The sequence below is a fragment of the Anaerolineales bacterium genome (genome assembly GCA_030583885.1).
Classification (GTDB): domain Bacteria; phylum Chloroflexota; class Anaerolineae; order Anaerolineales; family Villigracilaceae; genus Villigracilis.
The window spans coordinates 1435363-1492718 of sequence record CP129480.1 but is presented as its reverse complement, the minus strand read 5'-3'; the positions used below and the strand labels follow the sequence as shown (position 1 = coordinate 1492718).

General features: G+C 53.2%; 58 protein-coding genes and 1 riboswitch (2 of these 59 only partly in view). Of the genes, 30 read left to right on the top strand and 28 right to left on the bottom strand.

Annotated features, from left to right (window positions below; translation table 11 throughout):
- The 9 genes from QY332_07480 to QY332_07440 form a co-directional block, all read left to right on the top strand.
- Window positions 1–743 carry the 3' portion of a 4Fe-4S binding protein gene (locus tag QY332_07480; protein WKZ37773.1) on the top strand. 109 nt of this gene lie to the left of the window's left edge, so 743 of the gene's 852 nt are visible here — the last part of the coding sequence; its start codon lies off the left edge, out of view; the stop codon is at window positions 741–743.
- Window positions 740–1549, top strand: a complete 810-nt coding sequence (locus QY332_07475) for a hypothetical protein (GenBank protein ID WKZ37772.1) — start codon at window positions 740–742, stop codon at window positions 1547–1549. Before QY332_07480 ends, QY332_07475 begins: the two co-directional genes overlap by 4 nt.
- Before the next feature lie 32 nt (window positions 1550–1581).
- Window positions 1582–2373 carry a hypothetical protein gene (locus tag QY332_07470; protein ID WKZ37771.1) on the top strand — a complete coding sequence of 264 codons (792 nt, stop codon included), beginning with the start codon at window positions 1582–1584 and terminating at the stop codon, window positions 2371–2373.
- 187 nt (window positions 2374–2560) lie between these two features.
- Window positions 2561–3166, top strand: coding sequence for a hypothetical protein (locus tag QY332_07465; GenBank protein ID WKZ37770.1), 606 nt, complete (start codon window positions 2561–2563; stop codon window positions 3164–3166).
- Window positions 3167–3287: 121 nt separating this feature from the next.
- A complete protein-coding gene (locus tag QY332_07460; protein ID WKZ37769.1) occupies window positions 3288–4823 on the top strand; it encodes a hypothetical protein in 1536 nt (511 codons plus the stop codon).
- Window positions 4820–5845: an SUMF1/EgtB/PvdO family nonheme iron enzyme gene (locus tag QY332_07455; protein WKZ37768.1), complete on the top strand. Its 1026-nt coding sequence runs from the start codon at window positions 4820–4822 to the stop codon at window positions 5843–5845. The genes QY332_07460 and QY332_07455 overlap by 4 nt, the downstream gene beginning before the upstream one ends.
- 79 nt (window positions 5846–5924) lie before the next feature.
- On the top strand, window positions 5925–6830 hold the full coding sequence (cyoE, locus tag QY332_07450; GenBank protein WKZ37767.1) for a heme o synthase: 906 nt from the start codon (window positions 5925–5927) through the stop codon (window positions 6828–6830).
- Entirely contained in the window at window positions 6827–7435 is a 609-nt protein-coding gene (locus QY332_07445) for a hypothetical protein (protein ID WKZ37766.1), read from the top strand. Before cyoE ends, QY332_07445 begins: the two co-directional genes overlap by 4 nt.
- A gap of 54 nt (window positions 7436–7489) precedes the next feature.
- Window positions 7490–8176 (top strand): hypothetical protein, encoded by a 687-nt coding sequence (locus QY332_07440; GenBank protein WKZ37765.1) that lies wholly within the window; start codon window positions 7490–7492, stop codon window positions 8174–8176.
- Between the two features lie 16 nt (window positions 8177–8192).
- Here QY332_07440 and QY332_07435 read toward each other — a convergent pair whose 3' ends face one another.
- The 5 genes from QY332_07435 to QY332_07415 form a co-directional block, all read right to left on the bottom strand.
- A complete protein-coding gene (locus tag QY332_07435; GenBank protein WKZ37764.1) occupies window positions 8193–9335 on the bottom strand; it encodes an AI-2E family transporter in 1143 nt (380 codons plus the stop codon).
- Between the two features lie 130 nt (window positions 9336–9465).
- Window positions 9466–9957: a hypothetical protein gene (locus QY332_07430; GenBank protein WKZ37763.1), complete on the bottom strand. Its 492-nt coding sequence runs from the start codon at window positions 9955–9957 to the stop codon at window positions 9466–9468.
- 45 nt (window positions 9958–10002) lie between these two features.
- Window positions 10003–10521 (bottom strand): pantetheine-phosphate adenylyltransferase, encoded by a 519-nt coding sequence (coaD, locus tag QY332_07425; GenBank protein ID WKZ37762.1) that lies wholly within the window; start codon window positions 10519–10521, stop codon window positions 10003–10005.
- A gap of 54 nt (window positions 10522–10575) precedes the next feature.
- Window positions 10576–13095, bottom strand: a complete 2520-nt coding sequence (recG, locus tag QY332_07420) for an ATP-dependent DNA helicase RecG (protein ID WKZ37761.1) — start codon at window positions 13093–13095, stop codon at window positions 10576–10578.
- Between the two features lie 26 nt (window positions 13096–13121).
- Complete coding sequence (locus QY332_07415) at window positions 13122–13958, bottom strand: DegV family protein (GenBank protein WKZ37760.1); 837 nt, start codon at window positions 13956–13958, stop codon at window positions 13122–13124.
- Between the two features lie 112 nt (window positions 13959–14070).
- On the opposite strand from QY332_07415, the gene QY332_07410 reads away from it, so the two are divergent.
- Together QY332_07410 and QY332_07405 are read left to right on the top strand one after the other, a co-directional pair.
- Complete coding sequence (locus QY332_07410) at window positions 14071–14400, top strand: helix-turn-helix transcriptional regulator (GenBank protein ID WKZ37759.1); 330 nt, start codon at window positions 14071–14073, stop codon at window positions 14398–14400.
- Between the two features lie 37 nt (window positions 14401–14437).
- Entirely contained in the window at window positions 14438–15463 is a 1026-nt protein-coding gene (locus QY332_07405; GenBank protein ID WKZ37758.1) for a hypothetical protein, read from the top strand.
- A 208-nt stretch (window positions 15464–15671) separates the two neighbouring features.
- Here QY332_07405 and QY332_07400 read toward each other — a convergent pair whose 3' ends face one another.
- A complete protein-coding gene (locus QY332_07400; protein WKZ37757.1) occupies window positions 15672–17333 on the bottom strand; it encodes a DAK2 domain-containing protein in 1662 nt (553 codons plus the stop codon).
- A 14-nt stretch (window positions 17334–17347) separates the two neighbouring features.
- The gene (locus QY332_07395; protein ID WKZ37756.1) at window positions 17348–17704 is read right to left on the bottom strand and encodes an Asp23/Gls24 family envelope stress response protein; all 357 of its coding nucleotides are present in this window, start codon (window positions 17702–17704) and stop codon (window positions 17348–17350) included.
- Between the two features lie 187 nt (window positions 17705–17891).
- Between QY332_07395 and rpmB the strand changes: the two genes are divergently transcribed.
- Window positions 17892–18077, top strand: a complete 186-nt coding sequence (gene rpmB, locus QY332_07390) for a 50S ribosomal protein L28 (GenBank protein WKZ37755.1) — start codon at window positions 17892–17894, stop codon at window positions 18075–18077.
- 110 nt (window positions 18078–18187) lie between these two features.
- Here the strand turns inward: rpmB and rpe are convergent, their stop codons facing one another.
- The 3 genes from rpe to QY332_07375 all read right to left on the bottom strand — a co-directional run bounded on the left by rpe (window position 18188) and on the right by QY332_07375 (window position 21186).
- Window positions 18188–18853, bottom strand: a complete 666-nt coding sequence (gene rpe, locus QY332_07385) for a ribulose-phosphate 3-epimerase (GenBank protein ID WKZ37754.1) — start codon at window positions 18851–18853, stop codon at window positions 18188–18190.
- 65 nt (window positions 18854–18918) lie between these two features.
- Window positions 18919–20025, bottom strand: coding sequence for a protein kinase (locus QY332_07380; protein ID WKZ37753.1), 1107 nt, complete (start codon window positions 20023–20025; stop codon window positions 18919–18921).
- A 123-nt stretch (window positions 20026–20148) separates the two neighbouring features.
- Window positions 20149–21186 (bottom strand): EamA family transporter, encoded by a 1038-nt coding sequence (locus tag QY332_07375; protein ID WKZ37752.1) that lies wholly within the window; start codon window positions 21184–21186, stop codon window positions 20149–20151.
- A gap of 398 nt (window positions 21187–21584) precedes the next feature.
- Here QY332_07375 and QY332_07370 point away from each other — a divergent pair, with 398 nt between their 5' ends.
- From QY332_07370 to QY332_07350, 5 genes are all read left to right on the top strand, one after another.
- A complete protein-coding gene (locus tag QY332_07370; GenBank protein ID WKZ37751.1) occupies window positions 21585–23927 on the top strand; it encodes a DEAD/DEAH box helicase family protein in 2343 nt (780 codons plus the stop codon).
- A gap of 113 nt (window positions 23928–24040) precedes the next feature.
- Complete coding sequence (locus tag QY332_07365) at window positions 24041–24730, top strand: hypothetical protein (protein WKZ37750.1); 690 nt, start codon at window positions 24041–24043, stop codon at window positions 24728–24730.
- Window positions 24731–24824: 94 nt separating this feature from the next.
- Window positions 24825–26354: a class I SAM-dependent DNA methyltransferase gene (locus QY332_07360; GenBank protein WKZ37749.1), complete on the top strand. Its 1530-nt coding sequence runs from the start codon at window positions 24825–24827 to the stop codon at window positions 26352–26354.
- Window positions 26354–27565, top strand: coding sequence for a restriction endonuclease subunit S (locus tag QY332_07355; protein ID WKZ37748.1), 1212 nt, complete (start codon window positions 26354–26356; stop codon window positions 27563–27565). Before QY332_07360 ends, QY332_07355 begins: the two co-directional genes overlap by 1 nt.
- A gap of 1 nt (window position 27566) precedes the next feature.
- Window positions 27567–27836 (top strand): hypothetical protein, encoded by a 270-nt coding sequence (locus QY332_07350; protein WKZ37747.1) that lies wholly within the window; start codon window positions 27567–27569, stop codon window positions 27834–27836.
- 13 nt (window positions 27837–27849) lie between these two features.
- Here the strand turns inward: QY332_07350 and QY332_07345 are convergent, their stop codons facing one another.
- Both QY332_07345 and QY332_07340 read right to left on the bottom strand, forming a co-directional pair.
- A complete protein-coding gene (locus QY332_07345; GenBank protein WKZ37746.1) occupies window positions 27850–28707 on the bottom strand; it encodes an IS3 family transposase in 858 nt (285 codons plus the stop codon).
- Window positions 28708–28723: 16 nt separating this feature from the next.
- Window positions 28724–29023 carry a transposase gene (locus QY332_07340; GenBank protein WKZ37745.1) on the bottom strand — a complete coding sequence of 100 codons (300 nt, stop codon included), beginning with the start codon at window positions 29021–29023 and terminating at the stop codon, window positions 28724–28726.
- Here QY332_07340 and QY332_07335 point away from each other — a divergent pair.
- The 6 genes from QY332_07335 to QY332_07310 all read left to right on the top strand — a co-directional run bounded on the left by QY332_07335 (window position 29022) and on the right by QY332_07310 (window position 32613).
- Window positions 29022–29867, top strand: coding sequence for a hypothetical protein (locus tag QY332_07335; GenBank protein ID WKZ37744.1), 846 nt, complete (start codon window positions 29022–29024; stop codon window positions 29865–29867). The genes QY332_07340 and QY332_07335 overlap by 2 nt on opposite strands.
- A 170-nt stretch (window positions 29868–30037) precedes the next feature.
- Window positions 30038–30892 (top strand): hypothetical protein, encoded by an 855-nt coding sequence (locus tag QY332_07330; protein ID WKZ37743.1) that lies wholly within the window; start codon window positions 30038–30040, stop codon window positions 30890–30892.
- 183 nt (window positions 30893–31075) lie between these two features.
- Window positions 31076–31543, top strand: a complete 468-nt coding sequence (locus QY332_07325; protein ID WKZ37742.1) for a gamma-glutamylcyclotransferase family protein — start codon at window positions 31076–31078, stop codon at window positions 31541–31543.
- Window positions 31544–31547: 4 nt separating this feature from the next.
- Window positions 31548–31715, top strand: coding sequence for a hypothetical protein (locus tag QY332_07320; protein WKZ37741.1), 168 nt, complete (start codon window positions 31548–31550; stop codon window positions 31713–31715).
- On the top strand, window positions 31712–32248 hold the full coding sequence (locus QY332_07315; protein ID WKZ37740.1) for a DUF6398 domain-containing protein: 537 nt from the start codon (window positions 31712–31714) through the stop codon (window positions 32246–32248). The genes QY332_07320 and QY332_07315 overlap by 4 nt, the downstream gene beginning before the upstream one ends.
- Before the next feature lie 131 nt (window positions 32249–32379).
- Entirely contained in the window at window positions 32380–32613 is a 234-nt protein-coding gene (locus QY332_07310; protein WKZ37739.1) for a hypothetical protein, read from the top strand.
- A gap of 170 nt (window positions 32614–32783) precedes the next feature.
- Here QY332_07310 and QY332_07305 read toward each other — a convergent pair whose 3' ends face one another.
- The 5 genes from QY332_07305 to QY332_07285 form a co-directional block, all read right to left on the bottom strand.
- Window positions 32784–33437 (bottom strand): hypothetical protein, encoded by a 654-nt coding sequence (locus QY332_07305; GenBank protein ID WKZ37738.1) that lies wholly within the window; start codon window positions 33435–33437, stop codon window positions 32784–32786.
- 31 nt (window positions 33438–33468) lie between these two features.
- Window positions 33469–33792: a hypothetical protein gene (locus tag QY332_07300; protein ID WKZ37737.1), complete on the bottom strand. Its 324-nt coding sequence runs from the start codon at window positions 33790–33792 to the stop codon at window positions 33469–33471.
- 12 nt (window positions 33793–33804) lie between these two features.
- On the bottom strand, window positions 33805–34122 hold the full coding sequence (locus QY332_07295; protein WKZ37736.1) for a hypothetical protein: 318 nt from the start codon (window positions 34120–34122) through the stop codon (window positions 33805–33807).
- A gap of 206 nt (window positions 34123–34328) precedes the next feature.
- A complete protein-coding gene (locus QY332_07290) occupies window positions 34329–35132 on the bottom strand; it encodes a hypothetical protein (GenBank protein WKZ37735.1) in 804 nt (267 codons plus the stop codon).
- Between the two features lie 12 nt (window positions 35133–35144).
- On the bottom strand, window positions 35145–37586 hold the full coding sequence (locus QY332_07285) for a hypothetical protein (GenBank protein ID WKZ37734.1): 2442 nt from the start codon (window positions 37584–37586) through the stop codon (window positions 35145–35147).
- A 146-nt stretch (window positions 37587–37732) separates the two neighbouring features.
- Between QY332_07285 and QY332_07280 the strand changes: the two genes are divergently transcribed.
- From QY332_07280 to QY332_07270, 3 genes are read left to right on the top strand one after another with little or no spacing between them, the layout of a single operon-like run.
- The gene (locus QY332_07280; protein ID WKZ37733.1) at window positions 37733–38677 is read left to right on the top strand and encodes a diacylglycerol kinase family lipid kinase; all 945 of its coding nucleotides are present in this window, start codon (window positions 37733–37735) and stop codon (window positions 38675–38677) included.
- Window position 38678: 1 nt separating this feature from the next.
- Complete coding sequence (locus QY332_07275) at window positions 38679–39155, top strand: SH3 domain-containing protein (GenBank protein ID WKZ37732.1); 477 nt, start codon at window positions 38679–38681, stop codon at window positions 39153–39155.
- 48 nt (window positions 39156–39203) lie between these two features.
- Window positions 39204–39554 (top strand): DUF971 domain-containing protein, encoded by a 351-nt coding sequence (locus tag QY332_07270; GenBank protein ID WKZ37731.1) that lies wholly within the window; start codon window positions 39204–39206, stop codon window positions 39552–39554.
- A 63-nt stretch (window positions 39555–39617) separates the two neighbouring features.
- On the opposite strand, the gene QY332_07265 is transcribed toward QY332_07270, so the two are convergent.
- The 3 genes from QY332_07265 to QY332_07255 are packed head-to-tail and all read right to left on the bottom strand — an operon-like array spanning window position 39618 to window position 42554.
- Window positions 39618–41453 (bottom strand): tetratricopeptide repeat protein, encoded by a 1836-nt coding sequence (locus tag QY332_07265; GenBank protein ID WKZ37730.1) that lies wholly within the window; start codon window positions 41451–41453, stop codon window positions 39618–39620.
- 9 nt (window positions 41454–41462) lie between these two features.
- The gene (gene amrA, locus QY332_07260) at window positions 41463–42038 is read right to left on the bottom strand and encodes an AmmeMemoRadiSam system protein A (GenBank protein WKZ37729.1); all 576 of its coding nucleotides are present in this window, start codon (window positions 42036–42038) and stop codon (window positions 41463–41465) included.
- Between the two features lie 24 nt (window positions 42039–42062).
- Window positions 42063–42554, bottom strand: coding sequence for a flavin reductase family protein (locus tag QY332_07255; protein WKZ37728.1), 492 nt, complete (start codon window positions 42552–42554; stop codon window positions 42063–42065).
- Between the two features lie 149 nt (window positions 42555–42703).
- Here QY332_07255 and QY332_07250 point away from each other — a divergent pair, with 149 nt between their 5' ends.
- Together QY332_07250 and QY332_07245 are read left to right on the top strand one after the other, a co-directional pair.
- On the top strand, window positions 42704–43936 hold the full coding sequence (locus tag QY332_07250) for a C39 family peptidase (GenBank protein ID WKZ37727.1): 1233 nt from the start codon (window positions 42704–42706) through the stop codon (window positions 43934–43936).
- Window positions 43937–43950: 14 nt separating this feature from the next.
- Complete coding sequence (locus tag QY332_07245) at window positions 43951–44892, top strand: SUMF1/EgtB/PvdO family nonheme iron enzyme (GenBank protein ID WKZ37726.1); 942 nt, start codon at window positions 43951–43953, stop codon at window positions 44890–44892.
- A 34-nt stretch (window positions 44893–44926) separates the two neighbouring features.
- Here QY332_07245 and QY332_07240 read toward each other — a convergent pair whose 3' ends face one another.
- Window positions 44927–45631, bottom strand: a complete 705-nt coding sequence (locus tag QY332_07240) for a response regulator transcription factor (protein WKZ37725.1) — start codon at window positions 45629–45631, stop codon at window positions 44927–44929.
- Between the two features lie 179 nt (window positions 45632–45810).
- On the opposite strand from QY332_07240, the gene QY332_07235 reads away from it, so the two are divergent.
- Both QY332_07235 and metK read left to right on the top strand, forming a co-directional pair.
- On the top strand, window positions 45811–46746 hold the full coding sequence (locus QY332_07235) for an SUMF1/EgtB/PvdO family nonheme iron enzyme (GenBank protein ID WKZ37724.1): 936 nt from the start codon (window positions 45811–45813) through the stop codon (window positions 46744–46746).
- A gap of 112 nt (window positions 46747–46858) precedes the next feature.
- Window positions 46859–46962: riboswitch (SAM riboswitch) on the top strand.
- A 76-nt stretch (window positions 46963–47038) separates the two neighbouring features.
- Entirely contained in the window at window positions 47039–48250 is a 1212-nt protein-coding gene (metK, locus tag QY332_07230) for a methionine adenosyltransferase (GenBank protein WKZ37723.1), read from the top strand.
- Window positions 48251–48361: 111 nt separating this feature from the next.
- On the opposite strand, the gene QY332_07225 is transcribed toward metK, so the two are convergent.
- The 7 genes from QY332_07225 to gyrB all read right to left on the bottom strand — a co-directional run.
- On the bottom strand, window positions 48362–49117 hold the full coding sequence (locus QY332_07225; protein ID WKZ37722.1) for an ABC transporter ATP-binding protein: 756 nt from the start codon (window positions 49115–49117) through the stop codon (window positions 48362–48364).
- Window positions 49117–49908, bottom strand: a complete 792-nt coding sequence (gene cbiQ / locus QY332_07220) for a cobalt ECF transporter T component CbiQ (GenBank protein WKZ37721.1) — start codon at window positions 49906–49908, stop codon at window positions 49117–49119. The genes QY332_07225 and cbiQ overlap by 1 nt, the downstream gene beginning before the upstream one ends.
- Window positions 49909–49999: 91 nt before the next feature.
- The gene (locus tag QY332_07215; GenBank protein WKZ37720.1) at window positions 50000–50935 is read right to left on the bottom strand and encodes an energy-coupling factor ABC transporter permease; all 936 of its coding nucleotides are present in this window, start codon (window positions 50933–50935) and stop codon (window positions 50000–50002) included.
- A gap of 2 nt (window positions 50936–50937) precedes the next feature.
- The gene (locus QY332_07210) at window positions 50938–51363 is read right to left on the bottom strand and encodes a Fur family transcriptional regulator (GenBank protein ID WKZ37719.1); all 426 of its coding nucleotides are present in this window, start codon (window positions 51361–51363) and stop codon (window positions 50938–50940) included.
- A gap of 183 nt (window positions 51364–51546) precedes the next feature.
- A complete protein-coding gene (locus QY332_07205) occupies window positions 51547–52701 on the bottom strand; it encodes an FIST N-terminal domain-containing protein (GenBank protein ID WKZ37718.1) in 1155 nt (384 codons plus the stop codon).
- An 18-nt stretch (window positions 52702–52719) separates the two neighbouring features.
- On the bottom strand, window positions 52720–56742 hold the full coding sequence (locus QY332_07200; protein ID WKZ37717.1) for a GAF domain-containing protein: 4023 nt from the start codon (window positions 56740–56742) through the stop codon (window positions 52720–52722).
- A 125-nt stretch (window positions 56743–56867) separates the two neighbouring features.
- Window positions 56868–57356: the 3' end of a DNA topoisomerase (ATP-hydrolyzing) subunit B gene (gene gyrB, locus QY332_07195; protein ID WKZ37716.1), read on the bottom strand. It continues 1440 nt past the right edge of the window; the window shows 489 of its 1929 coding nt (coding positions 1441–1929); its start codon lies beyond the right edge, outside the window; the stop codon is at window positions 56868–56870.

The following is a 57356-nucleotide window of genomic DNA, read 5'->3' as shown; positions in this document are numbered from 1 at the left end:
CCGGCGAAGCCTCACGCGGCGGCTCGTTCGATTCGTTCTGCGCCTTTGGCGGGATCGAAACCATCCTGCCTTATCTCTTCAGCGGGCACACGCTCAAATCCACCAATCTGCTCAACTTCTCGGTCCTGCTCGGCACATTGGGAGTCTCCCTCGCAGCAGGACGTGCCTTCTGCGGCTGGCTGTGCGGACTGGGCGCAATCCAGGATTTCGTGGCAGGGTGGACACGGAAACTCTTCGGCGAAAAGCAGCACATCCGCGGCAGGCAGAACAAGGCCAATTTGTCCCTGCGCCTGCCCGCCATTGTAGATCGTCCGCTGCGCTATTCAAAATATCTGGCGTTGTTGGTGATTTTGATGGCCAGTCTCTACATGGCATTCCCGCCCCTGCGCGATTTCTGCCCCGTGCGTGCCGTGTTCGGCCTCCACATGACCGCGTTGCTGTGGATTACGCTTGCAGTCTTTTTGGCAGGCTCGGTTTTTGTGGAACGCTTCTGGTGCAAATATCTCTGTCCGCTCGGCGCGGCGTTGGCAATTTTCAACAAAATCTCGCCCATGCGCCTCGTCATGGACAATCATCACTGCAACAACTGCGGACGCTGTGACATCGAGTGTTCGATGGACATCGCCGACGTGCCGCATCAACTCGACCATCCCGAATGTGTGCGCTGCATGGAATGTCTCAACACCTGCGCGCGGGATGGCTCGCTCACTCTTCAGATAGGATACAAGGAGAACCAAATTTGAAAAACAATTACAAACTCGGAGCTGCGCTGGCGGCGCTTGGCGTCGTGGCAGGGATTCTATGCCTGTATTTCCTCGCTGCAACTTATAACACGGTCATTCACACCCATTTCGACGCTGGGGAATGGGAGGAGAGCAATACCGTGCGGGTGGTTTACGCGGTGCTGGGCTGGCTGGGAACGGCGGCTGGCGCGCTTTCAGCCTCGGTTCTATGGGGCTTTCTAAAGAAGCAGGATTGGGCATGGTTCTGGGGCGCCATAGCCGCGACCATTCTCCTGCTCGCCGGGTTCTTTCCGATGATTCCTGCCGCTGACAGCGGCTTGCCCGTCCCCACGCTCTGGGTATTTCTTCTGGCCGCGGTCATGTGGTTTGGGATGCTCATCATCGGCGGTGTGGACAAAAAGATCATAGGATTAACGTTTACAGCCGGGCTGGCGTATGTATTGACCTTCATTGACGGCGTAGCCCCGATTTCCAAATTTCAGAGCACCTTCCAGTCGGCAGAGACATTTGCCCAAAATCCAAATACTTTTTGGAATGGAATGTACATCCTATCGCAACAGGTTAATTGGTGGGGCGCGGCCGCCTGGGCGGTCTTCATCTTTGCGGCGTTCAAACAGAAATCATGGTCGATTCCGGTGGGCATCTTTGCCGCCGTCATGTCCATGATCGGCGGATATCCGATGGGCATCCATAATGTAGCGGAGGTCCAGCGCTTCTCGATGTTCCTCCCGGCGCCGATCTTAAGCACAATCTTGTTGATTGTGCTGTTGCTTCCCGGAACTCAAAAATTATTGGGAGGCAAATAATCCTATATTTAAATCAAGCAAGGAGGTTTGCGATGAAAGGCAACAATAAATTAGGCGCAATACTGGCTGTGGTCGGCATTCTGACCGGCTTGCTCGTGCTGTTTCTGATGGCGAGCATCTACCAGGTCAATATAGATGGAAAACTGGCTGGAGAACGTCCCGACGAAGCCATTACGGTGCAAATCGTATTTGCCATACTCGGCTGGCTGGGAGTCGCGGCTGGCGCATTGTGGGTGATGGTACTGTACGGTTTCCTGAACAAGGCGGGCTGGGCATGGTTCTGGGGTACAGTGGCGGCGACCATCCAAATCCTGGCGGGCTTCTTCCCCATCATCCCGCCGTCCAGCATCGGTTTGCCCGCACCGACCATGTGGGTGTTCATCATCGCGTTCGCGCTGTGGTTTGGGATGCTGTTGATCGGCGGCGTGAGCGGCAAAATCATCACGCTGGCATTTTTCAGCGGACTGGCGTACGTGCTGACCTTCATTGACGGCGTTGGCGCCATCTCCCGCCACCAGACCGAAGCCAAGGGTTTCATCAGTTCGATGTATGCCATGTCGCAGATGGTCAACTGGTGGGGTGCGGCGGCTTGGGCGGTATTCATCTTCGCACTGGTGAAGGGAAAATCCTGGGCGTTGCCGTTGGGCATCTTTGCAACTGCCATGTCCATGTTTGGCGGCTTCCCCGTCGGCGTGACGGATGTGATCGTCAAGGGACGTTTCTCCATGTTCCTGGTTGCGCCGGTCATGAGCACTGGATTACTCGTTTATCTTCTGCTTCCGTCCACGCGAAAAATGATCGAAGCGTTGAATGCCGGCGCGTAGAAAAAAACCTGTGCATGGCTGGCAGGCTAAACGCCGGGCGTGAAGCGGTTGTGTTTGTCGAATCAAGAAAAGGGACATTGTGAAACAAACATGTGATATATGTCACAGAAACTGTGTATTATTTGTGCCATAATTCACTAAAGGTAACCGCGTGGAGTTGCCACCTGTAAATAACAAGGAGAATATCATGTTCACGCTCGACAATCTGTTCCTTTTGCTGACCGGCTTGATCGCCGCGTACCTGTGCTGGTATTTTTGGCAAAGGTACAACCTGCACAAAGCGCTGCACAATCTGTATTATCTGATGGGTTTTGCAGTGCTTTTGGTTTCGGGGCTGTTGCTCATCTTCCTCGGCCTGGGGATCCTGGCTTCGCCTTACGTATTGACTGTCGCCAGCCTGATCCCGCTCGGCATTTCGATGGGACTGGCAGAGGAGTACTTCCCGAAGTGGAAGAAAGCCTTTAAATGGTTTGCGGCGGTCGGCTTCCTGGCAATTGCCGTGACCAGCATCGGCGGCATGGACGCGTTGAAGAAGATCGCTGTGCCACTCTTTCATGGCGTGGCGGGACTTGTGATCTTTTTGGGTCCGTTCTATGCCAAGGGGGCACCAAACGGTTTTTGGTGGGTCGGCATTGGCGGCTTGTTGATCGGCTTGGGCGGGATTGCACTGGCGTTCATTTCGATGGGCGCGCAATTGCTGTTCTTCAGCCCGGGTTTTGTGATGATGATCCTCACCCCCCTGCTCTTCCTGATGACAGGCGCGTTCGCAACTGGTTTCGCGAAAAAAGGGTAAATTTCCCTGCCCCTTCCGGGACAGGGGCAGGGAACAATGATTTGTCTTTTGTCAAAGACGTTTAGGCTGATTTGTGATATTTTTCTCACAGGTCTGTAACTTCCACCCAGGAGGAACTTTCATGCAATTTGTCAGAAACCGGTTGGATTATCTTTTCCGCTCCACACGCGGATTGACGCTGGTCGCCATAGCAGTGGTCTCCCTCATCACCGCCATCTTTGGCACGCTTTCGGGTCCGATGGTCGAATGGGGCATCCGCGACGTTGTTGTGAGGGTATTGAAAATGGAACTGGTGCAGGCGGCGCGCGAGGGGCGCATCATCATGCTGTATCACACCATCGCCATGACCATCGTCGCCATTGAGGTCTATTTCATGACCGAGATACTCCCGATGAAACGCTACGAGCAGGTCATCATCAACGGCACGATGACCGTCGGTTACCTGACAGCGGTGGTTTTCGGCTTGCTGTTCGCCTACTGGGGACACAACTTCATTTATCACGGCTTGTTCCTGTTGGGGCAGTCTCTGGTCTTCTTTGCAGGCATCCTGCTCTCGGCAGCGCTCTTTCCCTGGCGGAAGGAATACCGTCTGCCTGCAGACTCTCCCTACGCCCAGACCAAAAGCGGGCTTGATTTGGAGCGAACCGCCTTCTTTGTAATGGCAGTCTCCACCCTGCTGTCCGCCTCCTTCGGTGCGGTAACTGGTTCCTACTGGGGAAACGGACATGAGACCTTCCTGGCGGAAGACCTGATCCGCAACCCATTCAAGACGTTCCTGCAAAAAGCCATCATCGGTCACCTGCATATCATGCTGACCCTGGTTGCAGTTGCCATCACACTGATAGTTGGTCGCTGGTTGAAATTCAAAGGAATCCTACATCGCATCGCCATGCCACTGATGATTTTCGGCACCATCATCATCACCTTTGGCGCGCTCTCGGTCGTTTGGGTCGAGTGGGCACACACCACCATTTACGTCGGTTCGGTTGGTGTGATGCTGGCAGCGTTGATGTTTGTCATCTATTCGTGGGACATGCTCATCAAAGAAGGCACAGCGGACATCGTCAGGCCAACAGGCTGGCAAAAGTTCAAAGCCCTCTTGCGCGACCCGATCAAGTTTGGACCGGGCTGGCAGATGGTCTTCATGAACTTCACCGTCAGCGGGGTGGGGATCTTCATGGCGGTCAAACTGACCGAGATCTTCCGCGTTTGGCCCCATCGGGAGGAACGCATCATCCTGACGGGACACTGGCACATCCTCGCCAGCCTGATCGCCACCATCATCCTGTTCTACTTCGCCGATCTTTCGGGACTGAAAGGCAAAGCCCGCAAATGGTTCGGCTGGACGGTCATCATCATGTCCAACATCGCCTTCGCCTCTGTGACGGTCTTCTCGATGAAGCGTTTGTTCGTCACCGAAGCCGAACAGCAGAACGTCGTCAACTGGACGATGCTGTTGACCGACATCGGTCTGGGGTTGGTGCTGGTCGTGCTGGCGGTCTTCATGCTCTGGCGTTTATACGACCTGCTTCAGGCAAAAGGTTGGTGGAGGCAGGAATACAACGCGGAAAGAAAGTCATCCGCCCAGGCTGAAATCGAGGAGCAAAAACGAAAATTGAAGGAACTTGAAGAAACCCTCAAGGAGGTGGAGAAATGAAGCGCATCATCATGTCGCTGCGAGCAGTTCTCGCGAAGCAGCCCCCTTCTTCAAACGGGAGGTTGCTTCGGGCTATCGCCCTCGCAACGACATTAATTCTGATCGCCTCCTGCGCCCCCGCGCCAAGCATTGGTGCCATCACGCCTCCCTACGTGGGCACGGGAATTGATCCCGAATCCTGGGCATTGATCCCCGCTGGGGCTTTCCCCTACGGACAGCACGACCACATCACGGACGTGGATTACGATTACGAGATGATGGTCACGACCGTCACCAATGAGCAATACGCCCGATTCCTGAACGAAGCATTGGCGGCAGGTGTGATCCGCGTGGGCGAGGTGGAGGTTGAGACTGGCGAGCAGGTTTGGGTCGAGGTCGGAGCGCATGGTTTTTATCCGGGCGATCCCTACGACGGATACAAGCACGAAGAGCAGATCAAGCCCGGCGACAAACTCTTCTTCCCCAACGAAGCGGATGGGGTCCGCGTCACGTTCGATGGTCAGACCTTCCACGCCATCCATGAATACAGCAACCATCCCGCCACAATGGTGACATGGTTCGGCGCGAACGCCTATTGCGAAGTTTACGGGTGGCGCCTGCCGAGCGAGATCGAATGGGAGAAAGCCGCGCGCGGCACGGAACTGGTGGATGGGCGCGGACTGCCCTTCCCCTGGGGCACGCACATCGAACGCAACAACGCCAACTATTATTCATCGTTCGACCTGTTCGTGAAGATGTTCGGCAAACTGGGTAACACCACGCCTGTCGGTTTTTATAACGGCAACACGTACACCCTTGAAGACGGCAGTTACACCACGCTGGATTCCGCCAGCCCTTACGGACTGTACGACATGGCGGGCAACGTCTGGCAGTGGACGGGCGATGACTATCCCAAACAACACTACCGTCACATGCGCGGCGGCAGTTTCTACTCGTACGAAGTTGACCTGCGCGTGTGGAAGTTCAACAGCGCGGGACCCCAGCATTACAGTCCGCAGGTCGGGTTCCGCTGTGCGCGTTAATTGTGCCTGGATTCGATATTCGGTTAAAATGACTGCCTGTACCGGTATCGAATCGCGAGGATCAAATTAGGAGTATCCCATGTCCAACGCCGCTCAGTCGAAAATCGCGAGGTCCCCGAAAGGGGGAAACCTGAAATCCAAAATCAGAGCCTACTGGTCGCTGACCAAACCGTTGCAATCAGGTTTGCTGCTGTCCACAGGGTTGGCGGGTTACATGAGCGCGCGTTGTCCTGTCTTCAACATCGGCATGATCCTTGGGTTGGCTGGGAGCCTCTTTCTCGCAATTGCAGGCAGCACCGTCCTCAACATGTGGTGGGACCGCGACATCGACGCCAAAATGGGGCGCACGCAGAAACGTCCCACCTCATCGGGTCTGCTCACAGATAACGAAGTCCTGCGCGTGGGATTGATCCTTTCGGTTATCGGTGTCGGCTGGGCGGCTGCGATGGATGCGTTGTACGGTCTCATCGTCTTTGCTGGCTTGTTCTTCGACGTGGTCGTGTATAGCATGTGGCTCAAACGCCGCACCGCGTGGAGCATCGTCTGGGGCGGCATTTCGGGCGCGATGCCCATTCTCGCGGGGCGCGCGCTCGGTCTCGGCGCAGTGGACTGGGTCGGTCTCACGCTCGCGCTTGGCGTCCTGTTCTGGATACCCACCCACACGCTGACCTTCAGTATGAAATTCGCAAAAGACTACGCCGACGCCTGTGTGCCGACCTTCCCCTCCACGTATGGCCTGACCGCCACCCGCGCCACTATTGCCATTTCATCCCTGCTGGCGGCGGCGGCGATGGTCGTCGCAGGCTACGGCATTGGCATGGCATGGGGTTTCCTGCGCCTGCTCGGCGTACTTTCCGCCGGCCTGCTCATCCTTGCCATTGTGATGACCCTCCGCCCCTCCGAGCGTGTCAACTTCGGTTTGTTCAAATACGCATCCATCTACATGCTCGCCGCGATGATTTTGGTTGTGCTTGAGGCCATGTGACGAAACTATCCCCTTCCGATCGGATTCTGCTCCTGCTCACGGGCATCCTTGCCGCGTACCAGGTCTCAGTCGGCATAGACGGTTTCGATACCCTGCCCATCATCGCCTACACCATCGGCTTTGGCGTTTTACTGATCGCAGGATTATTGATTTTCATCCTCGGATTCGAGGTGCTGGACTCACCCATCGTGGTCATCGTCTCGACGATCATTCCGCTTGCCCTCTCGCTGGGATTGATCTGGCAGCACCTCGCCTCGCTTCGGACCCCGTACCTGCTCTTCACCATCATCGGTTTCCTCGCCGTGACATTGACCCGCTCGATTCCCATGCAAAACAAATTCCCTGTCTTCGTGCTGGCGGTTACGCACGGCATCGCAGGTTTGACCATTTTCCTGCTTCCCATCATCCTGTCCATTCAGGGAAATGCTCCGCCGCTGTTTTCGCTTGTCGGTATCGGCGGCGCGCTGATCGGCGTCGGCGGCTTGCTGTTATCGTTCCTGAAAACAGGCAAACCGATCCTGTCGAGAGAAACGATTTTGAGATTGTTTCCGACCCTGTTACTGCTGACAACCGCATTCTTTGTGGCAGGTTTCAAATTTGGATGACATACAGGTCACGCATGAAGCGTGACCTGTTTTTTTCTACGAAAGGAGTAAACAATGTCCACAAACAGTTTCTTCGCAAAGTTCCTGCGCTTCATCGGCATCCTGCTAATGGGACTGACGGGCGGTTTCACCCTGCTCGGCGGCATCGGCACGACTTGCGCCGCGCTCTTCCCCACCAACTATGAGAGCATGGCAGCACTCGCCCCGTTCCAATGGTTGTACATCCTCTTCGTGCTCTTCGGCATCGTCCTCGGCGTGTGGGGCATCTGGGCAACCATCAAGCTCGTGAAGGGAGCCTCGGATGCCTACAAGATGAGCATGCAGGCGTTGATCGCAGGTACGGTGATCGGCTTCATGCACATCATGGCCTCGCGCGCACTGCGCGGAGCGTCCATGCCGGTGGATGCGGTGGTATACATTACCGTCCTGACGCTGGTCATCTTCCTGCTCTTGCGCATCCCCTTCATCTGGCAGGGCGTGGATTTCACGAAGGGTAAAACAAAAAGCAACCTGCCCGCGGGCGGCGCGGCGGCGATCATGCTTGGCATCCTCACACTGACCATCCAACACACGATGGCAGCCACGCACACGTGGGGCGGTGTGAACTACGCGGATGTGTTCAACATGTCCATGACGATTATTGGGGTTGGGTTACTGCTGGTGGGCACAGGGCTCTTCGTCAGCCTGGCAATGGTTCGGGAACCGGCACGCAGGTTCATGGCCGAAGAAGGAAGCGCCTAAGTAAACAACATCCCCGTCATTTTGGCGGGGATGTCTTCTTTTTCATTTCGCGTTTCGTGCGGATCGGTTTTTCCACCAGCTGGATGATGTCATCCTGCCAGGGTGGTTCGTCACGCAGTTTGGCCTGGATGTACTTCAGCAGCACGCCAATGGTCGCCATGAGGGGAATGATGACGAGCGCACCCAGTATTCCGGACAACGCCAGTGCGCCGATCACGCCAACGAATACCAGCCCGGGATGCAGGCGGAGCGTTTGCCCCATGATCTGTGGACGCAGCCATATATTTTCGACCTGCTGGATAACAAAGAAAATGACACCCACAATGATGGCAAAAATCAAATTAGAAATACTCAAGTAGGACGAGCCGAAGATCAAGGCGATCAGCCCGGCGATCACGCCCGCCACCAGCGGACCGAGCGAGGGGATGAGGTCCAATATGCCTGCAAGAATGCCTATCCCAATCGCGCCTCTTAACCCAACCGCTGACATGGAGATGGCGGTGGAGAGGGTAATTATAAGCACCAGAATCAACTGACCACGCAGAAACGCGCCCCAAATGCGATTCATTTGTGCCAGGAATTTGCGCATATCCTCCTGGTATGCCTGCGGCGCAAGCCCGATCATCCAATTTGACAGGCGCGCACTGTCTTTGAGAAAATAGAATGTTGCCACCAGAATGACAAGCAGCCATGCAAGGTTGGATGTGACTGTGCCCAGCATGTTAAACGCTCCGCTGGATATCTGAAGGATAAAATCCTCCAACAGCTGGTTGAGGTCTTGAGGAATGAGGGCGGGCATTGAAAATGAAAAACCGCCGATGGATATTGTCTGGTTAAAGAACGCCTCAATTTGCTGTTCGATTTCAAGCAGATCGAACGAGAGGTTCAACAACTGGGGAATGACAAACGGGATAATGCTCGAAGGGATGGCGATCGACAATGCAATAAATAACAGGTACACGATCAGGACGGCAGTATTACGCTGCAACCGCCGATGGGCGGCCAGCCTTTCCACCAGCGGGGTAAGGACGAATGCCAGCAGAGCGGAGATAACCAGCGGTCCGATCAATGGGCGCGCAAAGTTGACCGTGGCAATCACCGCCACGATGACCAATAGCAGGACGATATATTTGGTTGGGGTTTGCCATTTCGGGGACATGGGCGGGTTGAACTCTCTCTAAAGATTGGATGCCGGGAAACCTCTCCCAGGATTATACCTAAAGAAAACAGGAAAGAAACATATGGGCATATAAAAAGACATCTCCGTCCAGATGGACGGAGATGTCTTTTTATTTTTCCACACCATCCGCGATGCTGGTGGTTGATGTTTTTCGCATCTGGTCTTCCTGCACCATGCGAATCCCGTTGCCAACCTGGTTGCCTAGTTTGGCGATCTGGTCCTGCAATTGCATGAGCGTGTCGAGGACATAGTTATCGGCGTCGGCACGGGTGGCTTCAGCTTCGGCACGGGCCTGGGCAATGATCTGGTCTGCACGGCGCTGCGCCTCCTGGGCGATCATGTCCTTCTGCATCATCTGGTCGGCCTTATCGCGCGCAAGCTGCAACGTGCGGTTGGCCTCCTCCTGCGCCTGCGCCATGACACGGTCACGCTGGGCAACGACCTGTTGGGCCTTCTTCACTTCTTCAGGGATGGCAATGCGCATCTGGTCGATCAATTCCAACATGCGGTCTTCATCCACGAAGACGCTGTTCGTGAACGGCACGGATTTTGCGTCGTTGAAGAGTTCTTCCAAGCGGTCAATGAGTTGCAGAATGTCCATAGAAAACTCGTAAAATCAAGAGTGTTTCCCTAATTCTAGCACAGATTAATCGCGCAAAGCATTCGGGGGAGATTGCTCTCCCATATTAATCACCTTGCCCTTCAAGGCTTTTTCGACAAACGGCGGGACCATGCTGGAGACATCGCCATTAAGTGTGGCGATCTCGCGCACCGTGGACGATGACAGAAAGGTGTGCTGTTCGGCTGTGATCAGCGCCACGGTCTCCACGGCATCCTTTGCAAGGCGTTGGTTCGCCAGCGCCATGCGGAACTCGAACTCAAAATCGGAAAAAACGCGCAGGCCGCGGACGATGACCTGTGCATCAATGGCGCGGGCGAAATCAATCGTCAGTCCGCTGTAGCCTGTGACCTTGATCTTGGGGTTACCCTTGAAGGCTTCAGACACCAGGGAAATGCGTTCTTCGGGTTCGAACATCAATGATTTCAACGGTTTATCATAGACGGCCATCACAATTTCATCGAATAACTTCGAGGCGCGTGAAGCAATGTCAATATGACCGTAATGGATCGGATCGAAAGTGCCGGGGAATAAGGCTCTAACCATGTTTCTCCAATATCATTGCAGGGGTGCAGCGACGCTGCAGCCCTACAGAATTAATTATGATACATCACTCGAAGTACCCTGCCAGAATCGTTCAAAGGATTCGGCGAGCAGGGCGTGTTCGGGCTGGCTCAATTCTGGGTCGCGCTCAAAAAGGGACTGTGCCTGTTCGCGGGCTTTTTCGATCAGCGCCACGTCCGTGATACTTGCCATCTTCAGGGAAGATGCGTACCCGGCCTGGCGCGTACCCAAAAATTCGCCCGGTCCGCGCAGCTTCAGATCGAGGTCGGCAAGTTCAAAACCATTGTTGGTGGCCGTCATTGCCTGCAGACGGTCATTCTCGGTTGCATCTTCATGCGTGGGAATCAGCAGACAGGTGGATGCCACCGAGCCGCGTCCCACACGCCCGCGCAATTGATGCAACTGCGCCAGGCCAAACCGGTCCGCGCCTTCGATGAGCATCACGGTCGAGTTTGGCACATCCACACCCACTTCGATCACAGTGGTGGAGACGAGGATGTCAAACTCCCTGTCGCGGAATTTCAGCATCACTTCATCTTTTTCGCCGGCTTTCATGCGTCCGTGCAGCAGGCCAAGCCTCAGATCCGGGAACACATCCTTTGAAAGTGTTTCAAAATCATCCACCGCTGCACGGATGTTGATCTTCTCGCTCTCGTCGATCAATGGATAAACGATGAACGCCTGGCTGCCATTCTTCACCTGCGCGTGAATCATCGTGTAGGCGCGTTCGCGTTCCTGCGGACGAAGCACATGGGTCGCTATCGGCTGTCTGCCAGCCGGCATTACATCCATCACCGAAATATCGAGGTCGCCAAACAGGGTCAATGCCAGCGAGCGCGGGATGGGAGTCGCCGTCATCACCAACAGGTGCGGGTTCGTGCCTTTGCTGCGCAGCTCGGCACGCTGCTCCACACCAAAGCGATGTTGTTCATCGATCACGACGAACTGCAGATCCTTGAACCGGACCGGACCTTCGATAACAGCATGCGTACCAATGGCTATCTTGATGGAACCGTCCGCCAATCCCTGACGGATCGCATCTTTCTCACTCTCAGGCGTGCCCCCCACCAACAAACGGATCTCACTCTCCTGCAGGATGCCGGCATCGCCTGTCAGCAGACTGATGAAGTTGCGATAATGCTGTTCCGCCAAAATGGACGTGGGAGCCATGATCGCGGCCTGTGCCTCGTTCGAGACGACCATGCTCGCACCCAATGCCGCAACGACGGTCTTTCCGGAACCGACGTCGCCCTGCAAAAGACGGTTCATGGGTTTGCCGGAGTCCAGGTCCGTGCGAATATCCTCCAGCGTGGTTTGCTGGGCGGATGTCAAAGTGAAGGGCAAGGCCGCCACCCTCGTACCCAGCCACTCGTCCGAGACCGCGAAGCGCCTGCCTTCAGCAGACTGCCAGTCGCGTTTCTGGCGAAGCACACCCATTTGCAGGTAGAAGATTTCGTCAAACGCGAGCCGTTCACGCGCAAGTTTGAGCCGGGCTTGCGAATCCGGGAAATGAGCCTGCGTCAACGCTTCGCCCAGCGAAACGAGACCGGCGGCGCGTTTGATGGCATCGGGAAGCGCGTCCACAACGGCGGGCGCCCAATAGCTGACAACGCTGTTCATTTGATTGCGCAGCCATTTTTGCGTGATGCGTTCGGTGAGCGGATAAATGGGGACGATGCGATTGGTATGCAAATTCTCAACTTCAACCGGCTCCCAATCGGGGCTGTTCATCACGATGCGTCCAAGATACTGGTCGATTTTTCCAGAGACGGAAACCGCATCGCCCTGTTTGAAACGGTTCATCAACCAGGGCTGGTTGAAAAATGAAATGCGAAGCGAGCCTGTTCCATCGCTGATGATGACTTCGATGATATTCTGCCGGCCGCCGCGGATCGGGCGGTTATGCACGCTTTGGATCGTGCCGATCACCGTGACCACATCGTTATACATCAACGATTGGATCGGCTTGAGCTGGCTGTAATCCTCATATCGGCGCGGGAAGTAGTACAACATGTCGCCCAGTGTTTGCATTCCCAGCCTGGTCAAAGACTCGGCATTCTTCGGCCCCACGCCTTGCAGGACGGTCAACGCGGCGTTGAGCGCGGCAGGAGTCTGGCTGTGCCTTGCGCCCGCCACCGATTCAGACCGCGGCGCGGGATTCGGTCTTTGTTTATGTTGGGATTGCTGGCGCGGCGGATTTTGCTGGGGAGCGGATGCGGGTGCTTCCACGCTTTGACTCGCTCCCGTCTCGCTTCGCTGCGGACGGGGAGGCTGGGCCTGCCCCTTCGGCTTTTGCCCAGCCTCGGGGTAGGTTTCACCGATGCGCTTCCACAGTCCCTTGAGCGATTCCGCCCGTCCATCCGGGCTGATTTTTTCATAGGAGCGCAAACGCGCCACAACAGCCTGGATCACCTCTTCCGTGATCCCGTCTGCGCGGGCTTCGCCCTCCCAATAATCCAGCATGCTGGCAAGTCCGCCTATGACGGCGGTATTTTGATATTTGTTTTCGTGTTCGAGGCGAAAGAATTTGCGAAGTTTTTCCAGGGATGGTTGCATATGGTCAATTTTATCATGGGCAGAGGTTACTTCCTTACAACCGCAAAGCCGATGCCGTTCGGACCGAGATGCGTGCCGATCACGGCGGTCACGTTCACGAACAGGATATCCCTCGGCACGGACATGCGCACGGTTTTCATCAACTCATTCAGCAAGTCCCTTGCACGCGGCTCGGCATTGGTGTGCAGGATGGCAAGGCGCTCCATCTCCCCGATCTCAAGCAATAAATTCAACATACGTTCGTCGGCCTGTTTGTTCGTGCGCACCGCACCGATGGGTTTCGCCTCGCCATCCTGCAACTCGACCATCGGTTTGATGGACATCAATCCGCCCAGATTTGCCACCAGGCCGGGGACACGTCCGCTGCGCTTAAGATATTCCATCGTATCCAAGGCGGCAAAGACCTGTACTCTTTTCCTTGTGGATTCAATCGCCTCCAGCGCGGACTTCAAGCCGGGTTCTGCTTCTTCGGCCGCCGCGAGCACTTGAAAGCCCAATCCCATCGAAAGCGAGCCGCTGTCCACGCAGGTGACCTTGCCGGGGAATTCCTGTGCCGCCTGGCGTGCCGCATTGATGATGGTCGTCAATTTTGCGGCGGCGTGAATGGAAAGGATATGGTCACAGCCTGAGTCGAGCAGGGTCTGATAGGGCGTGAGGAAATCTCCGATAGACGGGGCGGCAGTTGTCGGCGGAGTGCGAAGCGCGGGCAGGCGGCTGTAAAAGTCCTCGCGGGTGATGTCGATCCCGTCCTTGTATTCCTTTCCCTCCAAAACGAGGATGGAAGGGACGACTTGAATTTCATACTGTTCGAGGAGATAGACGGGCAGGTCGGAGGTCGAGTCTGTGACGATTCCCAGTTTCATGGGCGAAGTTTAACACGATTCGGGTGACAAGCATCTCCGGGGTGACTGTCACCTGATACTTCCCCCTTGACATACTGTAGACTGCACAGTATAATGCGGTAAAGGTTGAGATATGGCAAACACAGAATCGCTCGAAAATGTTGTCCTGGAACTGAGGCGCGGGGTGATCGTGCTTGCGGCGCTCAGCCAGTTGGGAACCGAACAGTACGGTTACTCCCTGCTGAAGCAGCTCTCCGACCTGGGCCTGGAAGTGGATCAGGGGACGTTGTATCCGCTTCTCCGCCGGTTGGAGGCGCAGGGAGTGCTGGAATCGGTCTGGAAACTGGAAGAGTCGCGCCCGCGCCGCTACTACGTCATCAGTGCGGAGGGGAAGAAACTCCTGCCGAAACTGAAAAAAGAATGGGCTGGGATCGTGTCCGTGATGGACAGGATGCTGGCGTAAGAACAAGATGCTGGCGTAAGAACAAAAGGAGAATGAAATGAAATTAATAGATCGTTACGTGACCGAAGTCGGCAAAAACCTGCCGCTGGTGAAGGGACGCAAGGATATGGAAAACGAATTGCGCTCGACGCTGGAGGATATGCTCGAAGACCGCGCCCAAAAAGCGGGGCGGCCCGCCGATGAGGCGATGGAGATCGAACTGCTCAAGGAATACGGCGCGCCACAAACCGTCGCGCAGACGTATAACCCGCATCCCTATTTGATCGGACCGCGCCTGTTCCCATTCTTTGTGACGGTGCTGAAGATCGTCATCAGCGTTGTGACCATCGTCCTGCTGGTGCTGACGGGCATCAAAGTTGCCGCCATCGCACCCTCCATGGCAGGGCCGGAGTTCGTGAAGGCAATTTGGGATGGGTTGACAGGCATCGTCTCCGCCGCCATCGTCGCATTCGGACACATCGTGCTGGTCTTCGCCATCCTCGAACGATATGTACCCGCCTCCGAATTCAAGATGGATGAGGAAAAGGAATGGGATCCCGCCTCCCTGAAGAAGGAACCCGAATCGGACGAAGTGAAGATCTGGGAGCCGATCTTTGCGATCGTGTTCACCTTCATCGCGATCAGCATCTTCAACTTCAACCCGCAGTGGCTTGTCATCCCCCTCATTGTTGACGAGAACGTCACCCTCATCCCCGCCCTGACGGATGCGTTCTTCCGCTGGCTTCCATGGATCAACGCCGGCTGGGTGGCGGAGATCATCCTCAATGGCATGCTGATCCGCACCGGACGCTGGAACCTCCCCACCCGGCTGGTCTCCATCGGCATCAAGATCTTCCAGGCTGTGATCCTCTACTTCCTCTTTACAGGTCCCTCCATTCTGGCAGTCAACGCAGAAACCCTGCAGGCCACTGGTATCTTCGAAGCAGATGCGGCTCAAAAACTCGGCGAGCTTGCGCAGAACGGCATCCGCATCGTGCTCGGACTGGCCATCTTCGGCACGCTGATCGAGATCGTGAAGAGCATCTACAAGTTGATCACGCAGAGGGGTTCCACAGGCGAGTAAATATGGAGCCAGCTGGCTGGCGAAAAAACGGGCGCAATGTGCGCCCGTTTTTGATTCATCCATGTCGTTGTGAGTGCCGTCGGTTGAGCAGGACGAAGTCCATATCGAAACCAGGCACGAAGCAAGCTGCTCCTGGCGGCTGGATTGCCTACCACTGCGTGGCACACGTCGTCGCGGCACTCCGTGCCATTCCTCTCAATGACATGGATTACTCAATCGAAATAATGAACTGATAGTGCGGCTGTCCACCCTCCTGCAATTCCACTTCGAGCATGGGATATTTCTCGCGGATATCATCCGCAACATGATTGGCTTCCGCGTGGGTCATGCCTTCGCCATAGAACAGTGTGACGATCTCATGCCCGGCGGCTTCCGCTTTTTCGAGCAGGTCCATCACGCCCTGCTCGACCGACTCGGCCGAGACAACCAGTTTACCGTCCAACAACGCAATGACCTGGCCATCTTTAACCGTCACACCGTCAATTTCCACCGAGCGGGTGGCGACGGTGATCTCGCCGGTCTTGACAGCGCTCATGGCGCGGTTCATCTTTTTTGCGGTATCCTCCACATCCCCATCCGGCATGTAGGACAACATCGCGGCAAGTCCCTGCGGGACGGTGCGGGTCGGAACGACCTGCACGTTCTTCACGGTCACTTCCTTTGCCTGGTTCGCCGCCATGATGATATTTTTATTATTCGGCAGAATGATCACCTTGTCGGTCGGCAGGTTTTCGAACGCCGCCAAAATATCCTGCGTAGACGGGTTCATCGTCTGCCCGCCAGCCACCACCGCCGCAACCCCCAGGCTGGCAAAGATCTTGCTTAAGCCCTGTCCCGGTGAAACGACCACCACCGCAATATTGCCAGGCTCGACGGGCGTAAATTTGATCTGCGCGCTTTTTTGGATGTCATCCATCTGCGCCAGCAGGTTTTCGATGGCCACCTTCGTCACCGTGCCAATGCCCATGATGTAGTCGATCGGCGTATAACGATTTTCCGTCGGCACATGGATGTGCATGCGATACATCCCCTCGCCTTCGCCCACCTGAATGGATGTGCCCATCTCCTCGAGTTTTCCGTAGAACGACCCCAAATCCAGTTCGCCGGTCGGCACGAAGTCCACCACCACTTCGTAATCCTGTCCCTCCTCCACTTCCTCCAGCGCGCCCTGCAAATTCATCGCAGACATCGGCTGTACGCTCATCGTCGGCGTTTCCAGCGACTCGCCGTACACGTGCCGCAGCATGCCTTCCAGGATAAAGAACAGGCCCTTCCCACCCGAATCCACCACACCCGCCTGTTTTAAGACCGGGAGCAGATCGGGGGTCTTCTTGACCGCTTCATCCGCCGCCCTGACCGCAATCTCCAGGATTTCGATCGGATCCTTTGCGGACCCGAGGGCTGCTTCTGTTGCAAGAGCAATTTCCTTAATGACAGTCAGGATCGTCCCCTCCACCGGGCGGACAACGCCCTTGTACGCCGTGTCGCGCGCCTCGCCCAGCGCTTTGACGAATGTTTCCTTATCGAGCACGGCCTTCTCATGCACGCCGCGCGAAAAACCGCGCAGGATCTGACTGGTGATCACACCTGAATTCCCGCGCGCACCCATCAAGGCACCCTTGGAAACCGCCGCCGCCATCTCACCAAGATTGCGCGTGCCCAGATCCTTTATTTCATTCCACGCCGATTGCAGGGTCAGGGTCATGTTCGTGCCGGTGTCGCCGTCGGGGACGGGGAACACATTCAAAGAGTTGACGATTTGCTGGTTGGTGCGGAGCCAGGTCAAGCCTGCGTCCATGAGACGTTTCATGGCAGGCCCGTCAATGGGCCGCCTGCGAAGTTTTTCGACACGTGCGGTATCAATAGCCATGAGTCGCTGGTCTCCTAATCCGTGTCGCTGATGCGCAGACCCGCGATATGCACATTGACTGAATTGATCCGCAAGCCCAGCGCCTTTTCCACATGGAAGCGCACGGTATTCGCCACACTCTCGGCAACCGAGGTGATGCGCGTGCCGTATTCGACGATAATGTTAAGATCAATATGGATCTCGCCGTCCTTGTAATGGACGGATATGCCGCGGGAAGGCTCGCGTGTGATCTGCGAAACAATCCCGTCTGCAAGGTTTTTCGGCGCAAGCCCAACCACGCCGTACGATTCGAGAGTGGCACGATACGCAATCGTCGCCACCGCATTCGGCGAGATATGGATCCCGCCCAAAGATGTAGTTTCTTCGCCCATGGGTTCCTCATCCTTTAAGGTCTCGGAAGGCTGCCACCCTCCGTACAAGCTCCCAGACCTGGTTTGTGTTTTCCTGTTCCTATTTTAACAGCTTAACTTGAAGTTGGTTGCGTTGTATGGTAAAATGCCCTGCCCTCAAAAAGGGGCAATTGGTCTGGAATCATTGTACGGAAAGGAATCTCTTCAAATGGCTAAGTGCAATCACTGCGGCAAGGCAACCACCTTCGGACATAACCGTTCCTTCTCCCAGCACGCCACCAACCGCAAGTTCAAACCCAACTTGCAAAAGGTCTCCGTGATGGAAAAGGGTCGTATGGTCAGGAAAACGCTGTGCGCCAAGTGCATCAAGACGCTCGGCAAATCTGCGACATAGGTTCGTTCCTCCATTCGCATCAAGGGTCACGGCGCATTTCGCGCCGTGATTTTTGTTTTAATGTCAAGTCCCATCCCCAACCCTGCCCCAAAAGGGGAAGGGAGCACAGATTATGAAGATGCAATCTCTCTTAAAATCCGCACCCCTGCCGCGGCTCCGCGCGGGTGTTTGAATACGGCACTGCCAGCCACGAATGCGTTTGCACCGGCGTTTTTCATCCATGGCAGGGTTTCCATATTGATACCCCCATCCACTTCGAGATGCGCGTTGGAACGAAGCGCGTTCAGTTTGTTCCGAATTTCCTCCACCTTGCCGATCATCGCGGGCATGAATGTTTGACCCGAGTAGCCGGGGTTCACGCTCATGACCAGGACCAGGTCAGCCAATGGAAGCGCCGCATCCAATGCCGAGGCGGGTGTGGCCGGGTGTAACGTGATGCCCGCCGTACAGCCAAGTGACTTGATCCTTTTTACAACGCTGCCCAGATCGGGACAGGTCTCAACGTGGACGGTGATATTCCCCGCCCCCGCTTTTGCAAACTCTTCAAGATGTTTTTCGGGCTCCGAGATCATCAGATGCACGTCCAATGGAAGTTTGGATGCGCGTTTGCAGGCTTCCATAAAGAGCGGACCGACGGTGATGGTCGGCACAAAGTGCCCGTCCATCACATCCACATGGAGCCAGTCTGCGCCGGCAGATTCGCAGGCGCGAACCTCTTCGGCAAGGCGGGTGAAGTCCGAGGCAATGATGGAGGGGGCGAGGATGAATTGATTCATAGGATGGGTTCGAAAAACAACGCCGCGAATATATGCCCGGATATGGGTGCGGCGTCGCAGGGAGGTCACCGAACCGGGGGATTGTAGGTCAGGTAGATCATCAACCAGAATGGGATCAGTCCGCCGACCGCCAGCACGGCAAGCAAGCCAAGGCCGACGGAGACCCAGTCGATGTCCTCGGCGGGGGACTCGCTCTCCGCAGCAAAAGCAGGCGCGGGTTGGGGATGAGGCGTCTGTTGGGGAGGAAAATCCTGCACGGGTGCAGGTTGAGGCGCAAGCCGCCCGGCAACTTCAGGATTCAATGTGATCACAGACGGGGAGGTGGAGAGCGGCGCCGGTTTTGGGTCGGGCTGGGTTCCAAATTTCAACAGGACGCGCCCGAGCTGATCGGCGGTGCGATACCGCGCGGAGGGTTCCTTGGAAATCACCTTCATGATGATCTCTTCGAGCGTGGAGGGGATGTCCGGGATATATTCGCGGATGGGAACGGGGCGCGCGGAAATGTGCAAACGCGCAAGTTCATCGGCGGAGGAGGCGGTGAAGGGCGGCGTGCCGCTCAGCACTTCATACAGCACAACGCCAAGCGAATAGACATCCGAGGCGGGCGTGGGCGCTTCCCCTGCGGCCTGTTCGGGAGCAAAGTAAAGCGGCGATCCCCAGACAACATCCGTGCGCTCTGTGGGGGCGATGGTGGCGAGGGCGCGCGCAATGCCAAAGTCGGTCACTTTGAGGCGGCCGTCCGGGGCAACCAGCATGTTATGCGGCTTGACATCACAGTGGACGAGTCCGGCGCGATGGGCATACCCGATACCCGCGCAGGCCTGTGTGAGCAGCGGAATTCCGTCCTGCACGGTGAAGCGTCCGCGTTCGCGGATAAGTTGTTTCAAGTCCTTGCCGGGGATATATTCCATGACGATGTAGAGCAGGTGATCGGCAAAACCGAAATCATGCACGGTGACGATGTTCGGGTGCGAAAGGTTGGCGGCGGCGCGCGCCTCCAGGCGAAACTGGCTCTGAAACCCCTCGTTGTCCGAATAATCCTCGCGCAGGACCTTGATGGCAACGTAGCGGTCGAGCACCACGTCGCGCGCGCGGTAGACCTCCGCCATGCCCCCGGAGCCGAGCCTTTCCAGCAGTTGATAACGGTCGTTGAGCAGTGTGCCTTCGGTCATTGTGGGGGGATTATATCGTAATTCACAAAGCGCAATTCGCATTTCTGAGGTTCGGACTTAAAGCCCGGCGCACCGGGCAAAAAAACTTGCAAGCGGCTGCCACACGCCCGCAGGCATCCCCTTTTAGTGGTCATGCCTGTGCTGCAAATCAGGAAAATGATCATGACCATGATGCAGTTTCCCATGCGAATGAATATGGATATGCGACGCTTCTTTGGCTGGATTTCCATGCTCATGAAAATGATGGCCGTCCGTGTGCGTATGGAGATGAATGTGTTGAATCACCATGTGGGAATGAGCATGAGTATGCCCCCTGACATTTGAAAAAACAACACCTATGGATAACAAAACAAACGACGCTAAGGTTGTCCAATTTACTGGTTCTGCCAGAAATATAGCAGCTCCAGTGATCCCCCAAAGCGGCGAAGCGCTAAACAATATCTGTCCGCGCGTTGCCCCTATGATCTGTGAGGCTGAAACATAAAGAACAATACTAATGCCGTACGATACCATTCCCAGAAGAACCGCCAGCGCCGCCTGGCTCTGCAGCAAATCTGACGGGTTGGAAAACACAACGGCAAGGACAACATTGACCGTGCCGCCCACCAACCCCTTAATGAACGTCGTTGCCTGCGACGAGATGCCATCCACGGTAGCAGTCAAATGATTATCCAATCCCCAAAAAATACAGGCAATCATGACAAATATTCCCGCCTTCAAACCGGTCACATCTTCATTAAGGGAGATGAGTATCCCCGACAATATGGTAAACAAAACACCCAACAGCGCGTATCTTGATAAATGTTCCTTAAAAAACAGCACACCCAACAGCGCAGTGGCTACAAGTTCGAAATTCAACCAGATGGAAACCGATGTTGAATTTGCGTTATTTAAGCCAGCCAATAAAAACAGGGGACCCAATATACCGCCGAACGTGATTATTCCCAGTAATTTCAGACCATTATTTTTCAGCAAAGCCGGGCGAAAATCCGCCCTGAAATTTTTGACCATATACGGCAGGAACACCAGCGCCGCGCCGAAATACAACAACCCCGCCAACATATAACCGCTTAAAGAATCCAAAAGTAATTTGCTTACAGGAGTTGCTATTCCAAACGATAGTCCGGCAAATAGTCCAAACAAAACCGCTTTTTTCTGCATTCTTATCCTCAAATGAAATCGAGCATTGCCCTGTCCGCAATTATATCCTGCGGGAGGCGGGACAGGGCCGCGAAGCATCCTGCACCCAGGGCAAGATATGGGGGGTGCTTCCATACACACGGGGAAACCTGCCTTCGTACATCCTATGCACATCCTTCGTACTTCCTTCGTAGATGCTTCGTAAGGGCTACCGCCAGCGGTGGGGGTATGCGGCGGATGTCACCTCTCGTTCGCAGGATGCAAAAATCGGTTTGTCACTCTGGCAAAATTTGATTTGCAGGGCGCACATTCAGCCTTGGGAGCGGCCCATCCAAGGAAAGAAGGCTCAGGCAGCTGAAACAGGCCAAGCCATGAAAAGCAGGTCGGGTATACTTGGAGAAATTAAATGGGGTTGCCCCATGCCAACAGAAGCCGATACCTGTAGAACGTATATTGTCCCCAAATTACATACATCTGGTTGGGAGGATGAATACATCTCCGAGCAGATGGTGTTGACGCCCGGGCGTATCGTGCCCATCGGTGACAGGCACACACGCAAGGAAGGCTTGCGCCCTGATTACACCTTGTTCATTCGGCAAAATATTCCCATCGCGGTTGTGGAAGCGAAAGCGGAATACGCCCACCCCGCCAAAGGTTTACAGCAAGCCATTCAATATGCAGAAATGATGGGGCTGAAATTTGCGTATTCAAGCAATGGCAAGGGAATTGTAGAACATGATTTTATTACGGGGATGGAACGTGATTTGGACTCGTTTCCGTCGCCTGATGAATTATGGGGAAGACTCAAAGGTACCTTCAAGTTTGAAGATGAAAAAGATGAGACTGATGCATTGTCTCAATATTGGGAAGAAGTGGGCGGGAAGTCGCCGCGTTACTACCAGCAGGTTGCCATTAACAAGACTGTAAATGCCGTTCTGGAGGGGCAAAACCGCATTCTGCTCACAATGGCAACAGGAACAGGCAAGACCTTTGTTGCGTTTCAAATCGTCTGGCGGTTGTGGAAATCGAAGCGCAGGAAACGCATTTTATATCTGGCAGACCGCAATGTCTTGATAGACCAGGCCAAAGACCATACTTTCTCCCCAATGGGACAGGCGTTGCACAAGATAAAAGGCAGGGCAACCAAGAGCCGCGAAGTTTACTTTTCGTTATATCAGGCTTTGGCAAACCCCATTACGGGCAACAATCTTTACGAACAGTATCCCAAGGACTTCTTTGATTTGATCATTGTGGACGAGTGTCATCGGGGCTCTGCCAACGAAGAAGGCAGTTGGCGCAAGATTTTGGATTACTTCGACTCGGCAACGCAAATTGGCATGACTGCCACGCCCAAGCGAGATGATAACGTAGATACGTATAATTATTTCGGCGACCCGATATACACGTATAGCCTGAAACAAGGCATTGACGATGGCTTTCTTGCTCCCTATCGGGTGTATCGTGTCATCCCCGATGTGGATGCGAGCGGACTTCAGATTGACCCCGGCGTGTTGGATCGCTTTGGGCGTGAAATCCCACCTGATTTGTACGGGACAAAAGATTTTGAGCGACTTATATCTTTGCTTTCCCGCACAGAAGTTGTCGCAAGGCATTTGACGGAATATCTCAAACGAACCAATCGCTTTGATAAAACGATTGTCTTCTGTGTTGACCAGGAACACGCATTGGACATGCGCAAGGCGTTGAACAACTTGAATGCCGACTTGTCGAAAATTCACGTGCATTATGTTGCGCGGGTGGTAAGCGACGAACAGGCAGTCGGTCGCGGACATTTGGATAACTTTCAGGACCCTGAGAAGGAAGTGCCTGTTATTCTCACCACGTCGCAGATGTTGACCACGGGTGTGGATGCTCCCACCTGTCGCAATATTGTTTTGTTCAAGCCAATCAATTCGATGATTGATTTCAAGCAAATTATTGGGCGCGGGACGCGGGTTTCGGAAGAGCATAACAAATTCTGGTTCACGATCATTGACTATGTGGGTGCGACGCAGTTGTTCTATGACCCTGCCTTTGACGGCGACCCTGTGCGGGTGATGAAATCCGAGATTGACAAAGACGGCAATGAGACAAAGATCGAAGATAGCGAAGAAGGGACACTGGAGCCTGAGGTCGAGAATAAGGAAGAAGAGGCTGTTCGAGAAATTCAAATGCGTCTTGGCGAACTGCCGCGCAAGTATTATCTCGATAATGTGCAGGTCTACATCGCGGGCGAGCAGGCCTTTGAACTTGACCCTGAAGGGAATGTACTCAAGACGGTTCAATTCACGGATTATGTAACTGAGAATATCCGCCGCTTGAATTTGACAGCAGAGCATTTGAAGCAGAGTTGGTCGAAGGCGGAACAACGGATAGAGATTTTGAACCAATTACGCGCCCGCGGCATTGACCCTGACCACCTTGCGCATGTCGTGCATCAGGAAGATGCTGATGCACTCGATTTGCTGTTGCATGTGGCATATAACGCTCCGCTGGTAACGCGCCGTGAACGGGCTGAGATGTTGCGCCAGAAGAAGGCTAATTTCTTTAATACGTTTACGCCCGCGGCAAGGGAGATTTTGGAAACCCTGCTGGAGAAGTATGCGGATTATGGGGTTGGCGAGTTTGACCAGTTGCCGCGCGTGTTGCAAGTCTCGCCGTTTGACCGCTATGGCTCGACCTACGAGATTTACCAGTTATTCGGCGGGGCGGAGAAGATGCTGCAGGCGGTGGATGAGTTGCAGAAGTTTTTGTATGAATGATTCCAAAAAGACCCTAAGGGTTTCGTCTGCAATCAGTCGTCTTGTCGAGCAAGGGAACTTTGCAAGTTGAAACGAAGGTTAGTTGAGAAAACCCTTAGGGTCTAAAACAAGATATGACCAGCCCTGCCCCACTTCTTTATGACACTTACTATCACATCTACAATCGCGGTGTGAATGGCGAGAATATATTTATTGAGGAACGAAATTACGATCTGTTCTTGAAGCTTTTCGAGAGACACATCACGCCTGTTTGCGATTTGTTTGCCTATTCCCTGTTGAGAAACCATTTTCATGTTTCGGTTAGGACAAAATCTGAAAACGAGATATTAGAGACCCTAAGGGTTTCTTTCGAGAACAGTGATCAGGATGGGCAAGTGACTCTTCCAAACGAGAAAGTAAGTCGGGCGAGAAAACCCTTAGGGTCTGAAGGTTTAGGGTCGAAATATATAAGCGACCAGTTTTCCAATTTCTTCAATGCCTATGCCAAGACAATCAATAAGGCGTATGGAAGGACGGGAAGTTTATTCCAGCATCCTTTTGGGCGGGTGCCGATTACGAGTGACAGGCAGTTTTGGAATGTGATTGCGTACATTCACCAAAACCCGCAGAAGCATAAGTTTGTAGCAGATTTTCGGGACTGGAAGTATTCGTCGTATGGGATAATATTGACGGATAAGCGCACAATCATCAACCGCGATGAAGTAATGAAATGGTTTGGGACAAGGGATGAGTATCTATCACTCCACAATGAATGGGTGACAGATGCCCAGGCGAAGTGGTTTGCGGAAGATGATTTTGATTGAAATCTAATATAAAGACCCTAAGGGTTTTGCCCCCTCCGTTACACTTCGGGGGTGCTTCGCAAAAACCCTTAGGGTCTGGAATGAAACAGGAAAAATGCCAAAGAAACCAACACCACAATCGCAAAATTCAAAAGCATCCCTCTCTTCCCTCATAAAATCCGCCCGCGACATCATGCGGAAGGATGCGGGGTTGAATGGGGATTTGGATCGGTTGCCGCAGTTGTCGTGGATTTTGTTTTTGAAGTGTTATGACGATTTGGAGATTCGGCGGGAGGAGGATGCGAAGGCGACGCGGCAGAAGTATAAGCCGATTATTCCGCCACCGTATCGCTGGCGGGATTGGGCGTCGAATGAGAATGAGGGGGCGACGGGCGAGGATTTGATCAAGTTCGTCAATGATGGCTTACTGCCTGCGTTGCGCGGACTTTCGGGGTCGGATGAACGCTTGAAGGTGGCAGAGGTCTTCAAGGAAACGTACAACCGCATGCTCTCGGGCTATCTGCTGCGGGATGTGGTCAACCTGGTGGATGGAATCCACTTTCAATCGAAGGATGAGATCTTCACGCTGGCGCATTTGTATGAGTCGATGCTGAAGGAGATGCGCGACGCGGCGGGCGATAGCGGGGAGTTTTACACACCCCGTCCCGTAGTAAAACTGATCGTAGACAGAACCAAGCCGCGGCTGGGAGAGACCGTTCTCGATCCCGCCTGCGGCACGGGCGGATTTTTAGTCGAGGCGTATGAATATCTCAAACCGCTGGCGAAGAATTCCAAAGACCAGATCAAGTTGCAGAGCGAGACGTTGTACGGCGTGGAGAAGAAGCCGCTGCCGTATTTGCTCGGGACGATGAACCTGCTGCTGCACGGCGTCGAGAATCCGAACATCCGCCGCGATAACGCCTTGAAGAACCCGCTGAACGAGATCGGGGAGAAAGACCGCTTTGACGTGATCGTGACCAACCCGCCCTTCGGCGGCGAGGAGGAGGCGGGCATTCAGTTGAACTTCCCCGAGTCGCTGCGCGCCAGCGAGACCGCCCTGCTGTTCATGCAGTTCGTGATGCGCTCGCTGAAACACGGCGGGCGCTGCGGCGTGGTGGTGCCCAATGGATTTTTATTCGGCGACGGCGTTTCGGCGCGCATCAAGGAGCAACTGCTGCGAAACTTTGACCTGCATACGATTGTCCGCCTGCCAAACGGAGTCTTTGCGCCTTATACGGGTATCCCGACCAATCTGCTTTTCTTCGTTCGTCCTGAGCGTAGCGCAGCGCAGTCGAAGGACCTGACGACAACTGATATATGGTTCTATGAGCATACTCTCCCCGAAAGCGTGAAGAACTATACCAAGACACGCCCAATGCAGTTCGAGGAGTTTGCGCCGCTGATTGAATGGTGGGATGCGCGTGAGGAAAACGAACACGCGTGGAAGGTACGCGCCGATGATGTTTTGAAATATGACGAGAATAAAAATCTGCTTTCAGCCAATCTCGATATTAAGAATCCAAACAGTAAAGAGGATTTGGCACATCTACCGCCACAAGAACTGGCGGAGAGCATCCTTGTCAAAGAGAAACAGATTGCCGAGTTGATGGATGATATCAAGAGTTTATTGGCTAAGGGGTTGTAATGACAAACGATTGGCAAACTGTCGAACTCAGCAAAGTAATGCGGCTTGAAATTGATGCCGTGCCAGTTAACTCTCAATCAGAATTTCAAATGGCAGGTGTATATAGCTTCGCACGTGGACTTTTCAAAAGAGAAGCATTACCGAACACTCAAACAACCTACAAATTCTTTCACCGTCTTCATAAAGATATGTTTGTTATTAGCGTGCCAAAAGGTTGGGAAGGCGCATTGGCTCGTGTTACCGAAAATTTCAATGGGATGTTTTTATCCCCTGTTTTTCCAACATTTCGAGCGAATCCAAAGGAATTAGATATTCGATACTTTGAATGGTATTGCCGCCAATCAAAAGTCTGGGATGAATTAAGAAGAAAATCACGTGGTATTGGAGCAAGACGGGAGTCTATCTCTGCTGAAAAGTTTCTCTCACTTGAAATTCCTCTTCCACCATTGGATGAACAACGCCGAATCGTTGAGTACGTCGAAACTACTTCCGCCCTTGTCGCAAACGCACTGTCTTTGAGAGAAGAAGCGGATTTAGAAACAGAAATACTTGCGTTTGCAACAGCAAGAAAAATATTTGCAAATCTTGACGCTGAAATAATTGAACTTGGTGAATTAGTTGACCAAACACGAAATGGAATTCAAACAGGACCATTTGGTGCTCAATTAGGTTCTGGCGATTTTATTGAAAGCGGGCATCCTGTTATCACAATTGGTAACGTTCAATTCACTGGTTTGGAAACTCGCAATAAATTGAAATTTATCAGCAAAGCAAAGGCAAAACAACTTGCTCGCTTTGCTGCCCAAGAAGGCGATATTCTCTTTGCAAGAATGGGAACCGTCGGACGTTGTTGTGTTGTTCCTAAAGAAGCGGAAGGTTGGATTTATAACTATCATTTGATTCGTGTTGCTCTGGATAAAACAAAAGCAGAACCAAGATATATTCATTGGCTTATACGAGCATCAGAAGATATAGAAACTAAATTAGGCGATAAGATACGTGGTGCTACACGAGAAGGTGTAAATTCCAAAATTGTTGCATCATTACCTTGTCGCGTTCCCCCGCTCGACGAACAGCGGCGTATCGTGGCGTATCTTGATAGTGTCCAAGCGCGGCTGGCGTCGCTGCGGGAGTTACAGTCCGCTACGGGGGAGGAATTGTCCGCGTTGCTACCGTCCGTGCTGGATAGGGCGTTTAAGGGAGAGATGTAATATGGCAAATTTCTCAAATTTACGTGGAATGCTTCTTGAAGAGGCGATACTTTACCTTCTTCGTGCGTCGGGATATAAGACGGTAGATTCCATTGACGGAGATGAGACTTTAGAAGGTCATTCGGCAGGAATAGCGGTAAAAGGTCGTGGAGGAAGACATCAAATTGATGCTATTGCCGATTTCACTGTTACACCGCCTTTTTCTTACCCACAACGGCTATTGCTTGAAGCGAAGTGTTATAGCAGTCCTGAGGTGGATAAGACTCTTTAGAGTTGAAAAAGGGTTAGTTTAAGGTGGAGTGATTTGTTAAGGTTGAGTCTACTGCAAGTGCATGGGGCTTGCAAGCCCCATGCACTTGCGCGGGCGTCAGGTAATCCAGCGCCTGGTGGGGACGTTGAAAATTGTAGAAACGGATGTAATTGGCGAGCTGTCGATGAGCCTCCTTTGGGCTGGCGTATTCATGCAGATAAACTTCTTCGTACTTGATGGTGCGCCACAATCTTTCAGTGAAAATGTTATCCACGGCGCGTCCGCGTCCATCCATGCTGATCTTGATTTCTTCACGCTGTAGGCGCTCCAAATATTTCGGGCTGGTGAAGTGGCTACCTTGATCGCTATTCCAGATTTCAGGCTTGGCTTGGAATAAAGCATTGTCCACGGCGGTTAGCACGAACTCCATCTCCAGGGTCTGACTGAGCGCCCAACTCAGAACATAGCGAGAATACCAGTCCAGCACTGCCGTGAGGTACAGCCAGCCATGCTGAAGTCGGATGTAGGTAATGTCGATGCCCCAGATGTGATTGGGACGCGCGGCGGTCACGTTTCGCAGCAGGTATGGATAAATCTGGTGCTGTGGGGCAGGTGTACTTGTGTGCGGACCTGGAACCAGGGCAAAAATGCCCATTTCGCGCATATAGGCTTGCACCGTTGGGCGCGAAACACCAAACTCAGGATGCAACTGAACGGCGATTTTGCGTGAGCCGTAGAATGGACAAGCTGTGTAGATTTCATCGATGCGCCGTTTGATTGCCAACTCTCGCGCGGAAGGCGGCACAGGCTCATAGAACAGACTTGAGTAACTGATCCCAAGTAGATCTGCCTGTGTTTTCAGCGGCATTTCTGGGTTGTCTTTTTCCAACATTTCCAGTCGCTCTGCTCTACTCAAATTTGAAGCCAGATTTTTTTTTCAGCCATGATAATTGAGCGCTCAATCGCCCAATCTCGGCATACAGTTCGTTGATCTGTTTTTCATGTTCGGCTTCACGAGCGCGTTCGCCTTTGCGATCATCCTCAAAGAGTTGGGCAAAGTCTTCCAGCGCTTGTCTTTTCCATTTGTGGATTTGGTTCGGATGAACGCTGTTTTCGGTCGCGATCTGTGCCACACTTTTGTCTTCTCGGATGACTTCCAAGACGATTTGTGCCTTTTGAAGAGCTGATAGGCGTTTTCTTTTGGGCATGGTTTTCTCCAGAAACTGCACCTTAATTATGCCCGTTTTTGTGTCTAAATTTCCTTATCCACTATATCCCATTGGCATGGAAGTAGCACGAAATGGATTTGGTGTATTACGAGATGCAGAAGAATATTGGGTTCCATCGCCCACTACAGCGATACTAAAAAAGCGTTATCACTATCAATATGCAATTGCATCTATAAGCGGATTCTCAAAAGATGCCCAAGAATACAGCTACGCCCACGATATCTATTTATTAGCTTTAGAGAACGCCTCATATTTTCAACAAGTTAGAGAAGCTATAAATGCTTTCTCAGACGATAACAATGAGATCAGTGTTCCTAGAGGTAAGCAAAAGTTACATCAATTACGAATGTCAATTCGCGAGAGTCTGCGCCAACAAGGGAATCAACTTCCGAACGAAATAAACGAAACTACCTTGCCATTATTTACTCGCTTCATTGAAGCTTGTAGAACTGTAAGAGCAGGAGTAATTGCTTTACTAAACAACAGGTTTCCAGTTATTCTTATACCTAATCCTAATATTCAATTAAGGGAGCTCGAAGAACAACACGTCAGAATTTTTAGAGGTGAGGAAGAAAGGGGTTGGTATATTACCACTCAAAATCGTAACCAGCGTCTATTCTCTTTTGATATCCCAAAGGAGATATTTGAATTTTATGCAGACAGCGGAGAACTTACTCCTAAGCGAGCATTAGATCTAAAAGCGGAGAATATGGGGACAATCCAATTGATAATTGCAGTTGGTGAGAGTGTGAGAATAGTTATCCTAAAATTAGATACCAATTGGATTGATAGGGTAAGGGAACGACTTGATGAACAAGGGTAAACCGCTCGACGAACAGCGGCGAATTGTTGCGTATCTCGATAGCGTCCAAGCGCGGCTGGTGTCCCACAAGGGGATGATATCGCTGCGGGAGATACAGTCCGCTACGGGGGAGGAGTTGTCCGCGTTGTTACCGAGTGTTTTAGATAAGGCTTTCAAAGGAGAGTTGTAGGGTGAACAAGAAATCGCTAAACCAAGCACGCCAAAGAAGCATTCATGTTTATATGAAACAGCAATTATCGCAATCAGAAGGCAAACGCCCGCTCGAATCTGTGCGTGAAATAATAGGTTTGGCAACAGCAAGTGCTAGTATTTTTGTAGCTTTACTTTATCTAGCGGGTCGACGGTTTGCCAGCGGCTATTTTGAGGCAATGAACATCCCAAATTATCAGGTTAATTTTTCAGTTTCAGAATATGGAGAGGTAGCATGGCTTCCAATGCTTATTTACCCAGCTATTATTCTTGGAAGTGCTGCATTAATTGGTGTAATTTTTTCTGCACTTCAAGACTGGGCTACTCCGCAAATCAAGCATATTGTGGAATGGCTTGGAAACAGCTTTGAGAAAAAGAATTCTACGCCTTTTCGTACTGGTTTCAGCAAACAAACAAAGCAATGGCTAGTCAATATCCTGATCTCCATTATCGTAATACTGTCAACTTTAATTATTGATAGCACGCTTTACTTTGTGTACAAATGGGGCGAACTTTCAGGACTAATAAATGTCGTGAATAATTCCGCTCAGATTGATTTGGTTTCAATATCACCATTGCACCTTCTCAACGAAGATGCAAGCAACCAAAGTTTTCGTTTATATAAAGACTATCAAATGTTGACTTTCAATGAAAATAAGTATTACGTATTCGACGACATTGACCCTGCCACCTGTAAACCATTACAGGTTTATGTAATTGACTCGCCCAACCTTATTCAGGTTAATATCAAACAACCGATTTCGCTTGAAAGTAAGTGCTCTAAAAAAATACCTGTGGGTTTATTCCCAACTATAGAATATTTGTTTACCAAATAAAGGATAAGATTATGTCGATAAAAAAGGAGATAAGGTACACAGTGGCGCATCTCGATAGCGATCAAGCGTGGCTGGCGTCCCACAAGGGGATGATATCGCTGCGGGAGTTGCATCCCAGACGGGGGAGGAATTGGGCGTGTTGTTACCGTCCATGCTGGATAGGGTGTTTAATGGAGAGTTGTGATGCAAAGGAGTAAGCCTTATTTTGCTTATGGTTCAAATATGAAAATTGACAGAATTACAGCCGATGAGCGAGCTCCTTCGGCAAGAAAAATAGGTCGAGCGAAGATGCTAGACAAAAAACTGGTGTTTAATAAGATTAGCACTGACGGCTCTGGAAAAGGAAATATTATTGTTTCTCCGTCAAATTCGGTTTGGGGAGTATTATTTGAAATTAACGAAAGAGAAATTCAGAACCTTGATCGTGCTGAGGGAGGATACTATAAACAAGATATTACAGTTATTGACGAGGACGGAAATTCAACAGACGCGTTTACATATATCTCTTCAAAAACAGATGATAATTTAAAGCCCTACGATTGGTATTTGGAGCTAATTATTGAAGGTGCTGATGAATGTGATTTGCCAAAAGAATATATTGATGATTTAAGAAAGTTTGAATCCAAGCCTGACACCCGAAAAAAGAAGTAATGTCATGAAAAATTCCCAACACTTGCTCGACGAACAGCGGCGTATCGTGGCGTATCTCGATAGCGTCGAAGCGCGACTGGCATCGCTGCGGGAGTTACAGTCCGCTACGGGGGAGGAATTGTCCGCGCTGATGCCGAGTGTTTTAGATAAAGCATTCAAAGGTGAATTATGAAAACCAACTCTCTGAAAGTCCCAGAATCCATGCAGGCATTGTATGATGAAATCACTTCCATCAACAACGCATTTTGCAAGGAATATCTCAATGAGGAATATGCAGAGATGGCACGCAAGATGGCGGCGACTCTGGCGCGCAAGCGCCCGTCTCCTTTAGTTAATGGACGTGCTAACTCATGGGCTGCTGGTATTTTGTACACACTTGGTCAGGTCAATTTTCTGTTTGATAAATCTCAGACCCCGCACATGCGCGCCGATGAACTCTGCAAAAAAATTGGAGTCTCCCAGCAGACTGCCAGCGGGCGGGCGCAAAAAATCCGCGACATGCTCGATATTTTCCAAATGCACCCCGATTGGACATTGCCCAGCCGCGTGGATAACAACCCCATGATTTGGATACTGAAAGTCAATGGCTATATGGTGGATATTCGTAGTATGCCGCGCGAAGTACAAGAGATTGCGTTTGAAAAGGGGTTAATACCATACATCCCTGCGAATCGGGATGATATATCTGACGCAGAGGAACAATAGGATGCTGATGGCAAAGGTTGACGCGCTGCGGGAGCCCCACAAGGGGGTGATATTACAGTCCGCTACGGGGGAGGAATTGGATGCGTTGCTACCGAGTGTTTTAGATAAAGCATTCAAAGGAGAGTTGTAAGATGGCAAATCACAAAGTTTATTCTGCTTTAGTTCAAGCCGTCAAAAGTGGGCAATTGAAAGAACCATTTGGACAAGATGAATTTCGCCATGCTTGCCCTGGACTTGGCGAAGGTACTTACCAAGCATTTCTTCATAAACACAGAAAAGGAAATCCAGGTGGTGTTTCAGAATTATTCGAACTCGTTGCTTCTGGTAAGTTTCGATTATTACGCCCTTTTCGGTATGACCTATGATGACTCGATCACGGCTGATGTCGCTTTTGTAGCATAAACCACCCTGCCCTCCCATAAATAATTCCTAGGAGACTCGACCGCACTCAGTATTTCAAAACCATAATCCCTCATCAGGGACTCAAAATACACTTTAACCATTTCTACAAATGTCTTATCCATAGAGTATCCTCCTAAGGTGTAAATAGCTCAATCGGAACAAGCATATCAAATCCACCATCTATACCTGGACTAAGAATAAGTTGTACTTCTGCCCAAGTAGATTTTGACGTATCTATCTCGTCATATTTCACATTTAATACAAAAACATTCCTATCGTCAACCGCATTCGTAATAGCTTGTTGATTAACCAACCAAAAATCACCTGCATCGCTGGAAAAGCCTGTTTCAGAATACAAAGAATTATCCACGGAAAAATAACTGGCATTTCTGTCGTTTGCAAGTTCAATATAACCGCTAATCTTATCTGGGTCATAATAACCGAGTACAAACTCATTAGTTTCGCCTCGATGAACACTCAAATTAGCCAAACTATTTATCTGGCTATCCGAAAGACTTAATGCAAGAGGTTTGTTTACCGGATTATTTGAATTTGAAATTCCCAATAACCAGCTATTGAGTGATTGACCTGGAAGTGGTGGATCACCCAAGACTCCAGTCGGGTCAACACCGAAGGTTTGAGCACGTTTCATAAAGTCCACAGCATTATCGCCATACAGTGTAAGAAGCAATATACCCTCATCCCCATGGGTACGGATAATATCCACTGCATCGTCACCGTATTTAAGTAAAAGCGGGAGGATATCGCTTCCATGTTTGCCGATCAACTATTCTTTTGTTAAAGTGTCAGGTCGCTAGTTAATTTTCAGGCTTATTAATATCTTGCAACCTTGATGCAAATTTACGAAGTTCTAATCTAAATTTCATTAGGTCTTGCCCCACTTCAGTTTTTTCAAATATCCAGCCATCTGTAATAATTCTAAAAATACCAAAAGCATGGCTCTCTAGTCTTTTTTTACTGATTTTTTCTTTACTCAAATCTTCTGTTATTGATTCAAGTAAGTTTAACATACCTCGAGAATCTATTTTGATGCCTTTGACACGATATTCTTCTTTTACACGACGCTTAAGAGATAAAGCTGCGTTTGTTATAGATTGCATTTCTGTTCTTAGCTCTTCCATAAAATATATTCCTTATGGTTGTTTTATTAGTGTTGATGTATCTGGTACATAAATTTGAAATCCTCCAACAATTCGCCCAAAAGTAAAGGGCGTGGAATCAATTTCCAACTGTTCCCAACTTTGATACCATCCAACCTTTACATTTTTAGGCACGGGGGCAATCATCATCACCGGGTCGAGATTGTTTTTAACAAAAGCTTGATATACCACGCCGCTAAAAAAGTCGGCAATCGTAGTAGTTACCGTTTGACCCCAGCTTGCCCACCAATTGGCAGGTGCGGTTGTTGTATGTACCCTCTCGCCTTCTTTTCTTCCCAAGTAATACGCCATCAATCCGGCCTGCAGTTCCTGCGCCTGCTGCTCCGCCTCACTGTTATCCTTCTCCTGCGCCAGAAAGTCCGCGAGCGCCTGTTGCTACGCCGCCAGCTGTTGTCCCGCGCGATGGCGGTCAGGCTCCGTTCGCCGCCGGAAAGCGGCAAAATGAAATTCGCTAAACTGGCTTGTTTTACCCCTAGCCTTACGCCATGATGCTAATGTCATAAAACATTCATGAAAAAACTTCTTGTGCCATATGCAATAAGCCAAACAACAAAAATAATAGAAGCAAATCTTAATAAGATAAATGCTTTTATCTTTTTCCATAACAAGAAAAAAACAAATAATGCCACGCAGCCCACCGCTATTGCCGTAGGAATGTACCATATTTCTGGCAGAAAAAAGCCTGCGAAATAGGCAAGTGCCGCAACCAAGATACCTGCTTGAACACGAACGCTTTCCAGCCAGTAAAGTGACAGCACAATTCGCCACTTCACTTTGACCGAATCCCTTAATCTGGATACCACACGATGTTTATTTATATCCTTTAACGCCAGGCGCGCCCTGAGGTGGTCCTTTTTATAAAGATAATTTCTCACAGACCCAACCAATGCGACAAAATTTAATGGGCTTGACACCAGCACAGCTTGATAATTGTCAAGCGCTTCCGAGTAAAATCCTCCTGCTTCATGAATATTAGCTATGTACAGCCGAGAAACCACGGTCCAATTGTATGTGGACACTATGTTATGAGCTATTTGTTTTATTTTTTCTCCGTCGCCACTATTAACAAAACCTTGCTCAAGCAGTAGAATGTACACCTCCTGCCAAAGCATATTATCTATTTCATTTTCACTATTGTTATGCATCAAATAGGCTTGCCGTGTTTTTTCGTAATTATAGAGAATATAGTCTGCCATTGCACGTAAACTTGGCAATATCGAACTATCACCCGCAATTTTCTGCGCAAATTCGACCTCTAAATTCCAAAGTTTTTTATAAATTGAAATTATCACATCGCTCATTGTAGATTCCTTCTACGGTTGAAAAGAGGGGAAACGGTTAATAACATTTACATCGCCAGTAGTGGATACATAAATCACAACCAATCCAAGCACAACAGAAAACACTGTAGCTGCCAGCGCCACCTTTACAGGCTTCCACTCCAAATACAATCCCTCAGAGATACTTTGCGAGGTCTCTTGGGCGTTGTCTTGACTGGTTGTCACAACCTGATCTGCTGTATATCGGAAACTTGAATTCCAGCCTGCCCAAGTAAGTTCCGCAGAGGCCATGGATGTAATCACTGCAGAAGACGGCTTTTGAAAAGGCGCTGGAAATGAAATTCCTAACCCAATTGAATTATCATCCCAACCCGTGGCCAGCTCAATTGGGCCTACATGTAGCAATATCCCTTTATTGCCCAAATGCATTGGCAAATTCGATAAAGTCTGGGCTTCAACACCAAGAGTATATCCAATATCCACAAAATTGGAACTCACAAACATGTTCTTTATCAAAGGGATTTCCACATCATGCTCGAGAGTTAATGGCGCCAACCATGGAATGAAAGGTTGAATTTGTCCTGGTTCCCGAACTTCGATATTGGATATCGCCTCGCCCTCCTTCCGGCCCAGATAATACGCCATCAATCCGGCCTGCAGTTCCTGCGCCTGCTGCTCCGCCAGCCAGGCCTCCGCTGCGGACGTGTCCCGCTCCTGCGCCAGGAAATCCTGCAGCGCATCTTGTTTGGCCTGTTCCGCCTGCTGCTGTACCGCCAGCTCTTGTCCCAACGTGATTGCTTTCGCTATCGCCGCACCAAAGCCCTGTGTGGCGGCCGTTTTCTGCAACTCCTCGATCTCATCAGGCGACGCTTTCTGGTCCTGCAAATATTCCAGCTGCGCCTTCAAGATCGCCTGTCCCTCCAGCCAGCTGCGGATCTTCCACTGCTCGCGCATCGCAATGCGGTTGGCTTCAATGGCTGCGTTCCTGGCCTCTACTTCCGCCCTCACCTGCGCGATCTGTGCCGCTTCTTCATCCTTGCGTTTCTTCTGCTGTTCCAATGCCAATGCGGTTGCATAACCGATCACCGCCGCCGCCATTGCGCCCCACAGCACGTTTGTGCTGGCCGCGGCCGCGACAGCGCCAGCCCCCGCATGGCCGGCGAAACTAAGGCTTTGGGTGCTGGTACTTGAAGCGACACCCCCGCCAACGGACGGCTCGGAATTGCCCTCTCCTCCAGCGCTCCCCTCCAGCCCTTCCCCCTGAGAAAGGGGAGGAGTAAACGCGGGGATGGGTTGAAAATAACTCAGCGGGTTGACCGTTACGATCCCGCTGCGGATGCTTTCGTTGCCCGCCGCGTCTCCCGCCTTGACCGTGATCAGGTACTCGCCTACCGGCGCAGAACTGCCGTCCTTCCACCTGCCATCCCATATGAATTCCTCCTTGAACTTGTTCCCTGTAACGCGCTCCTCCCAGACCACCTTCGGGAAGCGTTCCTTCTCGTCCTCGATCACGATGCGCACCAGGTACAACCCGCTGCCGTCATCCTGCAGGCTGTAGTTGAACGGTTCGCCCAGGTCCAGTTCATCCGTCAGCGCAATGGCCGGCGGAATGCTGTCCACCTTCAGCGCCAGCACTGGTGTTTCATTGATATTGCCGGCGTTGTCCACGGCTTTGAATTGATACCTATACACGCCGTCGGTGAAGGATAACGGCGCGCTGTATGCCGTCCATGCGCCGCCGTCGGCGCTCACTTCAAAGGATGCCAGCCCGGAGGTCGCATCCGTGGCCGCAGCGGTGAGGCTGGTTCGGGTCGTGTGCCAGCCATTCGTCCCGCTCGAGCCGTTGATTTGCAGATCGATATCCGGAGATATCGTGTCCACTTGGGCGCTGAGGCTTCCCATCCGCGAACTGTCACCCCAGGAGGAGAGCGCCCAATATTCAAAGTTGTTTTCGCCTTCCAGCAGTGGAACTTGACAACTGGTTTGAAATTCTGGGCAAGCAAAGATTTCGGTATTGCGTGCGCCTTCGATCAATAAAATCTGATGCCCTGATAGCGGCTCGTTGGCTGTTAGTTCAAGTTGAGGAGCTGTCACGCACCAGCCGTTTTGCAGGGTGCAGTTTTGTAATGTGCCGGTAATCGTCGCTTCGGGATGCGTGAGGGTCGTGTAGCGTACGCTGTATTCCTGTCCCCATTGGGTGCGGCCGTCATTCCATGACTCGCAATCTCCCGGGTAGTTTGCATACGCCTGCCAGGGCTTGCTCTCGTTACTGCATGACCAGTCGTCCACGCGGTGGTAGCGGTAATCCCCCCTGGCCGCCACATACATGCATTCCCACAAGACCACCTTGCACTCCTCCACAGCGGTGGTGACGGTTCTATCCGGTCCCAGGTAGTCCGCGAGGACAGGCGTGGAAAATCCAAGTAATAGAATGATCAGTATGACAAGAAGATGGCTTTTCCGGAACCGCAGCATGCCGCACCTGTTGGTTCCATTGTACAGACAAGACCACGGCAATTCAAGTAGGATACGATTTTTTAAGGTTGGGAATTCCGCAGGTTCACGCCGGAAAACCCCAAAATTGCATGGGGTTATGGAATGCCCGCGGTTATAATGCCCCCATGCGAAAGGGACTTTTACTTTACAACCCCACCGCGGGGCGCTATCCCGTCGGGCGTTTCGTGCGCGGCATCATCAAACCCCTGCGCGCCGCAGGCTGGAGCGTGGACATCGCCGAGACGTTAAGCGGCACGCACGCCACGCAGACCGCGCATCAGGCCGCCAATGAAAAATATGACGCCGTCTTCGCCATCGGCGGCGACGGGACGGTCGGCCAGGTGGCGAGCGGGCTGGTGGACACCGGGACGGCGCTGGCGGTCCTGCCCGCAGGTACCACCAACGTATGGGCCATCGAACAGGGACAAAAACCCTTCAGCTGGTTCCAATGGTGGAATTTGCGCGAGAACGCCAGATTGCTGGCGAACGTCGAGCCGCAATACGTGGATGTGGGCATGTGCAACGAACGTCCCTTCTTATTGTGGGCGGGCATCGGCCTGGACGCGGAGACCATCCGAAAAATAGAACCGCGTCACCGCCTCTTCAAACATCTCTCCGTCCCGCATTTCTTTGCCACCACGGTCTGGGAGGCATCCTTCTGGCACGGGCTGGACCTGCGCGTGTATGCCGACGGCGAACTGGTGGAAGGGCATTATCTGGTGGCCGTCGCCACCAACATCCGCCACTATGCGGGCGGCATGTCGGTCATCTCGCCGGATGCCCTGCTTGATGACGGTGAAATGGATATGTGGCTTCTGAGCGGGGAGAGCCTTGCGGATACCTTCCGCCACTTCTTTGATCTGGTATCGGGCCGCCACCTGACCTCCGAACATGCGCGGCGTCTGCGCTTCCGCAGCGCGCGCATCGAATCGGACGCCAACTTTTCCTTACAAGTGGACGGCGACCCCGTCCTTGGCGGCAACAAGGCTGAGATCAGCATCCGGCACCGCGCCCTCAAAGTCCTGATGCCTGAGAACGCTTTAACCCTGCTTCAAAACCCGAAGAGATGACATGGACTTAAGACCTTATTTAAATCGATTTGTGATCTTCGGCGCGCTCGGCATTGCAGGGATATTACTGCTCGTCACGCTCATCGTCATCGGCTGGACCTCCCCCCGCTTCGCTCCTGACGTTGGGTTTGCTCCGGCCGACCTGACCATGATCCCCGCCCCAACCCATACCCCCGCGGCGACAGCCGTCCCCACGGATGATCCCCTCGCCACGCCCGCCGGCTTCGATCCAGATTCCATCAACATCGACGGCTATGTGCAGATCGACGGCACAGGCAATGACGGACTACGCATCCGCTCCGCACCCGGCCTGAACACGGAAACTGTCTTTCGCGGGGACGAAGCGGAGGTCTTCCTCGTCAAGGACGGTCCCCAAAGCATGGATGGATATACCTGGTGGTATCTGGTCGCGCCATATGACGACACCCGCGCCGGCTGGGCTGCCGCGGATTTTCTGGCTGTCGTCCCTTCGCCGTAGCCCTCCACCCCGCCTTCTCCCAAGGGAGAGCAAAAAGAAAAGGAAACCATGTCTGAAAAACCAACCAGCGTCACCGCGAACAAAAGCAAACGCGAATTCACCATCACCTGGGACAGCGGACATATCAGCGCCTATCCCTTTGGATTATTGCGCGCAGCCTGTCCATGCGCCTCCTGCCGCGGGGGACATGAGAACATGAAATCGGAACCCGATGAGGATGTGTTCACCAGGCAAATGGAGGACACCCCTTCCACCCGATTGGCCAATATTGTTGCGACCGGCTCCTACGCGTTGACCATCGTCTGGGAGGACGGCCACGATTACGGCATCTACAACTGGCATTATCTGCGGGCGTTATGTCCCTGTGATGAATGCCGCGCTGCCAGGTCATCAAGTTAAGAAATGGAAAAAAGAGAGACTGGCAGTTCAGTCTCTCTTTCATTCTTGTTTAAACTCCTGCTGCTAGGGCGTCGGGGTTCGGGTTGGGGTACGTGAAGGCGTTGGTGTGACGGTCGCATTTGGCGTACGGGTGGAGGTGGGGACGGTCGGTGTGGGGGTCAGGAAACCCAATTCCTTCAAGTGTTCCAGGGCCTCCGTGCGCATTTCAGGGGATACCGCAGCCGAATTCAATGCAAGCAGGTCGTTCCAGCTTTTGATCGCATCCCTTGTTTCGCCGCGTTCCTCCTGGATCAGGGCGCGCCAGTAGAACATGAGCGCCTTTTCCTGATCGGTCTTTGCCGACAGTCTCAATGCATCCATCTGCAGAAACGCGCTCCCATACTTCTCCTGCAGGTAATACGCACGCGCCAGCCCCAGATTCGCTTCGAATGAATCCTTGTCCACATCCACGGCGACGGCAAGGTCTTGAACGGCATCATCAATATTGCCCAGTTCAAGGTTGGCAAACCCGCGATAGATATAAAACCTGCGCAGGCCGCTGCGGTTGAGGGCCGTTGCCTTGTCGAGACTGTCCACAGCCGCCTGGTATTGGTTCACCTCATAATAGGCCTGTCCCAGTCTGGCAAACGCAAGCGCATCCTCATCCTCATAGATGACATAGACTTCAAGCGCCTCGAGCGCGCGCTGATACTGGCCGGTGTCCAGGTAGAGCTCGCCCAATAGATTGTATATGGGCAGGTGCGTGATATCCAGCGAATAGGCCTTTTCCGCCGAGGTAAGTGCGTTCTGCATGTCATTGAGTGCATAATGGACATTGGCATAGGTAATATACACTTCCGGCGAATCCGGCAGGAGTTCCGCCGCGCGTTCCAGGTCTGCGAGCGCATCCTGAAGGTCATTGCGGGCAAGCATGAAACGGGCGCGCTCCAGATACGCTTCGCCGAAGTTTGGGTCGCGCCGGATCGCGTTATCCAGCAGAGGCCTGGCATTAAAGCTGGGGTTGCTCATCAACCGCACGCGTGCCTGGCCGAGATAAGGCGGCGCAAAGTTCGGATCGAGATTCAAGGCGTTGCTATAGGCATTCAGGGCATTGCCCGTCTGCCCCTTGAAACGATACGCCTCCCCGATCATGTAATAGATATCCGCGGATTCCGGTTCAAAGGGAAGGATCAACTGCATGTTGGAGATGAACGCGTCCCAATCACCATTCTGGTAGGCTTGCCGCGCCAGGCGATACTGGTCAAGGGATTGGGGCGCGCGCGGCGTATTCACATAGAGAGGCGTTGGTGTGTAGGTTTGAGGCAGCAACATCCACAACGGCGTGGGACCCGTAAATGCCCGTGTGGATGGCGCAGTTGCACCGAACAGGGTTGGTGTGGGTGTAAAGGTCGGGGATGGCCCCGGGGTATTCGTCTGGGTGGGGACCACGGTTGTCTGGCGCGGAAGGATAAACCCGAACACAACAATGGATATCAATGCCGCGCCGATCACTGCCATGCCCAACAGCCTCACCGCGGGACTCCTCGCAAACACCCTCAATCCCCTTTCCTTGGGCAGTTCATTCGCGAGCAGTAGTTTCTGCTCCCATGCGCGCGGACGGTTCATCGGGAATGGCTGAACTGTATCATCTGGTCCCAATGCCCCGAGCAGGATCAAGCCTCGTTTTGCGGCACCATTTTCAGGGTCCAGTTTGAGCGCGGTTTGCAGGCAGTAGATGCGCTCCTTGGCATTATCCACTGCGGCGCTTAACCAAATCCAATACGTCGCATTATTCTGGTCCGATTTAAGTAAAAGGGTCAGCAACTCTTTTGCGCGTGGTTTATCCCCGCGGCGCAGAGCATCCACCGCATCCTGGAAAATGGTATCGCTGGAGTGCTCTTCCTTGAATTCTTCAGTCATGTTTACATTTTAATCCAATTCACGGAATTCTTCGACCTGATATACATGAACTTGTAATTTTGTCTCCCGCCACATTTTTTTGTGCGCGCCCATCTTCAGGCAAAGCTGATCGAGAAAATCGGCGGGGTCCGGGATCTTCTCCCAAACCTGCGGGAGAAAGGTTGCGCGGCGAAATCGATCCTTCAGAATGACGCCGTCCACATGCGGTTTCAATTTTTTGAGAAGGTCTTCGCTCGAGGAATATTCCAGCGGATGGGGGGCGGTCAATCGCGAGACCTCGATCCTGATCCTGCTCAATTCGCCCTCCTCCACAGGGCGGAAGCGCGGATCTTCCAGGGCTGCCGCAACCGCATGTTCACGAACATCCTCCGCCAGCGGCTGATAGGCCTCCAGTGTGCCGATACAGCCACGCAACTGATCGTTGACCGTCAGGGTCACGAATGAGGCGCCGTTCCCACGCAGCAGCGGCGTGAGAAGCTGATCATCCAAGGCCGGCAAAGGCTTTCCTTTTACAGCGTATTCGATGGCTTCGCGCACAAGACGCAAAAGCGTTTGCTTTTCCCCATCCGTTAATTTTGCAGACATTTTGCCATCCATGCAGGTTGCGCCCTACGACAACTGGGACAACTGCCAATATTTTCGGTTGTGATATACCAGCGGCTGTCCCTCGCCTGTGCCATGCGCGGCAAGCACCTCTGCAATGAACAAGGTATTCCTGCCGGCAAGGAAGGTCTCCACCACACGGCAATCCAGCCAGGCCAGTCCGCCCACGATCAAGGGCGAACCGGTGACCAATGTTTTGGTTTGCAAGCCTGAAAAACGGTTTTCCACATCAGAGAGGCGCCCGGCAAAAACATCCGAAATATCTGCCTGTTCTTCGGAAAGAATGGTCAGACCGAAGGTACCCGATTTTGAAACCAGTTCATGCGTACGCGAACCGGATCGCAGGGAAATGGTGATCATGGCCGGGTCCAGCGCAATGGATGTGAACGAGTTTACGGTCATGCCATGCTTTTGGGCTTCATGCACGGCGGTCACCACCGTCACACCGGCAGACCACGCACGCATGGCAGCCCGTAAATTTTCAGGGTCAAGGGTCATAAAAGGTACATTCTCCATGGTTGATTTCATAATACTTCCCAGAGTGTGGCTCGTCAAGACAAAAATCGCGAACCATGCCCATTTGATTCAACAAGCACCCAATTCCTTACCTTAAAACCATTTCATTTACGCGTGGTAAACTCCCCAGCATGTCCAGGCGAAACAAAAACATCATGCTGGCACTGGCAGGCACAGCCCTGCTGGCTGTTTTGGTGTACCAGATCCCCTACGTGAAATCACGCGCGTCATGGCGGGTGGAAGTGTTCGGAATCTATTTAAGCAACATGATCGACCCTGTGGGTCCCGTGCCGACGGCATTGCCGGTCACACCACAACTCTCCACATCAACGCCCGCTCCCACCGGTATCTCCGCCGCCCAACTCCCCCCATCCGCCACACCCACCGCCACCTTTCCCCCCTTGCCCGCGCAGATCTCGATGCCATCGCCGCCCTACGAAAAGCAAACCCCCAATAACTGCGGACCGGCAACCCTTTCCATGGCACTGCACATGTATGGCTGGGAGGGAAGTCAAAGCGATATTTCGGATGTGGTGAAACCGATTTTGCAGGACCGCAATGTCAACCCGGAGGAAATGCGCTATTACGTCCGTACGCGCGCGGGCTGGCTCAACCTTGAATACCGTGTGGGTGGCAGCATCGACACCCTCAAACGACTGCTCGCCGCAAACTATCCCGTCATGGTCGAAAGCGTCACATCGCTCAACCCCGGCGACGCGCTGGGTCCCGCCGACGATCTATGGGCGGCGCACTACCTCCTGCTCACCGGCTACGACGATATAAAACAGGAATTCACCGTGCAGGATTCCTATCGCGGTCCAGACCTGACCATCTCCTATACCCGCATCGAAGAAGAGTGGAAACCCTTCAACAACCTCTACATGGTGATGTACTTCCCGCAATATGAAGACGAGATAAAAACCCTGCTCGCCTCCGACTGGGACCCGAACCTGAACCGCCAACGGACATTGGACGCCACCCAGGCCGCCACCGTCACCGACTCCGCAGACGCCTTTGACTGGTTCAACTACGGCAGCAACCTCGCCTACTTTGCACGCTACGAAGAAGCCGCCCTCGCCTACGACAGGGCGCGCGAGATCGGGCTTCCGTTACGCATGTTCCGCTACCAATTCGGTCCATTCCTTGCCTACTTCCATTCCGGCAGAAACGACGACCTGCTCGTGCTGACCAAGTATGCCATTGGGATCACGGATATGTCTGAAGAGGCGTGGTTATGGCACGGATATGGCCTATACCGCAAAGGCGACAACGCCGGCGCGCTCAAAGCCTGGCAAAAAGCGGACAGCATCAACCCCAATTTCTTTGAAGATCAGGCACGCAATGCCATGCAACTCCTGCCGTAATGCCCACAGGTTTTATGAAAAAGAATATCCTCCAATCCATCATTGTCTTGTTTATCGCTGCTTGTCAACCCGCCCCAGCGGCAATGCCGGCATTAATCCCAACTTCGGCTCCGCCGTCGACACCCACCTCCGCACCAACCAAAACCCATCTTCCTCCTGTGCCGCAGGCCACGTCCACGCCCGAAGCGATGAGGATCTCCCCAAAAGACGGAATGCCCCAACTCTGGATCCCGGCAGGCAGCTTCATCATGGGCGGGATGGATGTACAGAGGAAAAACGACGAACTGCCTGCACACGAAATCCATCTTAATGCGTTTTGGATGGATCAGGTGGAGGTAACCAATGGCATGTATGCCTTGTGCGTGCAGGCAGGCTCGTGCAGGCCGCCCGCCCAGAATCGTTCCGACAACCGCGAAGAGTATTTCGGCAACCCCGAGTTTCAGGATTACCCCGTTGTCCATGTAACCTGGCGGGATGCAAATGTCTATTGTCGCTGGGCAGGACGACGCCTGCCCAGCGAGGCGGAATGGGAACGCGCCGCGCGCGGGAATGACAAACGCAACTATCCCTGGGGCGATGAACTGCCGAATCAATATAATTCCAATTCGCTGAACATCGTTGGCGACACAACCCGCGTCGGGTCGTACGCCGAAGGTGCAAGTCCATTTGGCGTGCTGGATATGGCTGGAAATGTTTGGGAATGGGTGGCGGATCGTTACCGCCCGGATTACTACGCAAAATCCCCGGCTGAAAATCCAACGGGACCCGCTGACGATGAGGTCTTCAACAACCTGCGTGTGATCCGCGGCGGTTCGTTCCAGGAGGACGGGATCTTCCTGCGCCTTTCAAACCGCAACTCTCTTGAAGGCCCCGACGCAAGGGCACAACCAACGGAAGATGCGTACTATGGGCGCAGTTCGGTCAAGGTCGGTTTTCGGTGCGCAGCGGACGATTAAACAGAATCAGGCGAAGGGTTTGGAAAGAGGCGTTTTAATCCTTCACGAAACTATAACCGCCGGGCCAGGTCTTGATCAGGCGAGTCTCACCGGCCTCCTCTTCGAGCTTTTTTCTCAGGCGATAAACAACATTCTTAAGCAGGACAATATCCCCTTCCGCGCCCCACACGGTTTGGATGATCTCCTCGGCGGGAAACACGTAACCGGGACGGCTCATCAAAAGATGCAGGAGCCGGAACTCGAGATTGGTCAGCTTGATCTCTGTTTTGTTTGACCCGACCGCTGAACGATGAGATGGGTCGAGGCGCAATCGTCCCGTTTTGCGGGGTGTCATTGGTTCGTTCCAACTGCGCCGCGACCAGGCCATGATCTTGGCAAGAAAGATTGCAGGGCTGATCGGCTTTACCACACATTCATCCACCCCATTCTGATAGGCTTCCAAAATCTCAGTTTCGTTATTATATGGCAGAAAAAGCAAGATTGGACTGACGCTTATGGAACGGAATGTACGGCACAGTTCCATGCGTTGAGCATGTGGAGCGTTTAAGTCAATGACAATCAGATCGGGGATTTCCTCGATGGAACGCTCCATGGCCCGCTGGACGGAGGTTTCAAGGATGGCAATCAACCCCTTCTCGCGGATGATATAGCCCCAAATGGGCGCGGTGGCATCCTGATCGCAAACGATGAAAACACGGGGGGAATTTGAAGAGAGAGGTGATAGGTTAAGTTTGGTCATAAAATCTTTCGGGTCCTTGAGATAATTCCCAAAAAAATCGAGACTAACAAGGCTGTAAGTCAATTATACACATAAAAGTCATAAAAAGTCATATTTTATTACCAATATATTACTTTTGGGGGATTAGGAAAAAAGTCACCACTTTGTATACTGGGGATATATCTCAAAAAGGAGAACTGATGAATAAAATATTCCCAACCCTGGTAGCTCTGGCTTTGTTTGTCTCTGCCTGCCAACTTGGAGGCGGACAGTCTGTACCGACAGCAATCCCCGTTTCCACCGCTTTCCCGACCAACACCCCGCCAGCCATGAATCCAACCGCAGAAGCAAGCGAGGGTCAGGCTGGGGCTGAACGTGTTTCATCCGTGGACGGCATGCCTCAAATTTATATTCCTGATGGAACCTTCCGTATGGGGGCGATGGATCCTGGAGAGCAGAAGGACGAGGTCCCAGTTCACAATGTGACCTTGAAGGGATACTGGATGGATAAACTGGAAGTGACCAACGGTATGTATACACTGTGCGTTCAGGCGGGAGCTTGTGAACCACCCCAAAACTTCAAATCTGGAACACGCAATTCCTACTTTAACAATACGGAATTTAATGACTTCCCTGTTGTATATGTCACCTGGGCGCAGGCACGTACCTACTGCACCTGGGCCGGACGCCGCCTCCCGACCGAAGCGGAATGGGAACGCGCGGCACGCGGTGACGATTTCCGTACCTATCCATGGGGTGACGAGCGTCCGGATTCTTCGCACGGCAATTTCAACTATTATGTTGGAGACACCACCCGTGTAGGTAGTTTCCCCGCTGGTGCCAGTCCGTATGGAATACTGGATCTTGCCGGTAATGTAGCGGAATGGGTCAATGATTATTACGACAGTGAGTACTATAGCAAAGGCGTGACCATGAATCCGCCGGGACCGGGTGAACGCAGTAAATATTTCAATCGTGTTGTCCGCGGCGGTACATATCAGGACGCGTTCAAGGACATCCGCCTTGCAAACCGCGCTTCGGTGCGAGGCTCGAATCTTGATGCTTCAGATATCTACTCTGCCGATTACCTTGGTGAATTTTCGCCAAAGATCGGGTTCCGCTGCGCCTCGGACTAAGCCCCGGGTATCCATTCCAAAGCCGTCAGAATTTTCTGGCGGCTTTTTTTATTTGACGTAGTATTTTAGCTATGGTAAACTCGCGCCACAAATCAATAGCCCCAATACGGCGCTCTTATCCAGAGAGGCGGAGGGAACGGCCCTGCGATGCCTCGACAACCGGTCAGTAAAATGAATACGGTGCCAATTCCGACAGGATATTCTGGGAGATGAGAGGGTAACACAGACATGCTCAAATTGCCCTTTCTGCACGCGTGAAGGGCAATTTATTTTCTTAAGGAGAAACAATCCAATGAGCAATACCTTCATGACCTCCCCCAGCCTGATGTTCACATCAGAGTCCGTTTCAGAGGGGCACCCCGACAAGATGTGCGACCAGATCTCGGATGCGGTCCTCGATGCGTGCCTGGAGCAGGATCCGCGCTCGCGCGTCGCGTGCGAGACGGCGGTCAAGACCGGCTACGTCATGCTGTTGGGAGAGATCACCACCAACGCCGTTTTCAACTATGACGACCTTGTCCGTAAGGTGATCAACGAGATCGGCTACGATGACAGCGCGAAAGGCTTCGACGGAAATTCCTGCGGCGTGCTGGTTGCCATCGCCAAGCAGTCCGGCGACATTGCCATGGGCGTGGACAAGGCGCTCGAAGCCAAGGACGGCTCGATGACCGAAGCCGAAGTGGAAGCCATCGGCGCCGGCGACCAGGGCATGATGTTCGGGTTCGCCTGCAATGAAACGCCCGCCCTGATGCCCCTGCCCATCTACCTCGCCCACAAACTCATCCTTCGCCAGAGTGAAGTCCGTAAAAACGGAACCCTGCCCTGGCTGCGTCCCGATGCGAAGAGTCAGGTGACAGTGGAATATGCTTTCGGCAAGCCCAAGCGCATCGACACCGTCCTGATCTCGACCCAACATGCCGCGGATATCTCACAGGAGGACATTCGCAAGGCTGTGATCGAGCACATCATCGATCCCATTCTGCCCAGGGAACTGGTGGACGGCAACCTGAAGGTCTACGTCAACCCGACGGGACGTTTCGTGGTCGGTGGTCCGATGGGCGACGCAGGTTTGACCGGACGCAAGATCATCGTGGATACCTACGGCGGCATGGGTCGTCACGGCGGCGGCGCCTTCTCCGGGAAAGACCCCACAAAAGTGGACCGCTCCGCTGCGTATGCGGCGCGCTATGTGGCAAAGAACGTGGTCGCCGCCGGTCTGGCAGAGCGCGTGGAAGTGCAGGTTGCCTACGCCATCGGCGTGGCGCACCCGCTCTCGGTCAACGTGGAGACCTTCGGCACCGCCAAGATCGCCGATGACAAGATCGCCGCGCTGATCAACGAGCACTTCGACCTGCGCCCCGGCGCGATCCTGCGCGACCTTGACCTGCGCCGCCCGATCTATCGCAAGACCGCCGCGTATGGTCACTTCGGGCGCGACGATATCGAACTTCCCTGGGAGAAGACGGACAAGGCGGATGCGTTGAAGAAAGCCGCTGGTGTGTAGTCCGTAATTCGTAATGCGTAAGAATCAAAAAGCGCTTCTGAGAGATTAGAGGCGCTTTTTTGATTCGACGACCTGTTAAGATAAGGCGAATAAAAACGCGTTTTATTCAGTTCACGGCTTCTCCAGCCCATGCGCCGTCAACAGCGCCTCATCCTCCAGTATATCCTGAGTCAACCCATCCGCCACCACCCTGCCTTCGTCCATCACGATCGTGCGCGGAAATAACTCCTGCACCAGTTTCATGTCATGTGTCGAGACGAGCATCGTGATCGGCAGGTCGCGCAACAGGTTGATCAACGTCCGCCGCGCGCGGGGGTCGAGTCCCGCCGACGGTTCGTCCAACACCAATAAACTCGGCTGCATCGAAAGCACCGTCGCAATCGCGATGCGTTTCTTCTCGCCCACGCTCAGGTGATGCGACAGGCGCTCCCGATAGCCAGACATCCGCACGGCTTCGAGCGCGGCATCCACCCGCGCGCGGACCTCGTCCTCGGGCAAGCCCATGTGCAACGGACCAAACGCCACGTCCTCGAACACGGTCGGCGAGAAGAGTTGGTCGTCCGGGTTCTGGAACACGAGTCCGACCATGGCGCGGACAGCAGGCAGGTTGTCGCGTGTGAGGCGCATGCCCGCGATCTCCACGTCGCCGCGCCCGTGCAAAATCCCATTCAGGTGCAGCATCAGCGTGGACTTGCCCGCGCCATTCGGTCCCACCAGCGCCACCTTGTCGCCCTCGCACAACTTCATCGAAACACCGTGCAGGGCGGCGTGTCCGTCGGGATAGGAAAAATGCAGGTCGTTCACCGATAAAACATCGCCGTCACATTCCGGCGGCGCAAACTGTCTTTTGATATGCGTAACGGGCATCAGAACCTTCCAACCACTTGCAGGATAAAAATAACGGCAATCGCAAACGCCGTCGCGTAATAATCGGACGACTTCATCTCATGCGGATTCAACGTATAAAGATGACCGGCATATCCGCGCGCGACCATCGCATTGTAGATGCGATCACTGCGCTCATAACTGCGCAGGAATAATTGACCCGCCATGTTCCCCGCGACCTTCGCCCGCCACAACACGCCTCCCCCGGACCTCGAACCTGGTGCGGCTCCCGAACGGCTTTCCCTCGCCCGAATCAGACGGAAGACCTCGTCCACCAGCACGAAGAGATAGCGGTAGAGAAAGGCGATGATCGTGGTCAGGACGGCTGGCACGCGCAAATGCTCCAGCGCGTGGACGAGATCGGGAAAGCGCGTCACCGCCACGAGCAGGATCGCCATCTGCACCGAAAGCCACGAGCGGATGAGGATGCTCACGAAGCGCAGGAGTCCGTTATCCGTGATGGTGAGTTCCCAAAATAGGAATTGGAACTTGGTGAGCGGCTCACCGGGGATTGAAAACAACACCGTAATGGCGATCAACGCGAACGGCAGGGCGATGATGGAACGTTTGAGAGTGTAACCAAATCCCAGTTTCGAGAGCAAGTTGCAGGCAAGCAGGAACAGCCACGCGGAAATAAACGCCAGCCACGCGCCATCCGGGAGCAGGGCATTGGAAACGATAAAGACCACCGTCACTACGACTTTCACGCGCGGGTCAAGGCGGTGGAGGAAACTGTCTTTTTCGTGGTAACGGTCGAATGCGTCGAAATGCATAATTTTCGATATTTTACGGTGGTCGAGTAGTGGCGGGTCTCGATACGCCCTTTGGGCTACTTGACCAGCGCCGCCGTATCGAGACCACGATCTACGATTTCGCCTTCATTCCACGGCCGATCAATACAATCACTGCACCAACCACCATCACGCCGATCACACCCGCCATGATGGTGGAAAGCGCGGTTTCGCCGAGAAACGGAAGTGTGTAATCTGGAATGATCCGATAGGGCGCATCCAGACCTGCGTCAATGAAACCCATGTTGATTGCGACACGCTCCAGGCCGTCAGGATCGCTGGAGGCGAGGGGTGAGATCAACACAACAGCAACCGCGATCAAACCGCCGGACAGGATCCAGCCGCGTCCGCCTTTTGCAGATTCGGAGCCTTCGCCAAGCAGGTCGGGGCGGGTTTGCAAAATAAAGGACAAGGCCGCAACCGTGATGAGCGCCTCCCCCAGCCCGATTAGGGCATGGACCCCAAGCATGGCTGGAATGACAATCGTTAATTGAGATGTCCCGCTCAACCACAATTGCAGGGAGGTCAATAACGCGCCTGCCATCACGGACAGCCACGCAGCCACGCCTGCCACTGAAAGCTTGACGGCTTTGGATCGATTGGATACTGCGCGATACAACCCATAACCGATCGCGGCGGTGGCAAGTCCCATATTGAGGATGTTCGCGCCCATCACAAGCAGACCGCCGTCCTGAAAAAGAAGGGCTTGCACGGCGACCACGGCGGTCATCACGAGCATCGCCGCCCAGGGACCAAGTACAACCGCGGCAAGCGCACCGCCCAATAAGTGGCCGGAGGTGCCGCCTGCGACGGGGAAGTTGATCATTTGCGCGGCAAAGATGAAGGCCGCCATGACGCCCATCAGGGGAATCTGTTTTTCACCGAGCGCTTTGTTCGTTTTGGAAACCGCAAAACCAAGGATGATGATGGTGATCACCCAGCAAACAAGGGATACGACAAGATTGAGAAATCCATCTGGAATGTGAAGCGGGGCTGGTGCGTACAACATTTCTATTCTCCTTTTTGACAATTGGGACAAAGACCGAAAAATGTGATGTGGCTGTCCGTCAGGCGGTAGCCAGTTTCAGACTCGAGTTGACGATAAAGTTTTTCCAACAGGGCGTGTTCAACTTCCATTTCACTTCCGCAGTTTCGGCATTTCAAGTGATGATGCTCATGCCGCGCAATCTCATAGACCAGATGTCCGCTGCCCATGTGAGCCGCGCGCACCAAGCCATTCTTTACAAGGAATTCCAGCGTGCGATACACCGTGGTCTCGGTCAGACCGGGTAACTCCACCCGCGCCTGTTCGTATACATCAGCCGGGGAGAGATGCGCTCCGGAAAAGTAAAGCACGTGCAAAATCGCCATGCGCTGGGGCGTCATGCGGTAGCCGCGGGAGCGGAGTGCGGGGGCATATTCAGTGGCACAGGGCATATTTTTCCCTTATTGCAACTTCTTGCAATAGTACAACGTATAGAGTAGCACGGCTGGCAGTTTCTTACCTTAGAATAAAAAATCCCTCTTCGCGAGGGCAATGGGCAATCGATTGCACATTTTGTTTTAGCAAAAAAGCCCAGCTTCATCAAGCTGGGCTTCCTCTTTATTCAGGGAGGCTATCTACTCTTTTCCTGACCCCTCGCCAAACACAATAACCACAATATGCTGGTTGAGGAATCTTGGGGGTTTTAATTCGGTGGAAGTAACCTGGCCCAATGTATAGCCGCCGGCGATTGGGAGCTTATCACCTAAAATTTCCTGCACAGCGGCAATTTCCGCACCGGGCTGGGCTCGTAAAAGCATCTGCCAGGCAACATCCACCAGTACAAGTGCAAAAGCAGGTTTCACATCGCCAAGTTGTAACAAGGCTTGCTGGGCGGCCTGCCTGGCGGCGCGGTCACAGGCGGCGCGGCTGCCCACCAGCAAAAAGGCATCGATCCCATCGCGGATGGTTGCGTTCATGCGAAAACTGCCGTCGGCCTCCACACGGATCGGTGCGCGCACGACCAGGTCATCCCCATGCTCAATGCCAAGCGGATATAACCGTGCCAGATAATTCAATGGCGGAAATGCCCAATCACGCGGTGGATACCCAAAAAGCCCGGCGTATGTTTCCGAAGCAGGGCGTCCATCCAATGTGCGCAGCCAGAATCCACGGGACCGTGTCACTCGGAATTGACTCCCCACAGGGTCCCAGCCATGAGCCGTGCCCACGCCAATTTTCAGGTTGCCGCGTAAAAATGCAGCAGCCAGACCGCCAGAGCCGGTTTTACTCCCTGCCATCTGATAGCTGTTGCCCGTGTGCAGATCGCCGCTGGAAAGTCCGCCAATAATATTCATGCTGGATGATGAAAGCCCGCCGCAAAACTGCTCGGCATCCCCATTAAATCCATCTGCGAAGAAAAGCATGGACTGACGCTCGACCCGCGCCGACGCATGCTTCTCCACCTCGGAAGCTGTTTCACGTCCGGACTGTGCATAGCCCGGCAGCCAGAGGGTATCCGCTTGAAAATCCCCGCCAAGCAAAGCCACCACCACAGCATGAGGATGGTGACCGTCCTGGGTAAGCCCGGCCGGCGAACTAAATCCGATCATCGGCGAATCCCCGAGCAAACTGCCGGCGCCGCTCAATACTTCGCGCGGCTGGTATTGATGGGAGGCAATCACAATGGCAAACCCAGGTACGCCTGCACCAAAACGGTTCAACGCCTTGTGCGCAGCCCGCAAACCTGCTTCACGTCCATCAAGCGCTTGTGCCGATCCTACGGATGCCACCAATGTCATATCGCCTCACTACTCTTCTGCAACCGGGATCGTAAAATGGAACGTTGTGCCCTGACGGTATTCACTCTCGAACCATATCCGCCCCCCCTGCATTTCGACCAGACTCTTGGTGATATTCAACCCCAGACCGGTGCCTGGTGCTTCACGAGCTTTGGGGTCTTCAGAGCGGAAGAATTTCTGGAAGATCTTTTGCTGATCCTCGGCGCTCATGCCGATACCGCTATCCTTCACCCACAGGTGAATTACCCGAGGCGCGCCGTCGGGATCCCAATGATTATCAGCCTCCTCCACGCCCACTTGAAGAGTGCCGCTCTCAGGTGTGTACTTGTATGCATTGCTCAACAAGTTGGTCAACACCTGACCGACACGGGTACCATCCGCCCACATGGGAGGGAGGCTCGGGGGGATGATGATCTCCAGTCTTTGGCCCTTCTCCTCGATCTGGCGTTTCAACGTGCGGACAACTTCATCCACAAGGTCTGCAGCACTGGTGGCTTTATATTCCAGGCGCAAGCGACCCGCTTCAATCTTGGAATTGTCGTTCAGGTCCGAAACGAGCGTGGACATGCGCTCGACATTCGATTTAATCGTATTCAGGAAATTGTTCTGCATCTCGTTGATCTCGCCAACCGCGCCGCCCGCCAGCAATTCCGTATAGCCTTTGATGGATGTCATTGGGTTCTTTAATTCATGCGCCACAAATGACACGAAGTCGCTCTTGGCGAGGTTCGCGCGCTGGACTTCACCGTACAGTTGCGCGTTGGAAATGGCGATGGCGGCATGGTCCGTCAAACGGGTCAGGAAGTCGATATCCACCTGCGAGTCACTCGCGCTTTCCAAATAAAGCAACCCAATCACAGCCGTCTCACGGCGGATGGGGATTACCATTTGCGTGTGCGAGGCAGCGAGCAGTTTGTCTTGTGAAGCGCCAACTGCCACCTGCTGAGGCTGACCCGTCTCCAAGGCGAGGGACATGGCGGGCAATTCCACCGTCAGCGTGTCATCTGTTAGTTGCTCCATCTGCTCATCAAAGCCCTGATGAGACATGACACGGAGTTTTGTTTCATCTTCCAGCATGCCGATCAAGCCCGCTTCCGCAGCGGACTGTCTCAAAGCCCAGTCCAGGGTAATGCGCATCGCACGGTCCATTTCAAGGCTGGCGTTCAATTCGCGGTCAATACGCTGCATGACGGAGAGTTCCTCCACGCGCGCCGCAAGTTCCTGGTCTGTCAATGTATAAAGTCGGGCATTTTCAATGGCGACTGCGGCCTGCCCTGCAAATGCGGTAAGCAGGGTCTGGTCATCCTGAAGGAATGGGAGTCCATCACGGCGATTGATGACTTCGATCACCCCAATCACACGGTCTTTGACCTGCAGAGGCACCGCCATCAACGAGCGGCTGACAAAGCCGGTCTGCTGGTCAACGCCTGTAAACCTGTTTGCGGAAAGCTGATCTTCATTTTCGATCATCGGGCTGCGGGTCTCCACGGCACGTCCGACGATGCCGGTACCCGGCGGCAGGCGTTGGCCGACCAGGTTCGATGCAACCGGTCCCACAGTCACCCGGAAGACAAGTTCGCCGGTCTGCTCATCCACCAAGAACAAACTCCCCGCTTCACATCGCAAAATTCCAACCGCATTTTCAAGGATATTCTGCAGGAGAGGTCCCAATTCCAGCGTGGATGTCAATTGACGCGTGATCTCGTTCAACGTGGAAAGCTGGTGGGCGCGCTGTTGCGTCTCTTCGAGCAGGCGCGCTTTTACAATTGCGCCCGCCGTCTGGTCTGCAATGGCCTGTAACAATTCAAGTTGTCCGCGCGTATAGACGGTGGCCCCATCACGGCTGCCCACACTCAACGCCCCAATGGATTCGGCACCGGCATTAAGCGGCACGCCCATCCATGCATAGACATTCTCCAGCGAGGGGGTATGACTGCGCACCTGACATTCACGGACATAATCCTGTGTAAGGATCGGGCGACTCTTGCGGATCACTTCCGGACCGAGGCCGGTATTCATCGAAAAGGGCAGGTTCTCACTTTCCTCGATGCGCTCGTTATTTTCGACGCAGAAACCATAATAAAAATAATCGCTGTCCTTGTTGTAAAGCGTGATGTGGAAATAGGAGGCCGGGATGATCTGGGTTGTTTGGGCGTAGATCAATTCGAGCACATCGTCGAAGGTCAGGGTGACGTTCACACCCTGGGAGACACGGGTCAGCGCGTTCATCTCCTGGATGCGGCGCTCAAGATGGGCAACGGTCTGCACGCGCTCAATCGCCACGGATGCCTGATCACAAAGATTTTCAAGGAAGCGGAGGTCACGCGGGGTGTAGGGTTGACCGGATAAACGCGACCCCAATGCCAGCCACCCGTTTGGGCGGTCCTTGCCCGGGAGGACAATGAACAAACGCGCGCCGAGCAACGCCAGGCGCGATTGCTCGGATTGCAGGGAGGAGGGCAGTGAGACCGTGTTATCCAGATACAGGGGCAGTCGTTCGGTTTCAAAATAGAGGGCCAGCGGACTTGTGGAGCTGAAGCGAATATCACTTGTGGAACGGCGGTCATCGCCGGGCAGGGCGGAGAAAAAATCGTTGAGTGCATCGTATGTATAGACGTGTACCCTGCTCGGGGTCAGGGTGGAGGCGATCTGGTCGCGCAGGATGGAGCCGATGGAGTTGAGGTCCAGGGCGGTGGTAAGTTTACGGGAAAAATCCTCCAGCTGCTCTGCAAAGACGCGCTCGCCGCGGAAGAAGACGGTATCCACAAGGCTTTGCAGCCGGGCGCGGAGAGGCTCCAGCATGATTGCAATCAGGAAGATATACCCGCCCACCAAATAGGCATTGTTTGCCGGCAAATTCATGTTGAAAAGCAGGCCCGCCCCTGTCACCAGAAACGCATACCCAAGCACGACAATCATGGTCAGCAGGACATACATAAATCCGCGGCGGACAATGTCATCCGTGCGCAGGAAACGGAAACGCAAAATGGTATGGCCAATGACCAGCGGAAATATTGCCAGGGGCAGGAACAAATAGGGCGAAAAGTTGACCGGTCTGACAAATCCGGTCGCCAGCCAGACGCCCAGAGGAACAAATGCAAACAGCGTCCCGACCAGAATGGCGCGCGCCTGGGTTTTTACCACGGGTGATTGAGCCGTAAACGCATGATAAACATTCATCACGATGTAGAAGAGAATACCGGCTGCAATAAAACCATACAGATACTGCCAGCTGCGGATGTATGCGGCCGGCTGGATAAAGTTGAACAGCTTGGTAATGGCATTAACAACCAGCATCAACCCGACAACAATCCCGCTCCAACGCAGGTATGGACGGGCGAAGAGGGCGCGCGGCTCAATCGGAAAAACAAGCGCAAGATTGATCAAGGCGCCGCCCACCAGCCCGCAGGCCAGAGTCCATAGCATGGTAAATTCATGCGTTGTGATCAGGTTGAAATAGGTGCCGGTGATAATGGCAAGCGAGGAAGTGAAGAGCGAAAAAGCGCGTCCCGCCGGCTCGTTGCGGCGCAGTCCGAATATCCAGAGACTGGCGGCAAGGAATAGCGCGCCCAAAATGGAGGGCACGATAAAGTACACCATGCGGCTGGAGGATGGGAAGGGATATAAGGTGATCTCGAAGGTACGCTGCCCGCCGCCCTGCAAAAGCACCGTTGCGGCGATTTGCTCTCCGGGGAAACGCGCCCATAAAACCTGACGGGTTTCGGCCGAACTGCGGACGGGCATATCATTGATGGCTATTAACTGGTCTCCAACCTGCACCTGCTGATACAACGCCCAAGCGGGGTCAGCCGCGGCTGGACCGGTGCCATTGAAAACCATCGTGTGTTCGTAAAATGCCCCGAGGAACGGCTGCTGGAACCAGCGGTTTGCCAGAAACAGCCCGGCCAAAAAGACCACCACCGCAACCGCCTGATATATGAACACGATCCATTGCAGGATCTGGCTGATCAGCGCGGCATAGCGCTGAAAGCCGAGCTGCACGGTACGCTGTATGCTTTTCTGTGCCAACATATTAATGGGATTTTACACTACAACACAGCCATTAGTTCATGCTACTTTCATGACAAAGCAACCAGACCTAAAAGAGAGACTGCGGCGGATCGCAGTCTCTCTTTTACTTTTACAGAAAACAGCCATTAAACATCCAGATTCCTCACGCTCTTGGCATGGGTCTGGATGAACTTCTTGCGCGGGTCCACGGCATCGCCCATGAGCATGTCGAAGGTGCGGTCGGCTTCGGCGGCATCCTCCACAGTCACAAGCAGCAGGGTGCGGTTGGCGGGGTTCATGGTTGTCTCCCATAACTGGTCGGGATTCATTTCACCGAGACCTTTGTAGCGCTGCAAGCCGGCCTTCTCACCAAGCTCTTTTACAACCTTGTCCTTCTCCTTATCGCTGTACACATACCTGACCTGGTTCTTGTGTGCGATACGGTATAACGGAGGCTGGGCTATGTAAAGATGACCGTCCTCGATCAACTTCGGCATGTAACGGAAGAAGAATGTCAGCAGCAATGTGCGGATGTGGCTGCCGTCCACGTCCGCATCGGTCATGATGATGATGCGTCCGTAGCGCAAGCCTTCAATATCAAAGTTATCGCCAATGCCCACGCCCAGCGCAGAGAT

Bases quoted from the DNA above. Each gene is read 5' to 3' on its own strand.
- QY332_07470 (WKZ37771.1), top strand. From the start codon at position 1,582: ATGAAAGGCAACAATAAATTAGGCGCAATACTGGCTGTGGTCGGCATT.
- QY332_07465 (WKZ37770.1), top strand. From the start codon at position 2,561: ATGTTCACGCTCGACAATCTGTTCCTTTTGCTGACCGGCTTGATCGCC.
- QY332_07460 (WKZ37769.1), top strand. From the start codon at position 3,288: ATGCAATTTGTCAGAAACCGGTTGGATTATCTTTTCCGCTCCACACGC.
- QY332_07455 (WKZ37768.1), top strand. From the start codon at position 4,820: ATGAAGCGCATCATCATGTCGCTGCGAGCAGTTCTCGCGAAGCAGCCC.
- cyoE (WKZ37767.1), top strand. From the start codon at position 5,925: ATGTCCAACGCCGCTCAGTCGAAAATCGCGAGGTCCCCGAAAGGGGGA.
- QY332_07440 (WKZ37765.1), top strand. From the start codon at position 7,490: ATGTCCACAAACAGTTTCTTCGCAAAGTTCCTGCGCTTCATCGGCATC.
- QY332_07435 (WKZ37764.1), bottom strand. From the start codon at position 9,335: ATGTCCCCGAAATGGCAAACCCCAACCAAATATATCGTCCTGCTATTG.
- QY332_07430 (WKZ37763.1), bottom strand. From the start codon at position 9,957: ATGGACATTCTGCAACTCATTGACCGCTTGGAAGAACTCTTCAACGAC.
- coaD (WKZ37762.1), bottom strand. From the start codon at position 10,521: ATGGTTAGAGCCTTATTCCCCGGCACTTTCGATCCGATCCATTACGGT.
- recG (WKZ37761.1), bottom strand. From the start codon at position 13,095: ATGCAACCATCCCTGGAAAAACTTCGCAAATTCTTTCGCCTCGAACAC.
- QY332_07415 (WKZ37760.1), bottom strand. From the start codon at position 13,958: ATGAAACTGGGAATCGTCACAGACTCGACCTCCGACCTGCCCGTCTAT.
- QY332_07410 (WKZ37759.1), top strand. From the start codon at position 14,071: ATGGCAAACACAGAATCGCTCGAAAATGTTGTCCTGGAACTGAGGCGC.
- QY332_07405 (WKZ37758.1), top strand. From the start codon at position 14,438: ATGAAATTAATAGATCGTTACGTGACCGAAGTCGGCAAAAACCTGCCG.
- QY332_07400 (WKZ37757.1), bottom strand. From the start codon at position 17,333: ATGGCTATTGATACCGCACGTGTCGAAAAACTTCGCAGGCGGCCCATT.
- QY332_07395 (WKZ37756.1), bottom strand. From the start codon at position 17,704: ATGGGCGAAGAAACTACATCTTTGGGCGGGATCCATATCTCGCCGAAT.
- rpmB (WKZ37755.1), top strand. From the start codon at position 17,892: ATGGCTAAGTGCAATCACTGCGGCAAGGCAACCACCTTCGGACATAAC.
- rpe (WKZ37754.1), bottom strand. From the start codon at position 18,853: ATGAATCAATTCATCCTCGCCCCCTCCATCATTGCCTCGGACTTCACC.
- QY332_07380 (WKZ37753.1), bottom strand. From the start codon at position 20,025: ATGACCGAAGGCACACTGCTCAACGACCGTTATCAACTGCTGGAAAGG.
- QY332_07375 (WKZ37752.1), bottom strand. From the start codon at position 21,186: ATGCAGAAAAAAGCGGTTTTGTTTGGACTATTTGCCGGACTATCGTTT.
- QY332_07370 (WKZ37751.1), top strand. From the start codon at position 21,585: ATGCCAACAGAAGCCGATACCTGTAGAACGTATATTGTCCCCAAATTA.
- QY332_07365 (WKZ37750.1), top strand. From the start codon at position 24,041: ATGACCAGCCCTGCCCCACTTCTTTATGACACTTACTATCACATCTAC.
- QY332_07360 (WKZ37749.1), top strand. From the start codon at position 24,825: ATGCCAAAGAAACCAACACCACAATCGCAAAATTCAAAAGCATCCCTC.
- QY332_07355 (WKZ37748.1), top strand. From the start codon at position 26,354: ATGACAAACGATTGGCAAACTGTCGAACTCAGCAAAGTAATGCGGCTT.
- QY332_07350 (WKZ37747.1), top strand. From the start codon at position 27,567: ATGGCAAATTTCTCAAATTTACGTGGAATGCTTCTTGAAGAGGCGATA.
- QY332_07345 (WKZ37746.1), bottom strand. From the start codon at position 28,707: ATGTTGGAAAAAGACAACCCAGAAATGCCGCTGAAAACACAGGCAGAT.
- QY332_07335 (WKZ37744.1), top strand. From the start codon at position 29,022: ATGGTTTTCTCCAGAAACTGCACCTTAATTATGCCCGTTTTTGTGTCT.
- QY332_07340 (WKZ37745.1), bottom strand. From the start codon at position 29,023: ATGCCCAAAAGAAAACGCCTATCAGCTCTTCAAAAGGCACAAATCGTC.
- QY332_07325 (WKZ37742.1), top strand. From the start codon at position 31,076: ATGCAAAGGAGTAAGCCTTATTTTGCTTATGGTTCAAATATGAAAATT.
- QY332_07320 (WKZ37741.1), top strand. From the start codon at position 31,548: ATGAAAAATTCCCAACACTTGCTCGACGAACAGCGGCGTATCGTGGCG.
- QY332_07315 (WKZ37740.1), top strand. From the start codon at position 31,712: ATGAAAACCAACTCTCTGAAAGTCCCAGAATCCATGCAGGCATTGTAT.
- QY332_07310 (WKZ37739.1), top strand. From the start codon at position 32,380: ATGGCAAATCACAAAGTTTATTCTGCTTTAGTTCAAGCCGTCAAAAGT.
- QY332_07300 (WKZ37737.1), bottom strand. From the start codon at position 33,792: ATGGAAGAGCTAAGAACAGAAATGCAATCTATAACAAACGCAGCTTTA.
- QY332_07295 (WKZ37736.1), bottom strand. From the start codon at position 34,122: ATGGCGTATTACTTGGGAAGAAAAGAAGGCGAGAGGGTACATACAACA.
- QY332_07290 (WKZ37735.1), bottom strand. From the start codon at position 35,132: ATGAGCGATGTGATAATTTCAATTTATAAAAAACTTTGGAATTTAGAG.
- QY332_07285 (WKZ37734.1), bottom strand. From the start codon at position 37,586: ATGCTGCGGTTCCGGAAAAGCCATCTTCTTGTCATACTGATCATTCTA.
- QY332_07280 (WKZ37733.1), top strand. From the start codon at position 37,733: ATGCGAAAGGGACTTTTACTTTACAACCCCACCGCGGGGCGCTATCCC.
- QY332_07275 (WKZ37732.1), top strand. From the start codon at position 38,679: ATGGACTTAAGACCTTATTTAAATCGATTTGTGATCTTCGGCGCGCTC.
- QY332_07270 (WKZ37731.1), top strand. From the start codon at position 39,204: ATGTCTGAAAAACCAACCAGCGTCACCGCGAACAAAAGCAAACGCGAA.
- QY332_07265 (WKZ37730.1), bottom strand. From the start codon at position 41,453: ATGACTGAAGAATTCAAGGAAGAGCACTCCAGCGATACCATTTTCCAG.
- amrA (WKZ37729.1), bottom strand. From the start codon at position 42,038: ATGTCTGCAAAATTAACGGATGGGGAAAAGCAAACGCTTTTGCGTCTT.
- QY332_07255 (WKZ37728.1), bottom strand. From the start codon at position 42,554: ATGACCCTTGACCCTGAAAATTTACGGGCTGCCATGCGTGCGTGGTCT.
- QY332_07250 (WKZ37727.1), top strand. From the start codon at position 42,704: ATGTCCAGGCGAAACAAAAACATCATGCTGGCACTGGCAGGCACAGCC.
- QY332_07245 (WKZ37726.1), top strand. From the start codon at position 43,951: ATGAAAAAGAATATCCTCCAATCCATCATTGTCTTGTTTATCGCTGCT.
- QY332_07240 (WKZ37725.1), bottom strand. From the start codon at position 45,631: ATGACCAAACTTAACCTATCACCTCTCTCTTCAAATTCCCCCCGTGTT.
- QY332_07235 (WKZ37724.1), top strand. From the start codon at position 45,811: ATGAATAAAATATTCCCAACCCTGGTAGCTCTGGCTTTGTTTGTCTCT.
- metK (WKZ37723.1), top strand. From the start codon at position 47,039: ATGAGCAATACCTTCATGACCTCCCCCAGCCTGATGTTCACATCAGAG.
- QY332_07225 (WKZ37722.1), bottom strand. From the start codon at position 49,117: ATGCCCGTTACGCATATCAAAAGACAGTTTGCGCCGCCGGAATGTGAC.
- cbiQ (WKZ37721.1), bottom strand. From the start codon at position 49,908: ATGCATTTCGACGCATTCGACCGTTACCACGAAAAAGACAGTTTCCTC.
- QY332_07215 (WKZ37720.1), bottom strand. From the start codon at position 50,935: ATGTTGTACGCACCAGCCCCGCTTCACATTCCAGATGGATTTCTCAAT.
- QY332_07210 (WKZ37719.1), bottom strand. From the start codon at position 51,363: ATGCCCTGTGCCACTGAATATGCCCCCGCACTCCGCTCCCGCGGCTAC.
- QY332_07200 (WKZ37717.1), bottom strand. From the start codon at position 56,742: ATGTTGGCACAGAAAAGCATACAGCGTACCGTGCAGCTCGGCTTTCAG.